Genomic DNA, 57671 nt, shown 5'->3' with positions numbered 1-57671 from the left:
GTCCTTCGACCACAGGGCCCGCGGCATCGTCGTCGTCCTCCGAGCCGACCTCGCCGAGGAGATACGGAATGGGGCTGTGACCATGGACGATGCGGGAGCCGCCGTACATGTCGAGGAGTTCGCGCACGGCCTGGGCGCCCCCGTCGTCGCGGAACGCGAAGCGCTTGGTGAACTTGCGGAAGAGGTCCCAGCATTCGTCCGCGTCGTTACGTGTGAGGGCTTCGCGAACGGTGTCGTTGACCGCTTCGATGGAGTCGCCGTAGTCGAGATAGGCGGTGGTGTCGGAGTGCACCAGCAGGTGCCCGTCCGCCAGCTCCATCGCGTCGAGGCGGGCCATCCACTGCAGATGGTGGTCCTCGAGGCGTTCCATGTCGGTCTTCTGGCCGCCGTTGAGCAGCCAGGCGGCCTGGAAAGTGGCCGTACCGGCACCGGAGTTGACAGGGGTGTCGCCGAATCGCTTGGCGCCGAGCAGCAGCAGCTCGTGATTGCCCATCAGCGCCTTGCAGTAGCCGCCGGCCGCGGCGGCCTCGGCGGACAGCCGCATCACGAGGTCGATGACGCCGATGCCGTCGGGCCCTCGGTCAGTGAAGTCCCCGAGGAACCACAGCCGTGCGGTGCCCGCCGACCAGCGGCCGTCGATGTCGATGAGGCCCTTCTCGCGCAGCGCGGCGACGAGTTCGTCGAGGTAGCCGTGCACATCGCCGACGACGTACAGCGGGCCCGGCCCTGCGGTGGCCTGCGGGACGGTCGCGGCTTCGGGGCTGATCGGCACCTGAAGGGTGTCACCGCGGTTGATGACGGGCAGATCGCGCTGCGTCGGTGTATAGCCCTCGGCGTCCTCGCCCGGTCTGGTGCCCTCACCGGGAGGCATCTGCTGCGCATGAGGCGGCTGTTGCGGATGAGATCCGGGCTGAGCGTAAGGGCCGGAGGGCTGCGCATACGGATCGGCTTCGTGGACGTACGCAGGCACGCGGAAGTCGCGCACCGTCGGCGTCCGCACCTCGGGTCCCTGACCGGCCCCCTGAGTCATCGACCCCTCCACCACCATCGCGCCGCATCTGCACCGCATCGGACTGCCTGGTCGCAGCGGCCCGCGGTGTCGTGCGCCCATCATAGGAATGCGGATCGCGCCATGTGATGACCCAGGGGTGGTGAATCGGGGCAGGACCCCAGTTCACCGTGGTTTTCTCCCGAATTGCAAGGGCTTTCACACCGGATGTCACCGCCTGACGTCACTCTTCTTCCGGTGATCGGGGCGGGCTGACGGTCGTACGCGGCGGCCGTCGCTCGGAGGAGGTCCGCACGATCAACTCCGTAGGTATCACCTGCTCGACCGGTTGGTCCGATTCGACCCCCTCGATGGCGTCGATGAGGAGCTGGACCACGGCCGTGCCGATGTGGCGCGGTTTGAGTGAAAGAGTAGTGAGGGGCGGCTCGGTGTTGGCGTACACGGCGGACTCGCTGCAGCAGACGAGCAGCAGATCCTCCGGTACGCGCAGACCGTAGCGGCGAGCGGCCGCGAGGAGGTCGGTGCCGTTCGGGTCGAACAGTCCGTACACGGCGTCGGGCCGGTCGGGCCGGGCGAGCAGCCGGTCGGCGGCGACGGCTCCCGCGCAGGGATCGTGCGCGGGGTAGGCCTCGTACACCGGATCCTGGCCGACGCGCTCGCACCAGCGCAGGTACGCGGTCGTCGACAGATGCGTGTACGTGTCCGTGGAGGTCCCGGTGAGCAGGCCGATCCGGCGGGCGCCCGCGTCGGCCAGGTGGTCGAGGATGCCCATGACCGCGGCTTCGTGGTCGTTGTCCACCCAGGCGGTCACCGGGAGCGAGCCGGCCGGGCGGCCGTCGGAGACCACCGGTAAACCCTGGCGGACCAGTTCGCTGACGACGGGGTCCTGGTCGGAGGGGTCGATGACCACGGTTCCGTCCAGGGCCACGTTCGACCACACGTCGTGGCGCGAGGTGGCGGGGAGGATGACCAGGGCGTAGCCCCGGGCGAGCGCGGCCGAGGTGGCGGCTCTGGCCATCTCCGCGAAATACGCGAACTCCGTGAAGGTGAAAGGTTCATCCCCGTAGGTCGTGACGGTCAGGCCGATGAGGCCCGACTTTCCGGTACGGAGCGTGCGGGCCGCGGCGGAGGGGCGATAGCCCAGCCGGTCGGCGACCTCGCGGACATGGCGTCGGGTGGCGTCCGGGAGCCGGCCCTTGCCGTTGAGTGCGTCGGACACGGTCGTGATGGAGACTCCGGCGGCCGCGGCCACGTCTCTGATGCCCGCCCGGCCCGGCCGACTGCCTCGACGGGTGGTCTCGGCCCGGCTCACCTGGTGCTTCCCTGCTGCTGTCATGGCGAGCCGATAGTAGGGCTCATGCGGTGGGGTAGTGCGGACGCATATTCACTCGTTGACAGGCACGTTTCTGCATGGTCGAGAGCACTCAATTGTCTTGGAAGAGAAGGTAGTTGAGCGATTCAATGACAGTACGTCACTTGTTGGGGCGCATGGGCCTGCCGAAGGGGTCATGTTTCGAAGAGGTCTCAACTCACCTGCATGGGGGATGCGCGCCACGGCGCGAGCCACCGGCGCTTGAACCGGAGAGCGGCGCGCCCCCCACTTCGTACGCCTCCGGGGGCCGATGCCCGAGGGCCGCCTACGCGGTCGGTCCCGAGCCATACGCAGCGGCGCCGAATCCTCTTAAGGTGAGGAGTATTGGTAGCCGGTGGTGGTCATGAGCCGGAGACGGTCACGAGGAGGACTGCGGTGAGCGAGACGAGCCCCAAGCTGCGTGCCGAGCTGGAGGGTATCCCCACCTACAAGCCGGGGCGTGGTCCATCAGCGGCTGCCGCCGCGGGCGCCGCGGTCGGCGGTCGGGTGGCGTACAAGCTGTCCTCCAACGAGAACCCGTATCCGCCGCTGCCCGGGGTGATGGAGACCGTGGCCGCGGCGATGGGCTCCTTCAACCGTTACCCGGACATGGCGTGCACGGCGCTGATGAGTGAGCTGGCGGACCGGTTCGCGGTGCCGCTTGCGCATCTGTCCACCGGCACGGGCTCGGTCGGCGTCGCCCAGCAGCTGTTGCAGGCCACGAGCGGTCCTGGTGACGAGGTCATCTACGCCTGGCGGTCCTTCGAGGCGTACCCGATCATCACGCAGATCAGCGGGGCGACTTCGGTGCGGGTGCCGTTGACGCCGGGGGACGTGCACGATCTCGATGCGATGGCGGACGCGGTCACCGAGCGGACGCGGCTGATCTTCGTCTGCAACCCCAACAACCCCACCGGCACCGTGGTGCGCCGGGCTGAGCTGGAACGGTTCCTCGACCGGGTGCCGAGCGATGTCCTGGTGGTCCTCGACGAGGCCTACCGGGAGTTCATCCGCGACCCTCAGGTGCCGGACGGCGTCGAGATCTACCGCGAGCGGCCGAACGTGTGCGTGCTGCGTACGTTCTCCAAGGCGTACGGTCTCGCCGGACTGCGGGTCGGCTTCGCGATCGCCCATGAGCCGGTGGCGGCGGCGCTGCGCAAGACCGCCGTGCCCTTCGGTGTGAGCCAGCTCGCGCAGGACGCGGCGGTCGCCTCACTGCGCGCCGAGGACGAGCTCCTCGGCCGGGTGGGCTCGCTGGTGTGCGAGCGCACGCGCGTCGTCGAGGCCTTGCGTGGGCAGGGTTGGACGGTGCCCGAGACGCAGGCGAACTTCGTCTGGCTGCGGCTTGGCGAGCGCACGGTCGACTTCGCGGCGGCCTGTGAGCAGGCCGGGGTCGTTGTGCGGCCTTTCCCGGGGGAGGGCGCGCGCGTGACGGTCGGCGAGACCGAGGCGAACGACATCTTCCTGAAGGCGACGGAGGGGTTCCGCAAGGAGTTCTAGCCTCCGGCGGCCGGCAGGGTTCCGTCGTGGACGGGGCTCTGCCGGCGGGTCTCCTGCCCCTCGTGTCATAACGCTCTGACCTGCTCCTTCGCGCCAGTGGTCGGATGGTCCACGCTTAGGGACCCCCCACCCTTCACGGCTCGAGCGGACATGCGTCATAATTGCTTGTGAATGTGAACGCGTTCACAAGCTAGCCCGGTTGATCCCGTTATGTCTGCGAACAAGCGGGTCAAACTGCCGCTGTGACCACGGCGACGTAAGGAGAATGACGACGTGGACCTGGCTCTGGCGCCGGAGACCCTGGCGCGATGGCAGTTCGGCATCACCACCGTCTACCACTTCCTCTTCGTCCCCCTGACCATCTCGCTCGCCGCGCTCACAGCCGGCCTGGAGACCGCCTGGGTGCGCACGGGGAAAGAGAAGTACCTCAGGGCGACGAAGTTCTGGGGGAAGCTCTTCCTGATCAATATCGCGATGGGTGTCGTCACGGGCATCGTGCAGGAGTTCCAGTTCGGCATGAACTGGTCCGACTACTCGCGCTTCGTCGGTGACGTCTTCGGTGCCCCGCTCGCCTTCGAGGCCCTGATCGCGTTCTTCTTCGAGTCCACGTTCATCGGCCTGTGGATCTTCGGCTGGGACAAGCTGCCGAAGAAGATCCACCTGGCCTGCATCTGGATGGTCTCGATCGGCACGCTTCTGTCGGCGTACTTCATCCTCGCGGCCAACTCCTGGATGCAGCACCCCGTCGGCTACCGGATCAACGAGCAGCGGGGCCGCGCCGAGCTTACCGACTTCTGGCTGGTCCTGACCCAGAACACCACGCTCAACCAGGTCTTCCACAGTTTCTCGGCGGCCTTCCTGACGGGTGGCGCCTTCATGGTGGGCATCGCGGCCTTCCACCTGATGCGCAAGAAGCACATCCCGGTGATGCGGACCTCGCTCCGGCTCGGCCTGGTCACCCTGGCGGTCGGCGGTCTGTTCACCGCGGTCAGCGGGGACACCCTCGGCAAGGTCATGTACGAGCAGCAGCCGATGAAGATGGCTGCCGCCGAGGCGCTGTGGGAGGGCGAGAGCCCGGCGCCCTTCTCCGTGTTCGCGTACGGGGACGTCGACAAGGGGCACAACAAGGTCGCCCTGGAGATACCCGGACTGCTCTCCTTCCTTTCTCACAGTGACTTCGAGTCCTATGTGCCCGGCATCAACGACACCAATGAGGCCCTGCAGGAGAAGTTCGGCCCCGGTGACTACAAGCCCATCGTCCCGGTCGCCTACTGGGGCTTCCGCTGGATGATCGGCTTCGGTATGGCGTCCTTCTCGCTCGGCCTGTTGGGGCTGTGGCTCACACGGAAGAGGTTCCTGCTGCCGGCCGCGGTGCGGACCGGCGAGGACGAGATACCGCATCTGGTGCTGCTGAAGAAGCCGCTCGGTCGGAGACTCACCCGGCTGTACTGGCTGCTGGCACTGTGGACGATGGCGTTCCCGCTGATCGCCAACGCCTGGGGCTGGATCTTCACCGAGATGGGCCGCCAGCCGTGGGTCGTCTACGGCGTGCTGCAGACCCGCGACGCGGTCTCCCCCGGCGTATCCCAGGGCGAGATCATCACCTCGATGATCGTCTTCACGACGCTCTACGCGGCCCTCGCCGTCATCGAGGTCAAGCTGCTCGCGAAGTACGTCAAGGCCGGACCGCCCGAACTCACCGAGGCCGACCTCAATCCGCCCACGAAGATCGGCGGCGACTCCCGTGACGCCGACAAGCCGATGGCCTTCTCCTACTAGGCCCAGGGAGCTGCAGAGTCATGGAACTTCACGACGTCTGGTTCGTCCTCATCGCCGTCCTGTGGATCGGTTACTTCTTCCTGGAGGGCTTCGATTTCGGGATCGGTGTCCTCACCAAGCTGCTCGCCCGTGACCGGCCCGAGAAGCGGGTGCTGATCAACACCATCGGGCCGGTCTGGGACGGCAACGAGGTCTGGCTGCTCTCCGCGGGCGGTGCGACCTTCGCCGCCTTCCCTGATTGGTACGCCACGCTCTTCTCCGGCTTCTATCTGCCGCTGCTGCTCATCCTGGTCTGCCTGATCGTGCGCGGAGTCGCCTTCGAGTACCGGGTGAAGCGGCCCGAGGAGAGCTGGCAGCGCAACTGGGAGAGCGCGATCTTCTGGACCTCGCTGATCCCCGCTTTCCTGTGGGGCGTGGCCTTCGGCAACATCGTGCGGGGCGTGAAGATCGACCGGGACATGGAGTACGTCGGCAACCTCTGGGACCTGCTCAACCCGTACGCCATCCTGGGCGGCCTGGTGACGCTGACGCTGTTCACCTTCCATGGAACGGTGTTCGCCGCGCTCAAGACGCTGGGCGACATCCGGGAGCGGGCGCGGAAGCTGGCGCTGCGGCTCGGTGTGGTGACCGCCGTGCTCGCGCTGGTCTTCCTGGGCTGGACCCAGGCCGACAAGGGCGACAGCACGAGCCTGGTCGCGTTGATCGTGGCGGTGGTCGCGCTGGTCGCGGCGATCGGGGCGAACCAGGCGGGGCGCGAGGGCTGGGCGTTCGCCCTGTCCGGCATCACCATCGTGGCCGCCGTGGCGATGCTCTTCCTGACCCTCTTCCCGAACGTCATGCCGTCCTCGCTCAATGACGACTGGAGCCTGACGGTCACCAACGCCTCGTCGAGCCCGTACACGCTGAAGATCATGACCTGGTGCGCCGGGATCGCGACACCGGTCGTGGTGCTCTACCAGGGGTGGACGTACTGGGTGTTCCGCAAGCGGATCGGTACGCAGCACATCGCTGAGGCTGCGCACTGAGCTCGCTCACCATCTGAATTCAGGGGCACGTTTCACGTGAAACGTGCCCGTTGAGAAGCAGGTGTGTTTCACGTGAAACACGCCTGCTTGACCCGAGGGTGTGTTTCACGTGAAACCGATCGACCCGCGACTGCTCCGGTACGCTCGCGCCACTCGCCTCTTCCTGGTGGCGGTCGTAGTGCTGGGCGCTGCCGGGGCGGCGCTGGTCATCGCCCAGGCGATGCTCATCGCCGAGATAGTGGTCGGCGCCTTCCAGTATGGGCTGGAGGTTGCCGACCTCCGCACGCCGCTCCTGCTGTTGGTGGCCGTCGCAGGTGGTCGGGCGCTCGTCTCCTGGCTCACGGAACTCGCCGCGCACCGGGCCGGCGCGGCGGTCAAGTCGGAGCTGCGGGGGCGGCTGCTGGAGCGCGCGGGCGCGTTGGGGCCGGGGTGGCTGAGCGGGCAGCGGACGGGGTCACTGGTCGCGCTCGCCACCCGCGGAGTTGATGCCCTCGACGACTATTTCTCGCGCTACCTCCCGCAGTTGGGGCTCGCGGTGGTCGTGCCGGTGGCGGTGCTGGCGCGGATCGTCACGGAGGACTGGGTCTCGGCGGCGATCATCGTCGGCACACTGCCCCTCATCCCCGTCTTCATGGTGCTCATCGGCTGGGCCACGCAGTCCCGGATGGACCGTCAGTGGCGGCTGCTGTCACGGCTCTCGGGGCATTTCCTCGACGTGGTCGCCGGTCTGCCCACGCTCAAGGTGTTCGGACGGGCCAAGGCGCAGGCAGGGTCGATCCGGCGGATCACCGGCGAGTACCGGCAGGCGACCATGCAGACTCTGCGGATCGCCTTCATCTCGTCCTTCGCGCTGGAACTGCTCGCCACGCTGTCGGTCGCCCTGGTCGCGGTGACCATCGGGATGCGGCTCGTCCACGGCGACATGGATCTGTACGTGGGGCTGGTCATCCTCGTTCTCGCGCCCGAGGCCTATCTGCCGTTGCGGCAGGTGGGGGCGCAGTACCACGCGGCGGCGGAGGGGCTGTCCGCCGCGGAGGAGATCTTCTCGGTGCTGGAGACGCAGGTGCCGGACTCCGGGACCACGATCGTGCCGCCCACCGGCGTGATTCGCTTCGAGGGGGTGACGGTCCGGTACCCGGAGCGACCGTCCGGAGCCGTGTCGGACGTGTCCTTCGCGGTCGAACCCGGCGAGACGGTCGCGCTCGTCGGGCCCAGCGGCGTGGGCAAGTCGACGCTGCTGAACGTGCTGTTGGGGTTCGTGAAGCCCGCGTCGGGTCGGGTGCGCATCGGGGGAGTCGACCTTGCCGAGGCCGACTTGGCCAAGTGGCGATCGCATGTGGCCTGGGTGCCGCAGCGGCCCCATCTGTACGCGGGGTCCATCGCCGAGAACGTCCGGCTGGCGCGACCCGCCGCGGACGACTCCGACGTACGCAGGGCGCTGGGTGACGCGGGCGCGCTCGAGTTCGTGGACGCGCTGCCCGACGGGATGCGGACCGTACTCGGCGAGGACGGGGCCGGGCTGTCCGCGGGGCAGCGGCAACGGCTCGCGCTGGCCCGGGCGTTCCTCGCGGACCGGCCCGTGCTGCTGCTCGACGAGCCGACGGCTTCGCTGGACGGCGAGACCGAGGCCGAGGTGGTGGAGGCCGTCCGGCGTTTGGCGGTGGGGCGGACGGTGCTGCTCGTGGTACACCGGCCGGCGCTGCTGGGGGTGGCGGATCGGGTGGTGCGGCTGGAGTCCGCGGTGCCCGTCGCGGGAGCCGGTTCCGCACACCCCGGCGGTACGGAAGCGCGCCGCACCGCAGCGGTGGCAGTGTCCACGGCCGGCCATGACGAACTGCCGCTCTCCACTGAGGAGCGGGGCGGCGTCCTCGCCCGCGTCCGTGCCATGGCCGGACCCAGGCCCGGTCGGCTCGCGCTCGCTCTCGTGCTCGGCAGCCTCGCACTCGGCAGTGCCGTGGGGCTGATGGCCACCTCGGGGTGGCTGATCTCGCGGGCCTCGCAGCAGCCTCCCGTGCTGTATCTGATGGTCGCCGTCACGGCCACGCGGGCGTTCGGGATCGGGCGGGCCGTCTTCCGGTACGCCGAGCGGCTGGTGTCGCACGATGCCGTGCTGCGGATGCTGGCCGACACCCGGGTCGCCGTGTACCGGCGGCTCGAACGGCTCGCACCCGCGGGGCTGCGGACCGCCCGGCGCGGTGACCTGCTCTCGCGGCTCGTCGCCGATGTCGACGCGCTGCAGGACTACTGGCTGCGCTGGCTGCTGCCCGCCTCGGCCGCGGTCGTCGTGTCCGCCACCTCCGTGGGGTTCACGGCCTGGCTGCTGCCTGAGGCCGGGGCCGCCCTCGCCCTCGGGCTGCTCGCCGCCGGAGCCGGCGTTCCCCTGGTGACCAGCGCCGTCGCGCGTCGCGCGGAGCGCAGGCTGGCCCCCGCCCGCGGCGTCCTGGCGACTCGTGTGGCCGATCTCCTCACGGGGACGGCCGAGTTGACGGTTGCCGGTGCGCTGCCCGCGCGCACCGCCGAAGCGCGGCGGGCCGACGCCGCGCTCACCCGCATCGCGTCGCGCACCGCGACCGCCACCGCGCTCGGCGACGGGCTCATCGCGCTCGTCTCCGGGCTCACCGCGGCGGTCACCGCGCTCGTCGGCGCCCAGGCGGTCGCCGACGGACGCCTCAGCGGCGTGCTGATGGCCGTCGTCGTCCTCACCCCGCTCGCCGCCTTCGAGGCCGTCCTGAGCCTGCCGCTCGCGGTCCAGTACCGGCAGCGGGTGCACAAGAGCGCCGAGCGCGTGTACGAGGTCCTGGACGCCCCCGATCCCGTACGCGAACCTGAGCGGCCGAGGCAGGCGCCCGTGTCGCCGTTCCCACTCGTCCTCGATGGGCTGTCCGCCCGCCACCACGGGCAGGACCGGGATGCGCTGGCCGGGCTCCACCTGACGCTCGGACGAGGGCAGAGGATCGCCGTCGTCGGGCCCTCCGGGTCCGGCAAGACGACCCTCGCGCAGGTGCTGCTGCGGTTCCTGGACGCGGACGCGGGGACGTACACGCTGGGCGGCGTGGATGCGTACGACCTCGGCAGTGACGACGTACGACGCCTGGTCGGGCTATGCGCGCAGGACGCGCATCTCTTCGACAGCTCGGTGCGTGAGAACCTGCTGCTCGCCCGGAAGGACGCGACCGAGGACGAACTGCGTGACGCGCTCGGACGGGCCCGGCTGCTCGACTGGGCCGACACTCTGCCCGAGGGGCTCGACACGCTGATCGGCGAGCACGGGGCACGGCTGTCCGGCGGGCAGCGGCAACGGCTCGCGCTGGCCCGTGCACTGCTCGCCGACTTCCCGGTCCTCGTCCTCGACGAGCCCGCGGAGCACCTCGACCTTCCGACCGCCGACGCGCTGACCACCGATCTGCTCGCCGCGACCGAGGGCCGTACGACGTTGCTGATCACCCACCGGCTGGCGGGTCTGGAGACCGTGGACGAGGTGATCGTGCTGGCGGATGGACGCGTGGCGCAGCGGGGCCCGTACGGGGAACTGGCCGCCGTGGACGGTCCGCTGCGGGAGATGCGGGAGCGGGAGGAGGCCTCGGAGCTGTTGGCGGTGGTTCATTGAGCCGGCCAAGCTCCGTACGGAGCAGCCAAGTCTCCGTACGGAACCGCCCCGTCGGCGGCCCACTCAAGTGCCGTGAACGAGGCCGCTGTTCGGAGCAGCAAAGTGGTCCGTCCGTGGCATTCGCTCCCCCAGGCGTACGACTTGAACAGGCCCGCGGCCCCGGCGCGGGACACGATCCGTTTCATGCGCCCATCTCGACGCCATCCCCTGCTCGTACCGGCGCTGCTGTGCGCGCTGGCCGTTCCGACGGCCCGGCCCACGGCGGCCATAGGGGCTGCCGACGGTCCCGAGGGCCTCAGCACCAAGGTGGCGCGGCTCGTCGAGAAGGCGTCCGCCATGACGCAGCGGTACGAGGAAGGGCGCAGGAAGGCCGAGGTGCAGCGGTCCCGGGCACAGCGGCTGGAGCGGCTACTCGCGCGGGAGCGACGGGACATCGCCGTGCTGCACGGGGACCTCGGCCGGATCGCGCGCGCCCAGTACCGCAGCGGCGGAGGGCTTCCGCACACCGCGCAGTTGCTGCTCGCGGACAGCCCCGATGAGTTGATGCGCGGTCAGTATGCCGTCTGGCAGGCGGATCTGGCGGTCAACAACGCCGTCACCAAGAGCCGCCGCGCCGAGGCACGGCTCGCCACTGACAAGGCGAAGGCCGCGAAGGCCTGGCAGACGCTGGAACGGCGCAATGCCAAGCTCGCCGAGATGAAGCGGGGGATCGAGCAGCAGCTCGAAGCGGCGCAGTCGACGCTTCAGGGGCAGGCGGACGCCTCGGTCGCGGCGGGTGCGTGCCGGGGCGCTGTCCGGCTCGACCAGCCGGAAACGGGCTTCACGGCGGCTTGGGTCGCGCCGCTGGAGACGTATGAACTCTCCGCGGGCTTCGGGAGCGGCGGTGAGCACTGGGCGAGTCGGCACACCGGGCAGGACTTCGCGGTGGACATCGGCACGCCGGTGCGGTCGGTGGGCGAGGGGCGCGTGGTCAAGGTGTCGTGCGGCGGCCCGTTCGGCATCGAGGTCGTGGTGCGACACCCAGGGGGCTACTACACGCAGTACGCGCATCTCGCGTCCGCCGCCGTCGACCAGGGGGAGCGGGTGGCCACCGGGCAGTGGATCGGCCAGTCGGGTACGAGCGGCAACTCCACCGGACCGCACCTGCACTTCGAGGTGCGCCTGACGCCGTATCACGGTTCGGGCGTCGATCCGGTGGGGTGGCTGGCCGAGCGCGGAGTGCAGCTCAACTAGGAGAGGGCCAGCATCCGCTCGATCACGACCGCCACCCCGTCCTCGTTGTTGGCGACCGTGCGTCCTGAGGCCGCGGCGATCACGTCGGGGTGCGCGTTGCCCATCGCGTACGACGTGCCTGCCCAGGTGAGCATTTCCACGTCGTTCGGCATGTCCCCGAAGGCGACGACCTCCTCGTGCGAGATGCCGCGCTCGGCGCAGCACAGCGCGAGCGTGCTGGCCTTGGAGACACCGGGGCCGCTGATCTCCAGCAGTGCGCTGGGGCTGGAGCGGGTCACGCCTGCGCGGTCGCCGATGGCAAGGCGGGCGGTCATGAGGAAGTCGTCCGGGGCGATCTCGTGGTGGAACGCCAGAATCTTGAGCACCGGCTCGTCGGCACCGGGGCCGTCCGGCGCCAGGATTTTCTCGGCGGGCGCGAGGGTGTCCGGGATCTCCATGTGCAGCTTCGGATACGACGGCTCCTGGTGGAAGCCGTACGTCTGCTCGATGGCGAACACGGTCCCCGGTGCGGCCTCGCGGAGCAGCCGCACGGCATCGAGCGCGTTCTCCCGTGCCAACTCCCGGATCTTGACGAAGCGGTGGTTGCCGGCGCCGCCGTGCAGGTCGACCACGGCGGCACCGTTCCCGCAGATGGCGAGGCCGTGGCCGTGGACATGGTCGCTGACGACGTCCATCCAGCGGGCGGGGCGGCCGGTCACGAAGAAGACCTCGATGCCGGCCTCCTCGGCGGCGGCCAGAGCGGCGACCGTGCGTTGCGAGACGGACTGGTCGTCGCGCAGCAGGGTGCCGTCCAGATCCGTTGCGATCAGCCGGGGCGGAACGGTGGAGGCCGGAGTCTGGGGCCGGCGGGTCGCTGAGGTCACGCCGCCATTGTCCCGCAGCTGCCCGCACGGCCGTACGACGGACCGCGCACATGGCCGTGCGAGAGATCGCACACCTGGGGGTCGTACGCCCTGACCTGCGGTGCCGGTGCCCGGAAGAGCATCAGCTCAGCTGCTCGACCGCTTCCGTCGCGATCTGCTCGAAGACCTTCTCGTCCGCCGCGAAGTCCGAGTCCGGGATGGGCCAGTGGATCACGATGTCCGTGAAGCCGAGCTCCCTGTGTTTGCCGGCGAAGTCGACGAACGCGTCGAGGGATTCCAGTGGACGGCCGCGGTCCGGGGTGAAACCGGTGAGCAGGATCTTGTCGAGCTCGTCGACGTCACGGCCGACCGCATCGCACGCGGCGGCCAGCTTCTCGGCCTGTCCCCGAAGGGCCTGGACCGACTGCTCCGGAGTGCCCGTCTCGAACAGTTTCGGGTCGCCCGTCGTCACCCACGCCTGCCCGTACTGCGCGGCGAGACGCAGCCCGCGCGGCCCGGTGGCGGCCACCGCGAAGGGCAGCCGGGGGCGCTGGACGCAGCCGGGGATGTTGTAGGCCTCGTACGCCGAGTAGAACCGGCCGTCGTACGAGACGGAGTCCTCGGTGAGCAGCCGGTCGAGCAGCGGTACGAACTCGCCGAAGCGGTCGGCCCGCTCGCGCGGCGTCCAGGGTTCCTGGCCGTTCTTCAGCAGCGCCCTGGCGTCGAAGCCGCTGCCGCCCGCGCCGATACCGAGGGTGACGCGTCCACCGGAGATGTCGTCGAGCGAGATCAGTTCCTTGGCGAGGGCCACCGGGTGCCGGAAGTTCGGCGAGGTCACGAGAGTGCCCAATCGCATGCTCTGCGTAGCAGCCGCTGCCGCGGTCAATGTGGGCACCGTCCCGAACCACGGCCCGTCCCGGAAGCTGCGCCAGGAGAGGTGGTCGTAGGTGTAAGCGGCGTGAAACCCGAGGTCTTCGGCCCGCTGCCAGATCTTCTGTCCCTCGCCCCACCGATGGATGGGAAGGATTACGGTGCTCAGTCGCATGCCTGCGAGCCTATGCTCCAGTGACCCGAGCAACGGGAGTACCAGACCTCCCCGGATGGGGCTGCGCCGCTCTCGATGGCTCCTCCACCGTATCCGGTGACGGTCGGCGCCCATGCTCACCACCGCTGCCATTACGTCCCGGTCCGCTGCCAGACCGCCGTGAGTGCTGCGAGCGGGTCGGCGTCGGCCGGTGCCGCGGGCCACCACTCGCCGTCGTCGTCCCGGAGGTAGGGATACCAGCGGGCGTCGGGCCCCAGGCGCAGCTGGATGGCGTGGTCGGTGAGGGTGAGGCGGTTGCGCCAGGTCCTCAGGGGGACGGGGACGGTGGTCATCTCGGTGAGGGCGGTGGTCAGGGCGGTGCGGGCGGCTGTCATCGCCGCCGGGTCGGGGGTGTGGGGCTGTTCGGCGACGGTGAGGCCGGTGGGGCCGCCGTGGCGCCAGGCGCGGGTGAGGCGGGCGAACGAGGTCGGGTTGGCGCCGGTGTTCTCGATGAGGCGGCGGAACCACTCGGGTCCGGGGCCGCTCGCGGCGATCCGTACCGCGTCCTGGTGCTGGGTCAGGTGCAGGCCGACGGTGTCGCCCGCCAGTAGACGGGTGGCGCGTGCGGCGGTGTCGGTCATGAGGCGCTCCAGGCCCGTGGCGGTCAGACCGCTGCCGGGCGGTGGGGTGACGGGGAGCGCGGCGGTGTGAGCGGCCGGTTCGGGAGGTTCGGGCAGCTGGGGCGTGTGGTCGGCCCAGCGGGTGTACGCGGCGGCTGCCGGGACGCCGGTCGCAGCCGGTGGGCTCGCGGTCTCCTGGGTTGCCGTACGGCGGGCGCGCAACTGGGCGAGGACCTCCTCGCGGCTGCGGCCGCGCAGCGCGAAGAGCACGAACGGGTCGGCGTCGATGGTGGCGGCGATGGCGTAGCAGAGCGCGGCGGCGTGCTTGCAGGGGTATCCCCAGTCGGGGCAGGAACAGTCCGGGTCGAGTTCGGTGGGCTGCGGCAGCAGGGGGACTCCTGCCTGGCGGGTGTCGTCGACGAGTTCGGCGGGCATCTCGCCGTCGAGGAGTGCGGCGAGATGCCCGGCTCGGGCCGCGACGGTGTCGAGCAGGGTGTCCCACTGGGCATCTGTGAGGACGGGCAGGTGGACGGCGGAGCGGTACGGGCGCGGTTGGCTGCCCTGGACGGCGGCTTTGACCTGGCCGGGGGCGATGGTGACAGGGCCGACCATGCCCTTGCGGGCGTAGGTGCGTCCGCGGGACAGGCGCCCGGCGTCCAGGGTGGAGTCCTCCAGGGCCGTCACCCACGCCCGGCCCCACCAGGTCGCGGCGAAGGCGCGCCTGCCGCGGGCGGGTGCGCGGCGCGGGCCGGGGAGCGAGGGGCTCATGACTGCCTCCCCAGGGTGACGAGTTCGGCGAGATCGGCGTCGGACAGTTCGGTCAGGGCGGCCTCACCGGAGCCGACGACGGCGTCGGCGAGCGCGCGCTTGGACTCCAGCAACTTCGCCACCTTGTCCTCCACGGTGCCCTCCGCGATGAGTTTGTGTACCTGGACGGGTTTGTCCTGGCCGATGCGGTACGCGCGGTCGGTGGCCTGGTCCTCGACGGCCGGGTTCCACCAGCGGTCGTAGTGCACGACATGGGTGGCGCGGGTGAGGTTGAGTCCGGTGCCCGCCGCCTTCAACGACAGCAGGAACACCGGCACTTCACCGCGCTGGAAGCGTTCCACCATCTCCTCGCGCCGCGCGACGGGGGTGCCGCCGTGCAGGAAGAGGGTGGGGGTGCCGCGCTCGGCCAGGTGCCTCTCCAGGAGGGTCGCCATCTGCTTGTACTGGGTGAAGACCAGCACCGACTCACCCTCGGCGGTGATGGTGTCGACCAGTTCGTCGAGCAGGTCGAGCTTGCCGGAGCGGCCGCGAAGCGGCGTGGACTGGCGCAGGTACTGGGCCGGGTGATTGCAGATCTGCTTCAGCGCGGTGAGCAGCTTGAGCACCAGGCCGCGGCGGGCGATGCCCTCGGCTTCCGCGATCTTCGCCATGGTCTCGCGGACCACCGCCTCGTACAGGCTGGTCTGTTCGGCCGTCAGTGAGACGACGCGGTCGGTCTCGGTCTTGGCCGGCAGTTCGGGCGCGATGCCCGGGTCGGACTTTCTGCGGCGCAGCAGGAAGGGACGGACGAGACGGGACAGGCGTTCGGCGGCCTCGGGGTCTTCGCCGGCCTCGATGGCGCGGGCGTGCCGGTCGCGGAAGGCGGTGAGCGGGCCGAGGAGTCCGGGGGTGGTCCAGTCGAGGAGCGCCCACAGTTCGGAGAGGTTGTTCTCCACGGGGGTGCCGGTGAGGGCGACGCGGGCGCGCGCGGGCAGGGCGCGCAGTTGGCGGGCGGTGACGGCGTAGGGGTTCTTGACGTGCTGGGCCTCGTCGGCGGCGAGAAGCGACCAGGCGGTCTCGGCGAGGACTTCGCGGTCGCGGCGCAGCACCCCGTAAGTGACCAGGACGATCTCGTCGTCGGCCAGGTCTTCGAGGTGGCGGTCGCCGCCGTGGTAGCGGCGCACGGGGATGGACGGCGCGAACCTGGCCGCCTCCCGCTGCCAGTTGCCGAGCAGGGAGGCGGGGCAGACGACGAGGGTGGGGCCCGCGGTGGCGGGGTCGGTCTGGCGGTGCAGATGCAGGGCGAGAAGAGTGATGGTCTTGCCCAGGCCCATGTCGTCGGCGAGGCAGCCGCCGAGGCCGAGTTCACACATCTCGGCCAGCCAGGCGAGGCCCCGCTTCTGGTAGTCGCGCAACGTGGCTTTGAGCGCGGCGGGCTGCGGGGCGGGAGTACGTGACTCAGGATCGCGGATACGGGCGACGAGGTCGCCGAGCGCGCCGACCGCCTCACAGGGGATCGGCTCGCCGTCCCTTTCCACCTCGCCGGTCAGCGCGGCGCTCAGCGCTTCCATGGGGGTGAGCGGTTCCATCCGGCGGCGCCTGGCGCGGGCCACCAGCTTCGGGTCGGCGACCACCCACTGGTCGCGCAGCCGGACGAGAGGGCGGCGGGCCTCGGTGAGGGCGTCCATCTCGGCCTCGGTGAGCGGCTCGCCGCCGAGTGAGATCTGCCAGCGGAAGTCGAGGAGGACGTCAGCGTCGAGGAGGCCGCCCGCGCTGGAGCCGGGGGCGGTGCGCTGCCCGATCTCCGCGGTCGCGGTGAGCGCCTTGACCAGCTCGCGCGGCCAGTGCACGTCGATACCGGCCACGCGCAGCGCGTCGGTGGCGTCCCCCAGCAGTTCGAAGGCTTCGTCGTCGGTCAGCCGGAGCTCGTCGGGGGCGGCGTCCTTCAGCAGCCGCTTCAGCGGGGGCCATGAGCGGGCGCCCCGGCGCAGCGCGAGCAGCGTCTCGGTCTCGGCGCGCGGGCCGAGCAGCCGCTCCACCTCGGCCGACTCGCTCCACAGCCGTGCGGCCCCGACGACGAGCGCCGGATCCGCCGCGGTGTGCAACTGCAGGACGGCCCGGAACTGCCGGCGCCGCCCCTCGGGCAGGTCGACGCGCAGCGAGACGCCGACTTCGGCGGTGAACGCGGCGGTGGTCTCCTCGGCCCATTCGTGCAGGGCGGGCACGGCACGCGTCTCGCGCCAGGCGTACGGCAGCGATCCCATGGCGAGCGGCGCGGCCGGAGTACGGACCAGGTCGTCGGCGACCGCGTCGCAGAACTGCCGTACCAGCGCGGCCGGTTCCGCGATCCGCAGCGGGGCCGCGCCGGGCTCGGGCAGACAGTGGGCGTGGGGTGGGAAGGCGGCAGCGAGGGCGTCCAGCGTCTGACGCTGGGCGGCGGTGAAGGGACCCGCCTGCCAGCTGTCGTAGCCGGCGGGGGTGAGGGCCGGGTGGAGACGGCCGTCGGCGAGCAGCCGCAGTGCGAAGCGGGCGGCGGCCTGCCAGGCGGCGGCGGACGGATGCGGTGGCTGCGCCCCGGCCAGGGCGGACACGGCGAGGGCGACGGGAAGCGCGTAGCCCTCCACCCTGCGCCGCCGGACCGACCGGCCGTGCGGCAGCACCAGTTCCACCGACTCGGGTTCGACGCCTGCGGGCGCAGTGCCGTCCTCTGCGAGTGCCCCGGCGGGTTTCCACAGCAGCAGCCGTCCGAGGCGGGCGGGCTCGCCGGGCAGAAACACCGCCGCCCAGCCGCCGTCGAGCAGAGCCCTTGCGAAGGCGGTTGCCTGCGGTGTGGCCAACGGTGGCGCGCTCCTCGTGCCCGTGCGTGGTTCTCGTACGACAACCCTTGCCACGCTCTTTCGCCCCATCGTTTCCAGGCGGTCCTCACCGCGCCCCGCTCACCACCCGACACGTTCGGGCCCGCCCTCACCTGTAGGCACGGGCCCCGCTCTACGTGGCATGCACACGCCGGTCGGCTGCTTGCCGACGCCGGGAAGGCCCATCATGGCGGCCGGACACAACCCCGCTCAAACCCAGACGCCGGGTGGCCGTCCCTTTTCGGTGAGCACGGCCTCGGTGTCACCCGCAGTGGGTACTCTGCGTCTGCGTGCGGACGTGTGCGGAGCGAGACGACCGCAGGGCGCATATCGCAGTATGTTCGCGTCATGGCGGATACGACACGGATCACGGTGACGCTGCCGACCGAGCAGGCGGAGGTACGGCAGGATCACGGTGCTCAGGAGCATGCGCAGGCTCATGGCTCCGAGCCCAGGCGCAGCCCAGGGTCTCCGATGCGGCCGGTCAGTGCGGGCCGGGAAACCGCAGGTAGCGCGGGGGCACGGCGGCCGTGAGCCAGACGCCGTTGGCGCTGACCCGGAAGACGTGGCCGTCGTGGTGCATGGCGGCGGCGTCCACGGAGAGCACGACGGGACGGCCGCGGCGGGCACCGACGCGGCTCGCGGTCTCGCGGTCCGGTGAGAGGTGCACGTCGTGCCGGTTCATGGGCCTGAGGCCCTCGGCGCGGATTGCGTCCAGGCTGCGGGCCACGGTCCCGTGGTAGAGGTACGCGGGCGGCGTCGCCGAGGGCAGACCGAGGTCCACCTCGACGGAGTGGCCTTGGCTGGCGCGGATCCGGGTGCCTTCGATCGCGAAGCGCCGCTTGTCGTTGGTGGCCACCACGTGGTCGAGCTCGGCCCGCGTGAACCGGAAGCCGTGGGCTGCCGCCGCGGCCATCAGCGTCTCGATCTCGGCCCAGCCGCCCTCGTCGAGCGTGAGCCCTATCTGCCCGGGCTGATGCCGCAGATGTTTTGAGAGGTACTTCGACACCGCCACGGTGCGGCGTTCATCGATCCCGGAATCGGTCTCCGAATCGGTTTGGGAATCGGGTTCGGGTTCGTTCATGGCGCCAGAGTGCCTGGTGAGACGCTGATCACGCATTTTATTTAGGTGTGGAGGTTTGATCCACAGCCAAGTGCGTTATCCACAGGGCAAGTTGACGTTACCTGTGGACAACTCTCCGTCGCTTTCTGTGTTTTTCCTCAGCCATCGCAGCTGTCTCAGCCATCTCCTCACAGTCGTGGCTCTATCCGTCCGATCGCGCGCAGTGCCCTGGGTGTGAAGCGGGCCATGAGGTGGGCGCCGCGGGCCTCGGGAGTCACGGGCACCATGGGCTGGTTGCGGACGACGGCGCGCAGGACGGCGTCGGCGACCTTCTCCGGTGGGTAATTGCGCAGCCCATACAGCCGCGCGGTCTTCTTCCGGCGCCGATTCTCCTCGTCGGCGTCGACGCCCGCGAAGTGTGCGGTCGAGGTGATGTTGGTGTTGACGAATCCCGGGCAGATCGCCGAGACGCCGATGCCCTGGCCTGCCAGCTCCGCGCGCAGGCACTCGCTGAGCATCAGCACCGCCGCCTTGGAGGTGCTGTAGGCGGGCAGCGTCTTCGAGGGCAGATACGCCGCCGCCGACGCGGTGTTGACGATATGGCCGCCCTGTCCGCGCTCGACCATCTGCCTGCCGAAGAGCCGGCAGCCGTGGATCACGCCCCACAGGTTGACGTCGAGGATCTTCTTCCAGTCCTCCGGCGTGGTGTCGAAGAAGGAGCCGGAGAGCCCGATCCCGGCGTTGTTCACCAGTACGTCGACCACCCCGTACTCGGCGGCGACCTTGTCGGCGAACTTCTCCATGGCCTGTTCGTCACAGACGTCGACCGTCTCGGCCCACGCTTCGGTGGCGCCGCCCTGACGGGACAGCTCCGCGGTGCGGGCCGCGCTCTGCGCGTCCCGGTCGACGGCCACCACGCGTGCGCCGGCCTCGGCGAACGCCAGGGCGGTGGCCCGCCCGATGCCGCTGCCCGCCCCGGTGACCAGTACGAGCTGCCCGCCGAAGCGGTCCGCGTACTTGCCGGTCGCCACCGGTGTGGGCGTTCCACTCTCGGTCGAGGTCACGAACTCGGTGATCCAGGCGGCCAGTTGATCGGGCCGGGTGCGCGGGATCCAATGGTTGGCCGGGAGCGTGCGGCGGACCAGCTGCGGGGCCCACAGCTCCAGCTCGTCGTAGAGCCGCTTGGACAGGAAGGTGTCGTCCAGGGGCGTGATGAGCTGCACGGGCGCGTGTGCGTACGCGTACGGGCGTGGATTGCGCAGGCGCGCCCGGAGGTTGTCCCGGTACAGCCACACGCCGTGGGCCGCGTCCGAGGGCAGCGAGGCGGTCGGGTATTCGTCGGTGGGTATCTTCTCGATCCGCCGCAGGATCTTCGGCCACTGCTTGCCGAGTGGGCCGCGGCCGAGGAGTTCGGGCAGGACGGGGATGTGCAGCGCGTAGATGTACCAGGACCTGGCTCCCTGGCCGAGGAGTTGGCCGAGCCTGCGTGGGGTCGGGCGGGTGATGCGCTTTTTGATCCAGTGCCCGAAGTGGTCCACGGAGGGTCCGGCCATCGATGTGAAGGAGGCGATCCGCCCCTCGGTGCGCCCGACCGTGACGAATTCCCAGCCCTGGCCCGAGCCCCAGTCGTGCCCGACCAGGTGCACCGGCCGGTCGGGGCTGACCGCGTCCGCGACCGCCAGGAAATCGTCCGTCAGCTTCTCCAGTGTGAACCCGCCGCGCAGCGGCTGCGGTGCGGTCGACCTGCCGTGGCCCCGGACGTCGTACAGCACCACGTGAAATCCGCGCTCGGCGAGGCGTGGAGCGACCTCGGACCACATCTCCTTGGTGTCCGGATAGCCGTGGACGAGCAGGACGGTCGGCTGCGCGGGATCCCCCAGTTCGGCGACGCACAACTCGACCTCGCCCGTCCGCACCCAGCGCTCGCGCGCGCCCTTGAGCAGACCTTCGCCTGTCGGGCGATCCCCCTTGCTCGTATGGCCTCGCTTGCTCACACGCTCCCCCCTTACGCATGCTGGTCAGGCCCGTCAGCGATCGCGTGCCGGGCCCTGTCGAATGTTCCAATTGTTGGAAGCCGCGTCAACGGGCAGGTGCGGAGCCTGTGGACAACCCGCCCGACGTGGAAATCCGGCACCGGTTGTTCGACCTCAGGGTGACCCTTACGGGCCCGTAATACTGGAGAGGGACGCCGATACAGCTCCCTGGGGTGACGCCCCGCTGTGGCCTGCGCCACTACCTTCGAATCGTGACTGTGATCGCGACCGAAAGCCTGAGCAAGCGGTTCCCCAGGGTGACCGCGCTTGACCGGCTCTCCGTGGATGTCGGGCCCGGTGTGACGGGACTCGTCGGAGCCAACGGAGCCGGCAAGTCCACACTGATCAAGATCCTGCTGGGTCTGTCCCCGGCCACCGAGGGCCGCGCAGAAGTGCTCGGCCTCGATGTCGCCACGAAGGGCGGTGACATCCGCGAGCGGGTCGGGTACATGCCCGAGCACGACTGCCTGCCGCCCGATGTCTCGGCCACCGAGTTCGTCGTCCATATGGCGCGCATGTCCGGCCTGCCCCCGGCGGCCGCCCGTGAGCGCACTGCGGACACGCTGCGCCACGTCGGCCTGTACGAGGAGCGCTACCGCCCCATCGGCGGCTATTCGACCGGCATGAAGCAGCGCGTGAAGCTCGCGCAGGCCCTCGTCCACGACCCCCAGCTGGTCTTCCTCGACGAGCCGACCAATGGCCTCGACCCGGTCGGCCGCGACGAGATGCTGGGCCTGATCCGCCGCATCCACACCGACTTCGGCATCTCGGTCCTGGTCACCTCGCACCTGCTGGGCGAGCTGGAGCGCACCTGCGACCACGTCGTCGTCATCGACGGCGGCAAGCTTCTGCGGTCCAGCTCCACCACGGACTTCACGCAGAGCACGGCGATCCTCGCGATCGAGGTCACCGACACCGACGACCACCCGGACGGCACCCGTGCGGTGCGCGACGTGCTGCACGCGCGCGGGATCGACACCCACGACGGCAGCGGACTGCCGGGCGCCGGTCACATCCTGCTGCTGACGGCGGACGGCGAGGAGACGTACGACCTCGTACGCGACATCGTCGCCGACCTCGGCCTCGGCCTGGTCCGTATGGAACAGCGCAGGCACCACATCTCGGAGGTCTTCAAGGACGCCGACGAAGCGCGGAAGGAGGCGGTCGGCCATGGCGGTTGAGCAGACCCCGGCCCGGGCAGGCGAGCAGACCCGGATCCACAACATCGGCTACCGCAACTACGACGGCCCGCGCCTGGGCCGCGCCTACGCCCGCCGCTCGCTCTACTCGCAGTCCCTGCGCGGCTCGTACGGCCTCGGCCGCTCGGTCAAGTCCAAGGTCCTGCCGATGCTGCTCTTCGTGGTGATGTGCGTGCCCGCGGCCATCATGGTGGCCGTCGCGGTCGCCACCACGGCGAAGGACCTGCCGGTCGACTACACGCGCTATGCGATCTTCCTGCAGGCGGTCATCGGCCTGTACGTGGCCTCGCAGGCACCGCAGTCCGTCTCACGCGACCTGCGCTTCAAGACCGTACCGCTGTACTTCTCGCGCCCCATCGAGACCGCCGACTACGTCCGCGCCAAGTACGCGGCGCTGGCCTCGGCGATGTTCATCCTCACCGCCGCGCCACTGCTCGTGCTCTATGTGGGCGCACTGCTGGCCAAACTTGACTTCACGCACCAGACCAAGGGCTTCGCACAAGGGCTCGTCTCCGTGGCACTGCTTTCCCTGCTCTTCGCCGGCATCGGCCTGGTCATCTCGGCGGTCACTCCGCGCCGCGGCTTCGGCATCGCGGCCGTCATCGCCACGCTGACCATCTCCTACGGGGCGGTGTCCACCGTCCAGGCCATCGCGTACGAACAGGAAAGCACCGGCGTGATCGCCTGGCTCGGCCTCTTCTCGCCCATCACGCTCATCGACGGAGTACAGACCGCCTTCCTCGGCGCCTCGTCCTCCTTCCCCGGAGAAGTGGGTCCGTCGACCGGCGAGGGCGTCGTCTACCTCCTCGTCGTCCTGGGCCTCATCGCGGGCTGCTACGGCCTCCTGATGCGCCGCTACCGAAAGGTCGGACTGTGACCACGCTCAACATCGACCACGTCTCACGCTGGTTCGGAAACGTGGTGGCCGTCAACGACATCACCATGACGATCGGCCCGGGCGTCACTGGCCTGCTGGGCCCGAACGGCGCCGGAAAATCCACCCTCATCAACATGATGGGCGGCTTCCTGGCCCCCTCCACGGGCTCCGTCACACTCGACGGCCAGCCGACCTGGCGCAACGAACAGATCTACAAGAAGATCGGCATCGTCCCGGAGCGCGAGGGGATGTACGACTTCCTCACCGGCCGCGAATTCGTTGTCGCCAACGCCGAGTTGCACGGCCTCGGCAAGAAGGCCGCCCACAGGGCCCTCGCCACGGTCGAGATGGAGTACGCGCAGGACAGGAAGATCTCCACGTACTCCAAGGGCATGCGGCAGCGCGTGAAGATGGCCTCCGCGCTCGTCCACGAGCCGTCCCTGCTGCTGCTCGACGAGCCCTTCAACGGCATGGACCCGCGCCAGCGCATGCAGCTGATGGACCTGCTGCGCCGCATGGGAGACGAGGGTCGCACGGTGCTGTTCTCGTCCCACATCCTCGAAGAGGTCGAGCAACTCGCCTCGCACATCGAGGTGATCGTCGCCGGACGGCACGCCGCGAGCGGCGACTTCCGGCGCATCCGCCGCCTGATGACCGACCGCCCGCACCGCTACCTCGTGCGTTCCAGCGACGACCGCGCGCTCGCGGCCGCGCTCATCGCCGACCCGTCGACCTCCGGCATCGAAGTGGACCTCCAGGAGGGCGCGTTGCGTATCCAGGCGGTCGACTTCGGGCGCTTCACGGCACTGCTGCCGCGGGTGGCCCGGGACCACGGCATCCGGCTGCTGACAGTCTCGCCGTCGGACGAGTCCCTCGAGTCCGTCTTCTCGTATCTCGTCGCGGCGTAGGAGGCCAAGATGTACGACCCCACAGTCGCCCGGCTCACCTACCGGGCCCTGCTCGGCCGCCGCCGGGCCCTCATCCTGGGCGCACTGCCCTTGCTGCTGATCGTGCTCTCCGTGGCGGTCCGTGCCTTCACCGGCACCGACGATCAGGTGGCCACCAACCTCCTCGGCGGGTTCGCGCTCGCCACCATGGTCCCGATCATCGGCGTCATCGCCGGTACGGGCGCGATCGGCCCGGAGATCGACGACGGTTCCGTCGTGTACCTGCTCGCCAAGCCGATCAAGCGCCCCACGATCATCTTCACCAAGCTGATCGTCGCCATCGCCGTGACCATGGCGTTCTCCGCGATCCCGACGTTCCTCGCGGGGATGATCCTGAACGGCAACGGTCAGCAGATCGCCGTCGCGTACACCGTGGCCGCGCTGGTCGCCTCCATCGCGTACGCCGCCCTCTTCCTGCTGCTCGGCACGGTCACACGGCACGCGGTGGTCTTCGGGCTCGTCTACGCCCTGGTATGGGAGGCCCTCTTCGGGTCGCTGGTGTCCGGGGCGCGCACGCTCAGCGTCCAGCAGTGGTCGCTGGCCGTGGCCCACGAGGTCACGGGCGCCGACCTCGTCACCTCCGAGGTCGGCATGGCGACCGGGACGGTGCTGCTGATCGTGGTGACCGTGGCCGCCACATGGTTCGCGGGGCAGAAGCTGCGGTCGCTGACGCTGGCCGGCGAGGAGTAAGCGCTCCGGGGAGTCGGGGCGGCTCCACGCGCGCGTGCCCGATGTTGGGGGTGCACGCGCGCGTGGGGCCTCTTGCGATGCGAGGACTGTGCGGTGCGGGGACTCTTGCGATGCGGAGCTTTTGATCTTGAGATCGGCTTTACCCGCGCAACGGCACACTTGTCCAAAGGGGATGCACGACAAGGAGGAACGGGGATGGCAAGGCAGGCACCGCGAAGCGATGGTCAGGGGGAGTCCGAGGACACCTGGGACGAACTCGTCCTGGACGAGGACTTCATACGGTCCGCCGAGACGGCCGAGCCGTCGGCACGCGCCCGTATGCTCGCGGCCCGCTGGCGTAACGGAGGCCCCGAGCCGCAGCCCTGGCGGTCCGACGAGCCGCCCGCGGGCTGGTTCTTCAGCAAGGCGCGACGACGCAGGTGGCGCCGACGGTAGCCGCTCCAGGGCCGCGGCTGGGGCTGGCGCACTGGGCGGTGGCCAACGCCTCCGCGCTGCCCGCCCGGAGTGCCCTTTTATTCGGTGGCGCCCAACTCGGCGTACGGGCAGAGTAGTTATGTCCAGGTCGCCGGGTTCCTCCGGCGCCGCATTCTGGGAGAGGAGCGCGACGATGCCCATCAGTAGCAGTTCGTCGAGCTCCCGACAGGGCAGCCCGCGGCGCACTCCGGAGTAGCTACCGCTCCGTCGAGTCCGCCCCGCACGGGGAGCTGCCCGGGGCGGCCGCTTCGAGCGCGCATCTCGCGCGGGCCGCCCCTCCCGACGTTGCCGGAACGCTGTCGCTGTGATGTGCCAGGCGCCAGGTCACAGCGGCAGCGTTGCGCGCTCAGCCCAGCAACCGCTCCAGCACCACGGCGATCCCGTCCTCCTCGTTGGACAGGGTCAACTCGTCGGCGACCGCCTTGAGTTCCTCATGGGCGTTGGCCATGGCCACGCCGTGCGCGGACCAGCCGAACATCGGGATGTCGTTGGGCATGTCACCGAAGGCGATCGTGTCGGCCGCCTTGACACCCAGACGGCGGGCCGCAAGCGAGAGGCCCGTGGCCTTGGAGAGACCGAGGGGAAGGATCTCGACGATGCCCTCGCCCGCCATGGTGATGGACACCAGACCGCCGACCGCCTGACGGGCCGCGTCCGCGAGTTCGTCGTCGGTCAGACGCGGGTGCTGGATGTACAGCTTCGTCAGCGGCTCGGCCCACAGTTCCGCGCGGTCGGTGAACGGGAGGGCCTGCAGCTGTCCCTGGACCTGGTAGCCCGGTCCGATCAGGACGTCGCCGTCGAGGCCGTCACGGCTCGCGGCCAGGGCCAGCGGACCGACCTCCGCCTCGATCTTGGCGAGCGCCAAGCCGGCCAGCTGCCGGTCGAGGGTAAGTGTGGTGAGCAGCCGGTTCGCCCCCGCGTCGTACACCTGCGCGCCCTGAGAACACACCGCGATCCCGTCGTACCCGAGTTCGTCGAGGATGTGGCGGGTCCACGGCGCCGCCCGCCCGGTGACGACGATGTGCGCGGCGCCCGCCGCGGTGGCCGCGGCGAGCGCCTCACGGGTGCGCTCCGAGACCGTGTCGTCGGAGCGCAGCAGCGTTCCGTCGAGATCGGTCGCGACGAGCTTGTACGGGAAGGCGGGAGCGGAGTCGCTCACTTGGCGGCCTTGGCGACCGGCTCCAGGATCTCCCGGCCACCCAGGAACGGCCGCAGCACCTCAGGCACCCGTACGGAGCCATCGGCCTGCTGATGGTTCTCCAGGATCGCCACGATCGTGCGCGGTACGGCGCACAGCGTGCCGTTCAGCGTCGCGAGCGGCTTCACCGTCTTGCCGTCACGCATACGGATCGCGAGGCGGCGCGACTGGAATTCGGTGCAGTCCGAAGTCGACGTCAGCTCGCGGTACTTGCCCTGGGTGGGGATCCACGCCTCGCAGTCGAACTTACGGGCCGCCGAGGACCCCAGGTCGGCCGAAGCCACGTCGATCACCCGGAACGGCAGCTCCAACGAGGTCAGCCACTGCTTCTCCCAGTCCAGCAGGCGCTGGTGCTCGGCCTGCGAGTCCGCCGGGTCGACGTACGAGAACATCTCGACCTTGTCGAACTGGTGCACCCGGAAGATGCCGCGCGTGTCCTTGCCGTGCGAGCCGGCCTCGCGGCGGAAGCACGGCGAGAAGCCCGCGTAGCGCATCGGGAGGCGGTCGCCGTCGATGATCTCGTCCATGTGGTACGCGGCGAGCGCCACCTCGGAGGTGCCGACCAGGTACAGGTCGTCATTGTCCAGGCGGTACACGTCCTGCGCGGCCTGGCCGAGGAAGCCTGTGCCGGCCATCGCTTGCGGACGGACCAGCGCCGGAGTCAGCATCGGCGTGAAACCGGCGGCCGTGGCCTGTGCCATCGCCGCGTTCACCAGCGCGAGTTCCAGCAGGGCGCCCACGCCGGTGAGGAAGTAGAAGCGCGAGCCGGAGACCTTCGCGCCGCGCTCGACGTCGATCGCGCCGAGTGTCGTGCCGAGCTCCAGGTGGTCCTTCGGCTCGAAGCCCTCGGCCGCGAAGTCACGGATCGTGCCGTGCGTCTCCAGCGTGACGAAGTCCTCCTCGCCGCCGACCGGGACGTCGGGGTGCACGAGGTTGCCCAGCTGGAGCAGCAGCTCCTGGGCCTCGGCTGCGGCCTCGTCCTTCGAGGCGTCGGCCGCCTTGACGTCGGCGGCAAGCTGGCCCGCCTTCTTCAACAGCTCGGCCTTCTCATCGCCGGAAGCCTTGGGGATGAGCTTGCCGAGCGCCCTCTGCTCGGCGCGCAGCTCGTCGAAGCGGACGCCGGACGACCTGCGCCGCTCGTCGGCGGAGAGCAGGGCGTCGACGAGTGCGACGTCCTCTCCACGGGCGCGCTGCGACGCGCGCACACGGTCGGGGTCCTCACGGAGCAGGCGAAGGTCAATCACCCCTCAAGGCTACCGGTGTGGGGTTCGGGCCCACGACCCGGTATTTCGATCTATCCCTTCTGGCAAGTTATGCAGGGATTGATCAACTCTGTCAGCAAAAGGAGTTAAACTCCCCGGTATAGGGCACCCAAGGTTCAGCGAGTTGACCCGATTCCCTTGTGCTGAGGGGGACTCGGGGAGCGGGTTGTCCACAGGCATCCACACCCCTCGGAGAGTTATCCACAGGCTGTGCGAAAGGTCTGTGGACTTCGGAGATGATCGTTCCGAAGGCGGCTTGCGGGGACGAAAAACTCCCGAACCCGACCTTCTCTACGCCCACTTTCGGGTGGAAATGGTTCGCTCCAAAGGATGGGTTGAGGGAAACGGGTGGACGAAGGGTGACCTGCCGGGCTGTGGGTCCAGTTGAGGGCCGTAGGGCGATTTGTCGACTGCATCACGCCTCGTTGTCGACTTGTCCCCAGGTCGAGAACCCGGCCTGTGGATAACTTCTGGGGATAAAGAAGAGCGGCTGGTAAGACCGGCTAGAACCGGCCGTCCTGGCAGCGCACCAGCCAGTCGGAGGCCGCCGCGAACTCGCCGTCGGACGTACCGGCCCCCGGCGCGCGTACGTCCTGGGGGTCGACCTCGGCCCGCGGATAGGACCCGAGGAACCGCACCTGCGGACACCTCCGCTTGAGGCCCATCAGCGCCTCGCTCACCCGGCGGTCCGCGATATGGCCCTCGGCGTCGATGGCGAAGCGGTAGTTGCCGATGCCCTCACCGGTCGGCCGGGACTGCAGCAGCATCAGGTTGACGCCGCGTACGGCGAACTCCTGGAGCAGTTCGAGCAGGGCGCCCGGGTGGTCATCTGGCAGCGCGACGACCACGGACGTCTTGTCCGCGCCGGTCGGTGCCGCGGGCCGGGCGGGCTTGCCCACCAGTACGAACCGGGTCTGCGCGTTCTCCGCATCGTGGATGCCGCTCTCCAGTGGCACCAGGCCGTACCGCTGCGCCGCGAACTCACCCGCGAAGGCCGCGTCGTAGCGCCCCTCCTGTACCAGGCGCGCGCCGTCCGCGTTCGAGGCCGCCGACTCCCAGATCACGTCCGGGAGGTTGTTCTTCATCCAGTTGCGCACCTGCGGCTGAGCAGCCGGGTGCGCGGTCACCGTCTTGATGTCCGAGAGCTTTGTGCCCGGCCTGACCAGCAGGGCGAAAGTGATCGAGAGCAGCACCTCCCGGTAGATCATCAGCGGTTCGCCGGCGACCAGTTCGTCGAGCGTTGTGGTGATGCCGCCCTCGACGGAGTTCTCGATCGGTACGAAAGCCGCCTCGGCCTCGCCGCCTCGGACCGCGTCGAGCGCGGCGGGCACGGACACCATCGGGACGAGTTCCCGGGTGGCGGTTTCCGGGAGTGTGCGCAGGGCGACTTCGGTGAAGGTGCCCTCGGGGCCGAGATACGCGTAGCTGGCTGGCATGGCCTCACCCTAATGGGCCGTTGCCCAGCCGGGCTCACGCTTCCGGCCCCGGTCGCCCCAGGGGGCTTTCTCACCCCTCCAGCAACCGCTGCCCCACGTACTCCCCCTCTGCCGCCCCGCCCGGCACCGCGAACAGTCCGCTCGCCTCGTGCCGGATGAACGCCGACAGCGCGTCCCCCCGGTCGAGCTTGCGCTGTACCGGTACGAAGCCGCGCAGCGGGTCGGCCTGCCAGCAGACGAAGAGCAGGCCCGCGTCCGGTACGCCGTCCGCGTCGAAGCCGTCGTGGAAGGAGAACGGCCGACGGAGTATCGCGGCGCCGCCGTTCTGGTCGGGTCGCGTGATGCGCGCATGTGCGTTGATCGGGATGACGAGCTTGCCGGAGGCGTCCGTCTTCTCCAGCTCCGGCTCGGTGGTCTCGGTGCCGCCGGTCAGCGGTGCCCCGTCCGACTTGCGTCGCCCGATGACGTCCTCCTGGTCCTTGAGCGAGAGCTTCTCCCAGTCGTCGAGGAGCATGCGGATGCGGCGTACGACGGCGTAGGAGCCCCCGGTCATCCATGAGGGCTCGCCCGAGTCGGGTACGAAGATCCGCTGGTCGAAGTCCGCCTCGGACGGCTTCGGATTGCGCGTGCCGTCGATCTGGCCCATCAGGTTGCGGGCCGTCATCGGCTGCGCGGTGGCGCCCGGCGAGCGGTTGAAGCCGTTCATCTGCCAGCGGACCCGGGCCGCCGATCCGGCGTCCTTCTGGATCGCACGCAGGGCGTGGAAGGCGACGAGGGCGTCGTTCGCGCCGATCTGCACCCACAGGTCGCCGTCGCTGCGCGCCTTGTCGAGGTGGTCCGAGGAGAAGTCGGGCAGCGGGTCGAGGGCGATGGGGCGCTGCTTCTCCAGTTCCGTACGGGCGAAGAAGCTGTGTCCGAAGCCGAAGGTGACGGTCAGGGACGAGGGGCCCGCGTCGCGTGCGACATCCGTGTCCTCGCTGCCCGCCGCCTCGCCCGCCATCAGCCGCTGGGCCGTGGCGGACCAGCGGCGCAGCAGCGCGGCGGCCTCCTTGCGGCCCGCGCCCGCCGCCAGGTCGAAGGCGACGAGGTGGCCGCGTGCCTGGAGGGCGGTGGTGATGCCCGGCTGATGTTTCCCGTGAAACATCACCTCGTCCGCGCCGAGCGAGCTGAGGGGCACGGCCTGGTCGGCGGTGGGCGCCGCGGCATAACCGGCGGCCCCGCCTGCCGCGCCGAGCGCGAGCCCGGTGGCACCGGCGGTCCCGAGCAGCCGCCGCCGCGAAATGGCCCCTCCAGGAGAGGGCCCCTGGGAAACAGCCTCCCTAAGAGGGCCATTTCCAGAAGAGGCCTCCTTGGGAGAGGCCATTCCTGCGGCACCCTCCTTGGAAGCGCCTCCCTTGGGAGAAGGCGCCGACGGAGACGCATCCGGAGTGGACTGTTCAGCCATGGTGTCGTTCAGCCGATCTGCGCGTTCTTGTCGACGGTCACCTGGTCGATGTCGGAGGTCCGCACGGTGACCGCGATGTTCCAGCTGCCCGCCATGGGGATCTGCACCCCGCTCGCCGTCCAGTGTCCGGTGGCGATGCGGTCGGGGACCACGGGCAGGGGTCCGATGTCCCTGGCCTCAAGGGTGAGGGCGACCTTGACCTCGGGAATGTCGAAGGCCTTGCCGTTGGGCCGCTCTACGTAGACGTGCATGTCGTTGCCGCCGACGCGTGCCGGGTCGAGTTCGAGCCGTGCGACGCCCTTGCCGTCCTGGCCGCCCGTGTCGAACGGCATCTCCAGGGACAGCGCTGCGGACTCCGGCTGCGAGGCGGCGGTGGCGGCCTTGGCGTCCTCCACCGTGCGACCGGGTTCGGTGGACGTCAGCACGGTCGTCACGGCGAGCACGACCACGGCGACAGCCGCCTCGGCGAGCACCGAGCGGCGCAGGCCCGAGCGTCGCGGGTCGGCGTCGCGGGCGCGCTTCTCGCGCGCGGTGGCTACGGCGGCCCGCTGCCGGGCCAGTTGGGCCGCGCGCTTGCTGTCCCCGCCGCCCACCTGTGCGGCGGCCGGCTCCTTCTCGTCCGTACGCTCCTCAACCTCTTCGGAGTCTTCGGTTTCCACCACGGTTTCCGGAGCAAACGTCAGCCGGGTGGTCCAGCGCCGGGAGATCCACGCGACGCCGACGAGCACGGCCACCAGCCCGATCTTGACGAGCAGCAGCTGCCCGTACGACGTATCGGTGAGCGCCGACCAGGAGCCGAGCTGCCGCCACGACTGGTAGATCCCGGTCGCGGCGAGGACGGCCACGCTGCCGAACGCGACGCCGGAGAAGCGGCGTACGGCGGATGACTCGATCGACGGTGCGCGGTAGAGCGCCACCAGCAGCGCCGACAGGCCGCCCAGCCAGGCGGCGACGGCCAGCAGGTGGAGGACGTCGACGGGCATCGCGATCCCGGTCTGGATGCCGGTCGAGGCGTGCTCGGCCAGGGCCCAGGTCGCGGCCAGGCCCGCCGCCACGACGGACCCGCCGATGGCCAGCCCGAAGGTGAGATCCTGCTTCTCCTTCTCGTCCTCGCGCTTCTCGAAGGCCCCGAAGAGTACGGCGATGAACAGCGCGCCCGCGGCGAGCAGCAGCAGCCGCGAGACCAGCGCCGCGCCCGTCTTGGTCTGCAGCACCTGGCTGAGCAGACTCAGGTCGAAGATGTCCCCGACCTTCCCGGACCCGGTGTAGGAGCCGCGCAACAGCAGCATGGCGAGCGTGGCCGCGGTGAGCGCGAGCCACCCGGAGACCACCAGCCGCTGCACGGGCCGTACCCCGGCGCCGCGCTGCCAGCAGGCGAGGACGAAGGCCGCGCCGCCGACGAAGAGTACGAATCCCGCGTACGACACATAGCGCGCGAAACCATAGAGTCCGCCCACGACTCCGCCGCCCGCCTCCTGGTCGGACAACGCGACGGAGGTCTTCGAGGGCGCGCCCACGGAGAAGGTGAAGGCCCCCGAGACGGGGTGGCTGTCTGCCGACACCACCTGATAGGTGACGGTGAACGTGCCGTCGGGCAGGCCCTCGTGCAGGTTCACGGCGTACGTGTTGCTGCCCAGGTCGGTGGTCTTGCCCGTGTCGACCTGCTTGCCCTTCGGGTCGAGGACGCGCACCGAGCCGTCGGACATCGCGACCTTCTCGGAGAAGGTCAGCGACACCTGGGAGGGTGCCTCGTCGACCACCGCTCCTTGCTGCGGGTCGCTCCCGGTCAGCGCGGCGTGCGCGGAGAGGGGCGCGGCCTGGGCGAACAGCGCGCCGGTGACGGCGAGGAGCAGCAACAACAGGATCCGTACGCGGGGAGCGATGGCCTGCCTCACGGTGGTCCCTCCCTCAGTGGTGCGAATTCGACGACGCCGACGACGACTTCGTGGACGTCGGCCGGTACGTGGCGGACTTCACCGGCATCTCGACCGTGATCGGGTCGGTCTTGGTGAAGCGCAGCTTCACGGACACCGTCTCGCCCTCCTTGGGCCTGTGCTTCAGCTTCTCGAACATCAGGTGGTTGCCGCCGCTTTCGAGGACGAGCCGGCCGTCCGCGGGGATCTCCAGCGGGCCGGCCTCCTTCATCGTCTGACCGGACGTCTCGTGGACGGTGACGTCCTCGGCGATGTCGCTGGTGGCAGAGACGAGGTCGTCGGAGCTGTCGCTCTTGTTGACGACGGTCAGATAACCGGCCGCCAGGGACTCCGTGACCGGCTGGGGCATGTAGGCGGACTGGACCGACAGGTCGGGGGCCGCGTCGGCGCCGTCGGCCGAGCCGCCGCAGCCTGCGAGGGCCAGGCAGCCCGCCATGACGACGGCCGGCGCGATGGGACGCCTCACGGTGTCTGCCCCTTGATCAGCTTGGGGAGGTCCTTGGTGTAGTCGTCGACGGTGGCGTCCTCCCCGTACAGCACATAGCCCGCGTCGGTCTTCGGCGAGAAAGCGACGACCTGGGTGCCGTGCATCGAGGTGACCTTGCCGTCCTTGTCCTTCGTCGGCGGCTCTATGGAGATGCCGAGCTGCCGGGCGCCCCCCTGGATCGTGGAGAAGGAGCCGGTCAGGCCGACGACGGCGGGGTCGATGCCCTTGAGCCATTTGCCGAGCTCGGGGGGCGTGTCCCGCTCCGGGTCGGTGGTGACGAACACGATGCGGAGCTTGTCCTGCTCGGCCTTGGGGAGCTGTTTCTTGGCGACGGCGATGTTGTTCATCGTCAGGGGGCAGATGTCGGGGCAGTTGGTGTAGCCGAAGTAGATGAGCGTCGGCTGCCCCTGGGTCTCCTTGCGGAGGTCGTACTGCTTGCCCTGGGTGTCGGTGAGGACGAGGTCCGGCTTCTCGAACGGCTTGTCGAGGACCGTTGCGGCCTTCTCCGAGCCGGTCTCGGCGGACACCTCGGCGACGGGCGAGCTGCTGCTGTTGTCGCTGCTGCCGCAGGCGGTCAGGGTCAGTGCGGCCGCGGTGACCAGGGCGGCGGCAAACGTCTTCTTGCGCATAGGAAAATGTCCCAGATGTGAGAGCTGCGGCCTACACCGGGGTCGTACGGCGTTGTACGACCCCGAGGGCGCGCACCGGAGGTGTCTTGGTTCTCAGGCGTCGGTACGCCGACGACCGGCCAGAACGCCGAACGCCACGCCCGCCACGCCGACGACGATGCCCACGATGCCCAGGACGCGGGCCGTGGTGTCGCTTGTGTCGGAGGAAGAGGCGGCGGCCTGCTCGGTCGACTCGTTGGAGGCGGCTTGAGCGTCTTCGGCGTCGCCGGAGGCGCTGTCGGACGAGGCCGAGCCGTGGTGGCCGTCCTCGGCGGCGGACAGTGCGAGCACCGGCGCCGGCTCCTCAGGCTCCTCCTGGCCCTCCTGCGGGATTTCGATCCAGCGCACGACCTCCTTGTTGGAGTACGTCTGGATCGCCTTGAACACCAGCTCGTCGGTGTTCTCGGGCAGCGCACCGATGGAGAGCGGGAACTTCTGGAAGTAGCCGGGTTCGATGCCCTTGCCGTCGGCGGTCCAGGTGACCTTGCTGACGGCTTCGTCGATCTTCTCGCCGTGCAGTTCGACGGGCTTGGCGAGCTTGGACTTGGTGACCTCGATCTTCCAGCCGTCGACGGGCGCCGGCATGACCGAGGCGAGCGGGTGCTCGGTCGGGAAGTTCACTTCGAGCTTGGTGGTCGAGGCGTTGTCGCGCTCGTTCGGCACCTTGAAGTTGACCGTCGCGTAGCCGCCCTTGGCGGCCGTGCCCTCCGGCTGCACGGTGACGTGCGCGAAGGCGGGGGCGGACAGGACGAGGACGGCCGTGGCGGCGGCGACACCGGTGGCGGCGATACGGGAAGCCTTCATGGCAGAGAGCACTCCACTTTCAGCAGTGGTTCGGTGAAAGAACGGGGTTGCGCATCCGAAAAGACGGGCACGCGCGCGTGCCGCATGACAGCACCCCTGGGAGTGGCGGTGCGTCGCGTCAGGCGGCGAGGACGAGGTCCGCGTCCGACGGCGGTCCGCGTCTGATCACCGAGTGCTGAAGAACGGTCGTACGCGGGAGGGGCGGCCCGAGCCGCGTGGCGCGCGGTGCGCAGGGCGCCGCCTCGGGCGTACCCGGAAGCCCCGCCAGCAGGGCCCGTACGAGCGCGAGTGCCCGGCGCAGCGCGCGGACCGGCCCCTCTCCGTGCGCCGACAGCCGCATGAGGCGCCGCAACGCGATGTCCCCGTGGCGCAGCAGCCACCCGGCGGCGATGCCCGCGAGAACGTGGCCGAGCAGCATGGGCAGGGAGGGCAGCAGCGACACCGAGGGGTCCCCGGCGGCCGTGATGGCGTCCGCGGCGTGGTGGTGCCCCGAGTACCCCGCGCCGGTGCTCGCGCCCGCGCCTGTGCCTGGGTCGATCCCCGCGTTGGCAAGGATCCGCTGGGCCTGTGCCGGGCTGATCGCCGCGACCGACGTGCCGCACACGAGCCGCGCGGCCCGCGCCACGAGCGAGGCGTCCACGCTGCCGACTTCAGCCGCCGTGCCGTGTTGCCCGAGCCCGAAGAGTGTGTGCAGCACGGTCTGGCCGACCGCCAGTAGCGCGGCGATGCCCGGCAGCGAGCGTTCACGCCCGGCGAGCGGCGCCGCGACGGCGAAGACGACGAGGAATCCGGTCCCCAGCGACCACAGCGGAATGCCCTCGCAGGAGGCAACCGCGTGTCCGGTCCCGGCCAGCACGACACAGACCGCGGCGAACATCGCGGCCCTCGGAACCCGGAGATCGCCTCCGGTGCGTGCACGTAGTCGGGGGGCACTCATTGCGGGCTCATCATCGCACTGGGCCCACCCGCTCCATACGGCAGGTCCGCAAGGTTCCGTACAGCCCGGAAGATCACGTTCTGGTGTAAGTCGCCCTCATCTACACCGATCGCAGTCGTCGGCACATCCGCCGTATGGGCGGTATCACGTCAATCTCGCGCTTACAGTCCGCCCCTTGGGGCAATACGTAACGGTATGTCGAGCCGCGGCCAGGAGGGTGGAGCATGAGCATCTGGTGGTCCCTCCATCTCCGGCGCGAAGCCGCGAGTGTCCCGCTTGCCCGGCGTCTCCTTGTCGGCACGATGGAGACTGCAGGGGTGGATCCGGATATTTCGTACGATCTCTCCGTCGCCCTGAGTGAAGCCTGCGCCAATGCCGTCGAGCACGGAGGCGAATCCCCCGAAGGGCGGTCGGCCGAGGCCTTCCGGGTCACCGCCTATCTCGATGGCGAGAAGTGCCGGATCGAAGTGGCCGATTCCGGCCCCGGCTTTCCCTCCGGACGCAGTCGCGCTCCTCTCCGGCCCGCCCCCAGTGACGCCGAACACGGCCGGGGCTTGTGCTTGATCGAGGAGCTTGCCGACCACGTCCGGATCGGCAACAAGCCGGGCCGAGGTGGCGCGGTGGTCAGCTTCGACAGGGTCCTCAAGTGGAAGAACGACCCGACGCCGCTGACGGCATAACGCGGTCCGAGCAGGCCGGGAGCGCGTCTGCCGACGGCGTCCGTCACACCGACGCCCACTCTCAGGGTCCTCACAGCCGCCCATCAGCTCTCTGACGGCTGCCCTGCCCAGGTTTCCCCGCATGACGGGAAGCCACAGGAAGAAGACGATCACGCGGCGGCCCCCCCGCCGCCTTCGACGGCGACTTCCACGCGCGCGTGTGGAGCCCTCGCGGAAGCAGCGGGCTGCTCGCGGGCGCCCTGTTCCTGGACTCTCCTCCACTCTCGGCTTCTCCCTCACTCGACTTCGCTCGAGCGGGGGACCCCCATGAGGGGCCCCTTCCGGTGGTGGTCAGTTCACGGGCACGGGCTGCCTGACCTGCTCGTTGTGGGGAGCGGCGGCCCGGCTGCGGGCCGCCCACCGCACCGCGGGCCCCATCCCGTACGAAGCCGCCAGCATCAGTCCGCCGAGGACCAGCCAGCCCGGCGTCCCCCACCCCACGAGCAGCGCCGTCAGTACCAGCGGGCCCGCCGTGCGCGCCACCGTCACGCCCGTACCGAAGAAGCCCTGGTACTCGCCGACCCGGTCGGCCGGGGCGAGATCGAAGGAGAGCTGCCAGGAACCCGCCGACTGCTGCATCTCGGCGACGACTTGAAGCACCGCGCCCGCGACCAGCACGCCCACCGCCACCCAGGTCGAGACCCCGGCCGACAGAGCGAACACCGCGCACGACACCAGCATCACGAGCCCCGAACGCCGCACCGCGCGCGTGGCCGACGCGAGGCCCGTCATCCCACGCGCCATCCGCACCTGGAAGAGCATCACCGCACCGGTGTTGAGCACGAACAGTGCGGAGACCAGCCAGGCCGGGGCGTCGGTCCGCTCGGTGATCCACAGCGGGATGCCCAGGCTGAGCAGTGGCATCCGCAGCAGCAGCACGGTGTTGAGCAGCGTGACGAGCGCGTACGGGCGGTCGCGCAGCACTCCAGGCCCGTCGTCGCCACGCCCGCGCCCCTGGTCGGCACCCACGCGCGCGTGCACGGGCTTCACGGCCGGCAGCCGCAGCAGCACCGCCGCGCACAGCAGGAAGCTCACCGCGTCCAGCGCGAACACCCCAAGGTAGGCCTCCCGGGTCCCCGCGTGCAGCGCCAGCCCGCCCACCCCCGCACCCACCGCCAGCCCGGCGTTGAGCGTCGACTGGAGATGCGCGAGCAGCCCTGTCCGCCCCTCCCTGGACACCAGCCCGGCCAGCAGCGCCTGCCGGGCCGCCGCGAGCCCCGACTGCGCCGCCGCATACCCGCACGCCGCGAGCACGAACGGCACGAAGCCGCGTACGACGAGGAAGGACGCCACGGTGAGGCCGGTCGCCAGAGCCAGCAGCACCGCCGTGCCACGCGGCCCCCGCCGGTCCGCGAGCCGCCCCAGCGGCACGCCCACCAGCGACCCGACCGCCCACGCGAGAGTGAGCCCGAGCCCCACGTGCGCGGGGGCGAGCCCGACGACGTGGGTGAAGTACAGGGCGGAGGTGACGTAGAAGGCGCCGTCTCCGACGGAGTTGCTCAACTGGGCGAGGGCCAGGACGCGCCGCGGGCCCGCGGGCGGGGGAAGCGAGTTCGTCATGGGGACGACGCTATGGACGCACTGGACCCCTCAAAAGAACCAATCAGCACGCCATTTCGTACCCCAATTCCAGTGCCCGCGTGCCTCCTTCTAAGCCCTCCAGTGCCCGCGTGCCCCCTTCTCAGGCCGCCCGCATCCGCGCGCCCCCGACTCAGCCCTCCAACACCCGCCCCAACACCTCCAACGCCTCCGGATAGACCCGTTCCCGAGGCGTCCCGTACCCCACGACCAGCCCCTGTGGCCGCCCCTCACGCGCCCCGTGCCAGTGCTCCCCGAGGCACCCCACCGCGAGCCCCTCCTCGGCGGCCCGAGCGAGCACCGCGCCCTCGTCCGCCACGTCCACCAGGGCGTGCAGCCCGGCCGCGATCCCACGCACACTCCGGCGCGGCCCCAGCCGGGCCAGCAACTGATCCCTCCGCCGCCGGTACCGCAGTCGGCACGCGCGTACGTGCCGGTCGTACGCGTGGCTGGTGATCAGCTCCGCGAGGGCCAACTGGCCGATGGACTCGGTGTGATGGTCGCTGTGCAGCTTGGTGTCGGCGACCGAGTCGACCAGGTGCGGCGGCAGCACCATCCAGCCGAGCCGCAGCGCGGGCCCGAGTGTCTTGGAGGCCGTCCCCAGGTAGACGACCTGTCCCGGCGCCATCCCCTGGAGTGCACCCACAGGCTGCCTGTCGTAGCGGAACTCCCCGTCGTAGTCGTCCTCGACGATCAGCCCTCCACGCGCGCGTGCCCACTCCGTGAGCGCCCGCCGCCGCTCCGGGTGCAGAGTCACTCCGGTCGGGTACTGGTGCGCGGGTGTGACGACGACGGCTGCCGCGTCGCCCAACTCCTCGGCGCGGGCGCCCCGTTCGTCGACGCCCACAGGGGCCACGGTTCCGCCGTTGTGCCGCACCACGTCCCGGTGGAAGGGCAGCCCCGGGTCCTCCATGGCGATCACCCCGGAGCCCAGCACGCGCGTGAGGAGCGCGAGCCCCTGCACATAACCGGAGGTGACCACGATCCGCTCGGGCGGTGCGATCACCCCGCGCGCCCGCCCCAGATACCCCGACAAGGCGGCCCGCAGCTCGACGCGGCCACGCGGATCGCCGTATTCGTACGCCCTGGAGGGCGCCGCCGCGATGGCCCGCCGCAAGGCTCGCAGCCAGGCCGCCGCCGGGAACGTACCGACGTCCGGACTGCCGGGCCGCAGATCAAAACGGGGTGCACGCGCGCGTGCCCCGTTCCCGGACGCGTCCAGGGATGTCGTGGGAAGCGCCGCCACCTCGGTCCCCGAACCCTGCCGTGCCGTCAGATATCCCTCGGCCACCAGCTGGTCGTACGCCGCCTTCGCGGTCCCTCGCGAGACGCCCAGTTCGGCCGCCAGCCGCCGGGTCGCGGGCAGCCGCGTACCCGGAGAGAGCCGCCCGTCGCGTACGGCATCCCGTAGAGCCCGTTCAAGCCCCGCCCGTCGCCCTGCCCGCGCGTCCGGCTCCAGATGCAGATCAACACCGACGCCGGACCAGAAGTCGTCCACCAAAGCCGCCCCCCTAGGCACACCAAAAGGCCGGGTACCCAGAAGGGCACCCGGCCATCACTCTCGTATCAGCCCTTATAGGGAGGCCATTTCAGCCCCGCGTGAAGGACTCGTGCAGTACTCGGCAAACGTTCAGCCCTTCAGGGACGCCATCCAGGCCTCGACCTCGTCGGAGCGGCGCGGCAGCCCCGCCGAGAGGTTCTTGTTGCCGTCCTCGGTGACCAGGATGTCGTCCTCGATGCGGACGCCGATGCCGCGGTACTCCTCAGGCACGGTCAGGTCGTCCGCCTGGAAGTACAGGCCCGGCTCGACGGTCAGGCACATGCCCGGCTCCAGCGTGCCGTCCACGTACGTCTCCGTCCGCGCCGCCGCGCAGTCGTGGACGTCCATGCCGAGCATGTGACCGGTGCCGTGCAGCGTCCAGCGGCGCTGCAGCCCCAGCTCCAGCACGCGCTCCACGGGCCCTTCGACCAGCCCCCACTCGACGAGCTTCTCGGTCAGCACACGCTGCGCGGCGTCGTGGAAGTCGCGGTACTTGGCGCCCGGCTTCACGGCTGCGATACCGGCCTCCTGGGCCTCGTACACGGCGTCGTAGATCTTCTTCTGGATCGCGCTGTACGTGCCGTTGATGGGCAGCGTGCGCGTCACGTCGGCCGTGTAGAGCGTGTGGGTCTCCACGCCCGCGTCCAGCAGGAGCAGCTCTCCGGAGCGGACGGGGCCGTCGTTGCGCACCCAGTGCAGCGTGCAGGCGTGCGCGCCGGACGCGCAGATGGAGCCGTAACCGATGTCGTTGCCCTCGACCCGCGCGCGCAGGAAGAAGGTGCCCTCGATGTAGCGCTCGCTGGTCGCCTCGGCCTTGTCGAGGACCCGTACGACGTCCTCGAAGCCGCGCACGGTCGAGTCGACGGCCTTCTGCAGCTCGTCGGTCTCGAACGCGTCCTTGACCAGCCGGGCCTCGGAGAGGAAGACCCGCAGCTCCTCGTCGCGCTCGGCGGTCACCTTGTCGGTGAGCGCCGCCTCGATCCCGGCGTCGTAGCCGCGTACGACACGGACCGGCCCGGTCGCCTCGCGCAGCTTGTCGGCCAGCTCGCGGACGTCGGCGGCGGGGATGCCGTACAGCTGTTCGGCCTCGCCCAGGGAGTGGCGGCGGCCGACCCACAGCTCGCCGTGGCCGGAGAGCCAGAACTCGCCGTTCTCCCGGTCGGAGCGCGGCAGCAGGTAGATCGTCGCCTGGTGGCTGTCCCCCTTGGGCTCCAGCACGAGGACGCCGTCCTCGGTGAGGTTGCCGGTGAGGTAGGCGTACTCGACGGAGGCGCGGAAGGGGTACTCCGTGTCGTTCGAGCGGGTCTTCAGGTTGCCGGCGGGAATGACCAGCCGCTCGCCCGGGAAACGCGCGGAGAGCGCGGCGCGGCGGGCGGCGGTGTACTCGGCCTGGGGGATGGGCTCCAGGCCGTGCAGCTCGGTGTCGGCCCAGCCGGACTTCATGTTCTCGGCGAGCTCGTCGGACACGCCGGGGTACAGACCGTTCTTACGCTGCTTGATCGGCTCCTCGGCTTCGTCCGGGCCCGCTGCGTCAGCAGCATGATCTGATACTGCCGGAGTGAGCTCTTCGGCCACGGTCATCCTCCTAGATACGGAACTGGACCCCCTCCATCGTACGGTCGTACGGAAGGGGGCCCAGGAGAGCGGAATTCCTTTTACGTGGCCTATGGGCTTACAGGCGACTCACTCGAAGCGTGCCGCCAGCAGCACCACGTCCTCCTGGCCGTCGGCCGCGTCGAGCTCCTCCGGAAGCACCGTCCGCAGCACATGGTCGGCGAGCGCCCCCGGGTCCGCACGCAGCGACCTGGGCACGCTCGTCGCCGCCGCGTGCAGTCGCGCGAAGGCCCGGTCCATGGGATCGCCGGTGCGCTGCAGCAGGCCATCCGTGTACAGCAGAACCGTCTCTCCTGGCGCTGCCCGGAACTCCACGCTCGGCGCCTCCCAGCAGGCGAGCATGCCCAGCGGCGCGGACAGCGACGTCTCCACGAACTCCGTGCGCCGCTCACCGATCAGCAGCGGCGGGCAGTGCCCGGCCCCGGCCATCGTGATCTTGTGCGAGGCGGGCTCGCAGTACGCGAAGAGGGCGGTGGCGCTGCGGGCGGGCTCGGTCAGCCTGAGCAGCAGTTCCAGGTCGGACAGGACGGCGACGGGGTCCTCGCCCTCCATTACGGCGTACGCCCGCAGGGACGCCCTCAGCCGTCCCATGGCGGCCACCGCGCTGGGCCCCGACCCCGTGACGGACCCGACCGCGAGACCGAGCGCGGCGTCCGGCAGGGGCAGCGCGTCGTACCAGTCGCCGCCGCCGCGCGGACCGGTGCGATGCCGGGCGGCGAGCTGGACGCCGAAGACCCGGGGCAGCCGCGAGGGCAGCAGCTCCTCGGTGATCGTCGTCATGCACGCGCGCGTGCGTTCCAGTTCGACCAGCCGGGCCAGGTGCTCGGCCGCGTACCGCGTGTACAGGCCGACGAGGTGCCGCTGCCGCTCGACCGGCTCGGCGGGCTCGTCGTACAGCCAGACGGCGGCGCCAAGGCGGCCTGCCGTCTCGGTGGACAGCGGGAGCGCGTAGCTCGCGGCATAGCCGAGCCGGGCGGCCACCTCGCGGTGACGCGGGTCGAGTCCGTCCTCGGAGAACAGATCGGGCTGTGTGATCTCTCCCTCGCCGCCGGGCAGTCCGTCCAGGATCTTTCCGTACGACATGCAGCGGCGCGGAACCGTCTCGATGTGACCGAGATCGGCGCGGGCGAGGCCCAGGCCGATGGTGGTGTCCGGGCCGAGGCCGTCGCCCGGCTCCATGACGACGAGACCGCGCCGGGCACCCACAAGGGCGGCTCCCGCGCGCAGAAGTTCATGAAGTGCGTCACTCAGGCACGCCGTGCGGACCATCCGCTCGGTCAGTTCGTGCAGCGTCGTGAGATCGGACACCCAGCCGGCGAGACGGTCCTGGAGAACGGCTCCCGGGGGGTTTGGAGCAGGGGCCGAAGAGGTACCCGAGGCGGCAGGCGCGGGCGCGACAGTGTGTGTGGGGCCCGGAACCGTTGAATCGATTCCAGCCACTTTCGGAAGGTGCGGGGCGTTCATGGCGCCCGGCTTTCCGACCGGTGCGTATTGCTCAAAAGCATCGCAAACCCCCATGTCATTCTGCGCCGCTAGCAGTGTCTCCACATGTACACGTACTCGTCAGGGGATGTCCAGCATTGTCCTGCTGAGATTCCTGGTGTCCATGGGAAAGTTGAAAAAGGCAAAGTTGGCTTAAAACTGCCTCGGGTTACGGTGTATTGCGGTCGACTGGCCTTGTTCGACGGAGCGTCACAGCGGTCGTGATGGGTACGTACTCGGTGAAGGCCAGGGGTGGTTGGGCTCGTCCCGGAACCTGGCGACGGACCCGGGCGTCTTAACCACCGACGACCGTGCCCCATCCTCCCGTGGCGGAGGCGGCAAGCAATACGCGGGACAGTAATCGCCAGGCGCCGCCACCCCCACGCCATGCCCATGCTGTTGATAGGCGCAGTATGGACGCGGACGCAGCCAGTGCTCGGCCCATAGGGGTTCCCCTTGTCCTGGGTAGGGGTGTGATGCGCCAGTAGGTACGCACAGTGAAGTGATCGACACATGATGTGATGTGGTCCTCGGTGTTGCCAGGCGTGCAACGGAAAGGAACGAGCGCTCATGCGCGAGATCCTCGGAAGGCGACGCAGGCTCCTTTCCAGGCGAAACAATGGAAGGCCTGAGATGCTCAGCGCGGCCCTGACATTCGCGACCGCATGGCAGTGGCCCGTACTGCCCGGTGTCGCGCCGGACCCGCAGGGGCGGGTCGGCTGCGGGTGCCCCGATCCGGAGTGCACGGTTCCAGGTGCTCACCCCTTCGACCCCGGTCTCCTCGCGGCGACCACCGACGAGCGCATGGTGCGCTGGTGGTGGACGAACCGCCCCACGGCGCCGATCGTCCTCGCCACCGGCGGCCAGGCCCCGTGCGCGGTGAGCCTGCCGGCGCTCGCCGCCTCCCGCGCGCTCGGGGCGCTCGACCACATGGGTATGCGCCTCGGTCCGGTGGTCGCCTCCTACACGCGTTGGGCGCTGCTCGTGAAGCCGTACTCCTTCGAGCAGTTGGGTGAGCTGCTGTACGCCAAGGACTTCGTGCCCGGCTCGCTGCGCTTCCATGGCGAGGGCGGCTATCTCGCGCTGCCCCCGTCCGAGACCGGACAGGGCCAGATCCGCTGGGAGCGGGCGCCGCTGCCCGGCTCGGCCGCACCCTGGGTGCCCGATGTGGAGGCCGTCGTGGACGCCGTGGTGGAGGCCCTCACTCGTCCGGGTGTGAGCGCACCCGAGTTGTAGGGGAATCAGGCGCACGGCGAACCGAACGTCCCTTCTTGGTCGTTGTCGTCCCTTTCATGCCGCGTTTCTCCGGGGGGCGAGCCCTGGGCTCCCGAAGAGTTCGTCTGCCGGCGCTGACGGGTGTTGTGGCGCTCGTGGCCGCGCTGCCGCTGACCGTGGCCTCCGCAGAGCCGGTGGGCGACGAGAGTCCCGCGGTCGTACGTACATCCGGACGCGTCGACGACAAGGCGGCCGCATCGCGGCCCGGCCCGGTCAGGAGTCCGCTGTTGCTCGGCCGGGATCTCGCCGGCACCGCCCACTGCGGACCCGAACTCGCCTCCCCCGACGGCATCGAGGCACAGACCTGCGTGCTGACCCAGGGGCGGGACACCTGGGTGCGCACGTACTACCGCAACGCGACCGGCGACGGCCTCGCCGCCGTACTGACCCTTATGGCGCCCGGCGGCCGTACCGTCCGGATGCACTGCGCGGTGGGCGCGGACGACGAGCCAGGGGCGTGCGAGACGCCTCGGGAGCGCACGAAGGGGGACGCGCGGGCGTACACGGCGGTCGTGGAATTCGCGGCGGGCGCCCAGGGGCCTCTGCTGCTGCGCTCGGGGAGCGACTGAGCTGCGTAGGGGGTCAACTCACCTGCGAGGAGGGCGTGTTGGAATGCGCGCCGAGGGCGGGCAGGGATCCGGAAACGCAAAGACCCGGTTGCTGGCGACGGGGGATGCACCAGCAACCGGGCTATTGGAACGGTAACAAGAGATCGGCGGTTCGCAAATTCGATCTCGGCTATTCGGACACCGATTCTCCTGCCACGACGGGGAGTTGTGACGGGAGTCACCAGTTCGGTGATTCCGCCAGGTGGCTGACCGGTCGGTCAGCCAAGGACGGGATGTCGACCGGGTGTCAACTGAGCGTCACCTGGCGGTTGGTGAGCCCGCCGCGCGCCCGGCGCTCGTCCGCGGTGAGCGGTGCGTCGGTGGCCAGTGCGGCGGCGAGCCGCTCGGCGAACTCGGCGGCCGGCTTCTCGATGTCCTCCGCACTGACACCGGTCGGCAGATCCCAGACCGGAACCGTGAGGCCGTGCGCACGGAAGGAGCCCACGAGACGGGTGCCTTCTCCGAGGCTCGACCGGCCGGCCGCGTGCAGCCGCGCGAGCGCGTCCAGCAGCTGCTCCTCGGCGTGCGGCATGACCCAGCGCAGGTGGTTCTTGTCCGGCGTCTCGCACCAGTACGCGGCGTCGACGCCCGACAGTTTCACAGTCGGGATGGCGGCGGCGTTGGCGCGCTCCAGGGACGCGGTCACGTCCGGAGTCGCGTTCTCCGAGTCCGGGACCCAGAACTCGAAGCCCGAGTGCACCACGGGCTCGAACGCGCCCTTGGGGTCGAGGAGATCCTGCAGCCGCGGCCCTCCCCCAGTCTCGAATCCGCTCGACCGGGAGGTGCCCCCACCCGGGGCACGCCGGCCCTGGACGGGAGTGCCGGGATCGGCGGTCAGCGCTCGCTGCAGGGTGTCGGCCAGGTCGCGGCTGATGTCGCCGGAAGAGGCGTCGTTCTGGAGGCCGATCATCACGGAGCCGTCGTCGCGGCGCAGCGCGGGCCACGCCATCGGCAGGACGGTGGCGAGCGTGACCGAAGGAACGCCCTCCGGGAGGGGCTCCTTGAGCGTCAGCTCGACCGTGGCCGCAGGCACCAGCTCGCGCAGCGCGACCCAGTCGCACTCGCCCGGCAGTCCCTCGAATGGGCGCTGCACCAGCTCGGTTACGGCATGCGACGCGCTCCGGCCGTGACACGCCTTGTAGCGGCGGCCACTGCCGCAGGGGCAGGGCTCGCGGGCTCCCACCACCGGGATGTCGCCGTCCTGCTGCCGCGGCTGCCTGGCCTTCGTCTGGGATCGCTTCTTGGCCATCGTGGGTTTCTCCCGGTTACGGCTTGTCTCGTACGGGCGCGAGCCTAGCCGCTCGTACGAGGACCGACGGGACCCTGTGGACAACCTGCCGAGTCGTCCCGGAACCGGCGCTTCAGTCCAGCCCGTGCTTCAGTCCAAGTCGTCGAAGGAATCGCCGAAGTCCAGGTCGGGTATCGCGGACACCGGCGGAGCCGTGATGCGCGTGGCGAAGTCGTCGCGCCGGTGCTCCGTGTGGCCGTTCTTCTGGACGACCACCCACACCGTGACCTCGCCCTGGACGTCGTCCCTGACGCCCCAGTCGTCGGCCAGCGCGGTGATGATGTTCAGCCCACGGCCGCCGCGCGCGGTAACCGAGGGCGTGGCCGGAACCGGGCGGGTCGGACCACCGCCGTCCGTCACCTCGACGGTCAGCCGTCCGCCTGGGTCAACCCGCCATGCGGCAAGGACATCGCCGTCCCCCGCCAGCGCGTCGCCCAGCGGTCGGCCGTGCCGGCACGCGTTGCTCAGCAGTTCGGAAAGGATCAGTACGGCATCGTCGATGACCGCTTCCGCCACGCCACCGGTGCGCAACTGATCGCGCATCCGCTGTCTTGCTTCCCCCACGCCCGCAGGGCCATGGGGTACGGCCATGCTCGACGACGTGGGCACCTCCTGTGCCACCACCAACGCCACCCCCGAGACCTCCTTCGCCCCACGCCACGGTGTGGATGCCCCCCTGGACTGGACCGGAAACCGGCCGATGCACATGCAGTGACGCACTCGTAACCGTCGAACACGGACCGAACGCGCCGGAGCACTCCCCGTAATCGGGTGGCCGGATTTCGACGGTCTGGCCGAGGTCTCGGGACCTCGCAGGTCAGCGGCCCAGCTGGCGCAGCACCGCGCGCGGGCGGTTGGTGATGATGGCGTCGACACCCAGCTCGACGCAGAGACCGACGTCCTCGGGTTCGTTCACGGTCCATACGTGAACTTGATGACCGGCCCGCTTCAGGCGCTCGATGTACAGCGGGTGGTTGCGCACGATCCGCATGGACGGGCCCGCGATCCGGACACCCACGGGCAGCCGTCCGTCGCGCAGCCGGGGCGAGAGGAACTGGAGGAGATAGACCGTCGGCAGCGTCGGAGAGGCCGCCCGCACGCGGTGCAGCGAGCGTGCCGAGAAGCTCATGACGCGTACGGGCGACTCGGCGGCGGAGGCCGGGACGTCCAGGCCGAAGCGCTTCAGGAGGTGCAGCAGGCGCTCCTCGACCTGGCCCGCCCAGCGCGTGGGGTGCTTCGTCTCGATGGCCAGCTCCACGGGGCGGCCGGCATCGGCGACGAGCTCAAGGAGGCGCTCGAGCGTCAGGACGGACTGCTGTTCCCAGGACGGCGGCCGTTGCTGCTCCCAGTCGGGCGCCTCGTCGCGGTTCTTCCAGGAGCCGAAGTCCAGGGTGGCGAGGTCGGCGAGCTCTAGGGCGGAGACGGCACCGCGGCCGTTGGAGGTGCGGTTGACGCGGCGGTCGTGGACACAGACGAGATGGCCGTCCGCGGTCAGCCGTACATCGCACTCCAGGGCGTCCGCCCCGTCCTCGATGGCCTTCTCGTACGCGGCCAGGGTGTGCTCCGGGGCCTCTTCGGAGGCGCCGCGATGGGCGACCACCTGAATCAGGTGCTGTCGTGCGTGGGTCACCGCGTCATGGTGCCACCCGCGCGCGCGTGGCTGCGTCATGGTGCCCACGCGCGTGGGTACGCGCTTAAGGGCGGTGCCCAGAAGCTGCGATGGTTATGTCGGACTGGTCCTATATAAAGGAAGGTCGTGGCCCACAGACGCACAGGTAAGGTCGCGGACCCACAGGCACCGCTTATGGCGCCCTGACGTCCCGTGGGAAAAGCTGACGGCATACAAAGAAGTACATGCACAGCTGAATCGCGCCGGATCACGAACACGTAAGAGCACGTATGAGTGAGCGAGACCGAGCGCGACCGGAAACAGCAGCAGTGGATCGAGAGGAAGAGCTGTGAGCACCGAGAACGAGGGCACCAACGAGGGCAATGCGGTACCCCCCGCCCCGTCTGCACCTCCTGTGCCGGTGGACGCTCCCGCTGCTTCCACGCACCCGGAGCACGGGGTTCCGCCGCGGACGGGACCCCATCCGGAATCCCAGGAGGGCGAGCCGACGGCCGTGCTGCCTCCGGTGCCCTCCGGGGCGCCCGACGGCACAAGCGCCGCCCCCGGTCCGGAGGCGGGCGCCTGGCCCCCTCCGCCTCCGCCGGCCACGCCTGCGTACGCGAACGGCGGCTCGGGAGCCGGCTGGGGATCCACGTACCAGCAGCCGGCGCCCAAGTCCGGCGGCGGTCGCGGCGGCCTGATCGCCGCAGTCCTGGTGGCCGCGCTCGTCGCGGGCGGCGTGGGCGGCGGCATAGGCTACTGGGCGGCCGACCGCAACGACACCTCCACGGGCTCGACGACGGTGTCCGCCTCGCAGAGCGGCGGTGACCTCAAGCGCGACGCGGGCACGGTCGCGGCGATCGCCAACGAGGCGCTGCCCAGCACCGTCACCATCGAGGCGGAGAGCGGCAGCGGCGAGGGCGGCACGGGCACCGGCTTCGTCTTCGACAAGCAGGGCCACATCCTCACCAACAACCACGTGGTGGCGGAGGCGGTCGACGGCGGCAAGCTCTCCGCGACCTTCCCCAACGGCAAGAAGTACGACGCCGAGGTGGTCGGCAACGCACAGGGCTACGACGTCGCGGTCATCAAGCTCGACGACGCGCCCGCGGATCTGAAGCCGCTGCCGCTCGGCGACTCCGAGAAGGTGGCCGTCGGCGATTCGACGATCGCGATCGGCGCGCCCTTCGGTCTGTCCAACACGGTGACCACGGGCATCATCAGCGCCAAGAACCGCCCGGTGGCCTCCAGCGACGGCAGCTCCAGCGGCAAGGCCTCGTACATGAGCGCTCTGCAGACCGACGCCTCGATCAACCCGGGCAACTCCGGCGGTCCGCTGCTGGACGCGAACGGCTCGGTGATCGGCATCAACTCGGCCATCCAGTCCGCGAGCAACGGCCTGGGCGGCACCGGCCAGTCCGGCTCCATCGGCCTGGGCTTCGCGATCCCGATCAACCAGGCGAAGAACGTCGCCCAGCAGCTGATCAGGACCGGCAAGCCGGTCTACCCGGTGATCGGCGCCTCGGTCTCCCTCGAGGAGGGCACCGGCGGCGCGAGGATCACCGAGGAGGGCGCGGGCGGCGCGGACGCGGTCGAGGAGGGCGGCCCCGCCGACAAGGCCGGTCTCCAGCCGGGCGATGTCATCACGAAGATCGACGACACGGCGATCGACAGCGGCCCCGCCCTCATCGGCGAGATCTGGACCCACCAGCCCGGCGACACGGTCACACTCACATACACCCGCGACGGCAAGACCAACACGACCGAGGTCACCCTCGGCGAGCGGGAGGGCGACAGCTGACCCGCCACGAGAGCTGACCCGTTAGTCTTGATCCCGCGCCGGTCTCCGATCGGCGCGGGGTGGGTTGCCCGAGCGGCCTAAGGGAACGGTCTTGAAAACCGTCGTGGCAGCGATGTCACCGTGGGTTCAAATCCCACACCCACCGCTTGCAGGCCAGAAGGGGTGCCTCTCACTGAGAGGCGCCCCTTCTGCGTCGGGAGCCCGGCCCTCCCTCACTCCCGTCGGCCGCCCACCAGCCGTCGGGCCGACCCCACCGTCGACCGTGCCTCCCGCTCCGAAAGGCCCACCTGGACCGCCGCGTCCACCAGCGGTTCGACGAGCTCGTCGCCGATCCCGTTCTCGTACGCTCGGCAGGCCGCCCAGAAGAGGCGGGTGTTGCGTTGGCCCTCGTGGGCGGCGGCGACGAACTGGACCAGGCCCTGGCCGTGCCCGCCCGCTGAGGACGGCGTGGGGTGGTGTGTCCGGGGCGGGGGCGTGAGTAGGCGCAGGAGGGCGCGTGGGCAGAGTGCGGGCGCCAGGTGGGAGGTGCCCGGAGCCGTGCTGTAGACGCCGTGCGCGGTGCGCGAGCCGGGGCCGACGAGGTAGCCGCCGGCGCCGCGGATGTCGATGCCGGGGGCGAGGCGGCCCGCTGAGTTGGGGACGACGACGTCGGGTGGGCCGGACAGCCACAGGTGGCGGCCGCCGCTGGGAGTCAGGACGACGACCGTCTCCGGGATCGTGAACAGGTGGCGCAGGGCGAGTTCGCGCAGCGCTGCCGAGGAGTCGGTGCCCGATTTGGTGTCGAGGTCGATGCCGATGAGGTGGTGTGGCTCAAGACCGCAGGCGATGCCGTAGCCGGTGGCCCAGGGGGCGGCGGCGAAGAGCTCGCGAATGCGTTCGGGTTCGGTCGAGGCGTCGTACACACCGTGTCCGAAGCGCCCGCACTCCCCGTGGCAGGGCGGCGCCGTCGGGTCGTCGCGGTGCGGGGAGCGCAGTGCCGGGAGCTTGGTTCGGGACAGCGGGATGACGGCCAGTCCGCGTTCGGCGGCTGACAGCGCGTGTGCAAGGGCCAGCGTGGTGGCCTGCCGGTCTATGGTGGCCATGAACCCATGTTCGTACAGGTGTTCGAAAAAAGGAAGGGGAGGCGGTCTCCGACCTTGACAGTCACCGGTATCTGACGGACAGTCAGAAACCCTTGTTCGTACGAGGTCCGGGAGGGCCGTCGTCGTGCACCTCGCCCCCACCGAGCGCCAGCGACGGCTGCGCGCCGAACTCCGTACGTACTTCCGGGACCTGATGCCTGACGGGCCGCCGCGCGCCGCCGATTCGGGTCGGCAGCGGGCACTTCTTCGGCGCATCGGTGCCGACGGCTGGCTGGGACTGGGCTGGCCGGTGGCGTACGGGGGTCAAGGGCGCGGCGCCGACGAGCAGTTCGTGTTCTTCGACGAGGCCTACCGGGCGGGCGCCCCCGTCTCCATGGTCACGCTGAACACGGTCGGGCCGACGCTGATGAAGTACGGGACCGAGGAGCAGAAGGACTTCTTCCTGCCGCGGATTCTGCGCGGGGACGTCGTGTTCGCGATCGGGTACTCGGAGCCGTCGGCCGGGACCGACCTCGCCTCGCTGCGGACGCGCGCCGTGCGCGACGGCGGGGACTGGCTCGTCGACGGACAGAAGGTCTTCACCTCCAACGCGCAGAACGCCGACTGGATCTGGCTCGCCTGCCGCACCGACCCGGACGCGCCCAAGCACAAGGGCATCTCGATCCTGCTCGTGCCCGCCGACGCCCCCGGGTTCTCATGGACGCCGATCGAGACGGTGGGCGGGCTGACCACGACGGCCACGTACTACGACGGGATCCGCGTTCCGGCGGGCAATCTCGTCGGCGAGGAGAACGGCGGCTGGGGGCTCATCACCAACCAGCTCAACCACGAGCGGGTCGCGCTCGCGGCGATCGGCATGCAGGCCGAGGACTTCTACGCCGCCGCGCTGACCGCGGCCCGTACGCCCGATCCGGTGACCGGGCGGCGCAGGGTTGACGAGCCGTGGGTGCGGTCGAGACTGGCCGAGGCGCATGCCCGGCTGGCGGCATCACGCCTGCTCAACTGGCGTTTGGTGGGGGATGTCGGGGCTGGCCGGCTGGCGCCCGGCGATGCGAGCGGCGTGAAATTCGCGGGAACCGAATCGACGGTCGCGGTGTATCGAATGTGTCAGGAAATTGTGGGAGCGGACGGGCTGATCCGCTCGGGTTCGCCGGGTGTGTTCGAAGGCGGCGAGCTGGAGCGGATGAACAGGGCGGCGCAGATCAACACGTTCGGGGGCGGGGTGAGCGAGGTGCAGCGGGAGATCGTGGCGACGATGCGGCTCGGGATGACGAGGGGGCGGCGGTGAGCGAGGGGTCCGGCGGGGACCTCGACGCACGGCTGAAGGCGTACGAGGGGCGGGCGGCAGCGGTCGCGGGAGTGGGGAAGGACCCGGTCAACGAGTCGATGATCCGGCACTGGTGCGAGGCGATGGGAGACAGGAATCCGGCGTATGCGGGGCCGGATGCCATAGCTCCGCCGACCATGCTCCAGGCGTGGACCATGGGAGGCCTGTCTGGTCATTCCGGGCATACGGGGCGGTCGAAGGTGTACGACGAACTGCACGGGCTGCTCGACGGCGCCGGGTACACCTCCGTGGTCGCCACCGACTGCGAGCAGGAGTATCTGCGACCGCTGCGGCCGGGGGACGAGATCACCTTCGACTCGGTGATCGAGTCGGTCTCCGCGCGCAAGACGACCAAGCTGGGCACGGGGTATTTCGTCACTACGCGCATGGATGTACGGGCAGGGGGTCAGCCGGCGGGGACGCATCGGTTCCGGATCTTCAAGTACGCGCCCGCGGTCCGGAAACCGAGGACTCCGGAGGATGCGGCACCGGCGACCGGGGCGGCGGCTTCGGAGGCCTCGACGGTGTCACGGCCCCGGCGTCCCCGTCCTGTCGTCAACCGTGACAACGCCGGGTTCTGGGAGGGCGTGGCCCGGCACCGACTGCTGATCCAGCGCTGCGACGGATGCAAGACCCTGCGTTTTCCCTGGCTGCCGGGGTGCAACGCATGCGGGTCACTGGAGTGGGACACGGTCGAGGCGAGCGGCGAGGGCACCGTGTACTCGTACGTCGTGATGCACCACCCGCCCTTCCCGGCCTTCGATCCTCCCCATGCGGTCGGACTGATCGAGCTGGCCGAGGGTGTGCGGATGATCAGCAACGTGGTGGGGGTGCCGCACGAAGAGGTGCGGATCGGGATGCCGGTACGGCTCGAATTCGAGTGGACGGACGAGGAGTTGGAGCTGCCGGTCTTCCGTGCCGTCGCGGCCGTCGCGCCGGTCGAGGGGAGCGGGGGCTGACATGGACTTCACACCTACGGAGGAGCAGACGGCGGCCCGTGAGCTGGCCGCGCGGATCTTCGGCGACCTGTCCACGCACGAGCGGCTCGCCGCCGCCGGGACAGGCAGTGATGCCGAACTGTGGAAGGCGCTGTGCGAGGCCGGGCTCGTGGCCGCCGTCGAGGACATAAGGCTCCTCGGGCTGGTACTCCTGCTGGAGGAACAGGGGCGGACGACAGCCCAGGTGCCGTTCGCGGCGAGCTGTGTGTACGGGCTGTTGGCGGTGTCGGCGCATGGTTCGGCGGAGCAGCGGGAGCGGCTGCTGCCGGGCATCGGGGACGGGACGGTGGTGGTGAGCGGGGCGCTGCGCGGAGCGGCCGTACGGGAGGAAGGGCCCGGCGAGTTGAGCGGCACGGTCGCCGTGGTGCCGTGGCTCCGCGACGCCACGCATGTCCTGGTCGCGGACGATGTGCGCCGACTGTGGCTGGTGCGGACGGGTGAGGCCGAGTGTGAGCCCGTCGAGCTGACGGCGCCCTGGTCGGCGGGGCGGCTGACGCTGGACGGCACGCCGGCGGAGCGGCTCGGCGACGGGGCGGGAAGCGTGGGGGCTTACGGGAGCGGAGGGCGCCGGGACGGGGCGAGCGGTGGTGGGGCGTACGGGAACGGGGCGCACGAGAGCCGTGCGTACGACGACGTGCTTGCCACCGCGCGTACCGCCTTCGCGGGGCTGCAGGCCGGGGTGTGCGCGGGTTCGCTGGCCCGGGCGGTGGAGCACACCAACACCCGCGAGCAGTTCGGACGGCCGCTCGCGGCCAAGCAAGGGGTTCAACTCCGGGCAGCGGACGCGTACATGGACACGGAGGCGATACGGGTCACGGCGTACGAGGCGGCCTGGCGACGTGACGAGGGGCTGGAGTACGCCAGTCATGCGCTGACCGCCGCGTGGTGGGCCTCGGAGGCGGGGCAGCGCGTTGTGCACACGGGCCAGCATCTGCACGGCGGCATGGGGGCCGACCTCGACCATCCCGTGCACCGGCACTTTCTGTGGGGGCGGCAGCTGGACGCGTATCTGGGATGCGGGAGCGAAGTGCTCCAGGAGCTGGGGGAGTTGATCGTGCACGGAGAGGGCGAGGGAGAGGGGGCGGGGGAGGCATGAGCGCCGGTGTCGGACAGGTGGTGCGTGTCGGCGATGCGCTGCCGCCGCTGGAGATCGAGATCACCCGCACGCTCATCGTCGCCGGGGCCATCGCGTCGCGCGACTACCAGGACGTGCACCACGACGCGGAGCTCGCACGGCAGAAGGGCTCGCCGGACATCTTCATGAACATCCTGACGACCAATGGTCTGGTCGGCCGCTACATCACGGACCATTTCGGTCCCACGGCCGTCCTGAGCAGAGTGGCGATCAGACTGGGGGTGCCCAACTACCCCGGCGACACGATGGTGTTGACCGGCACGGTCGCGGAGGTCGCGGAGGTCGAGGGTGATGGTGCCGCGGGCGAGACGGTCACCGTGAGGGTGGTCGGGGCCAACGGCATCGGCAAGCACGTCACGGGGACAGTGACCGTGACGGTCCCGGGCGGCGCCGACGGGGCGGGCCGGTCATGAGCGTACGGACGAGGGACACGCTCGGCGGACGAGCGGCAGTCGTGGGGATCGGGGCCACCGAGTTCTCCAAGGACTCGGGGCGCAGTGAGCTGCGGCTGGCGGTGGAGGCGGTGCGGGCCGCGCTCGACGACGCCGGGCTCACGGCGGCCGATGTGGACGGGATGGTGACGTTCACGATGGACACCAGCCCGGAGATCACGGTCGCCCAGGCGGCCGGTATGGGGGAGCTGTCCTTCTTCTCGCGGATCCACTACGGCGGCGGGGCGGCCTGCGCGACCGTTCAGCAGGCCGCACTCGCGGTGGCGACGGGAGTGGCTGAAGTCGTGGTCTGCTACCGGGCGTTCAATGAACGGTCGGGGCGGAGATTCGGGTCCGGGGTGCAGCGGCGGGAGCCGTCGGCCGAGGGCGCGGCGCTCGGCTGGGGCCTGCCGTTCGGGCTGCTCACGCCCGCCTCCTGGGTGGCGATGGCGGCGCAGCGCTACCTGTACACGTATGGGCTGACGTCAGAGGCGTTCGGGCAGGTCGCGGTCGTGGACAGGAAGTATGCGGCGACCAATCCGGCGGCGTACTTCCACGGCAGACCGATCACGCTCGCCGACCATGCCGCCTCGCGCTGGATCGTCGAGCCGCTGCGGTTGCTGGACTGCTGCCAGGAGACCGACGGCGGCCAGGCCCTGGTCGTCACCTCCGTGGAGCGGGCGCGAGACCTGCCGCAGCCGCCCGCGGTGATCACGGCGGCGGCCCAGGGCGCCGGCCGGAGACAGGAGCAGATGACCAGCTTCTACCGGGACGATCTGACAGGCCTGCCGGAGATGGGGGTGGTGGCGCGGCAGTTGTGGCGTACGTCCGGGCTGACGGCGGCCGAGATGGATGTGGGGATTCTGTACGACCACTTCACCCCGTTCGTGCTGATGCAGCTGGAGGAGTTCGGGTTCTGCAAGCCGGGCGAGGCGGCGGACTTCGTCGCCGAGGAGCGGCTGCCACTGAACACACACGGGGGACAGCTCGGGGAGGCGTACCTGCACGGGATGAACGGCGTGGCGGAGGCGGTACGGCAGCTGCGCGGGACGTCCGTGAACCAGATACCCGACGCCCGCCGGGTACTGGTCACGGCGGGTACGGGGGTCCCCACATCGGGGTTGATCCTGGGGGGATGACGGAGGCTCACCAGTCGGATTAGCGATCCGTAGTTATCCTGTGGCAGAGTGTCATGTGCACGCCCGGCGCCCAGGCGACGTCGGGCACCCTCCCCGGCGAAGTCGCGAGACCTCACTGGCCAGCGTCCGGAGGGACGTGCCACGAGGGCTGACGGTTCCCACCGGCCAGCACCAGGGCACGAAGACGATTGGCTCACATCCCTGAGCAACACTGGGGATCACTAAGTCAATCAGAGACGCTGAACACGGAGCGGGCTGTGTGGTGCTACTCCCCACAGCCCACCCCGGAGCCCATCCGTACTCCTCCGGAACCGCGCGGCGCCCCGTACTACTCCTCTGGGAGCGGTCTCTCAGGGGTGAACCCTCAGGGGTACGGGCCGTTGCGTCCACCTCCAGGAGGTGGAGGTAGCTCTCCTCCTACAACCTGAGGCGGACAAGGCTTCAGGACCTCCGGCCGATCCGCTCGAGTAGGGGGCGATCCTAGCGTGGAGCCATGACCACACCCGTCTGCACCAGCGCTTCGAACGCCGCTACGCCAAGGGCCCAGACCCTCGCGTACCCGTCGTTCGCGTCGTACGTGAAGGCCCGCCAGCCCGTGCTGCTGCGTACCGCGCGCTCGCTGACCGCGAACCCCAGCGACGCCGAGGATCTGTTGCAGACCGCGCTGGCGAAGACGTATGTCGCGTGGGAGCGAATCGAGGACCACCGGGCGCTCGACGGTTACGTCCGCCGGGCGTTGCTGAACACGCGGACGTCGCAGTGGCGGAAGCGGAAGGTCGACGAGTTCGCGTGCGACGAGCTGCCGGAGCCCCAGGCTCCGCCGGCCGGGGATCCGGCGGAGCAGCAGGCGCTTCACGATGCGATGTGGCGCGCGATCATGAGGTTGCCGGCGCGGCAGCGGGCGATGGTCGTCCTGCGGTACTACGAGGACCTGAGCGAGGTCCAGACGGCGGAGGTGCTCGGCGTCTCGGTCGGCACGGTCAAGTCGGCGGTGTCGCGTGCGCTCGGCAAGTTGCGTGAGGACCCGGAGCTGGGACCCGTTCGCTGACCAGTGCGGCGCCGTTGCCGGGGCTCCGCCCCCAGCCCCCGTATCGGCCTGGCGGCCTCGTCCTCAAAGGTCGCACGGACTGCATGGTGCTCGGCCGCCTCACAAAGCCAGGTCTTGCCACGGAAGCCCTGCACAGCAACGTGATCGATCATCCCTGTACTAGTGACATACCGCGCGGTATGTGCGCACAATCAGCCCCAACCCTTAACGCCACCGCGCAGGCAATGTCGCCTCAGGAGGACGCCGTGCAGAGCACGATGCAGGACGTACCGCTGCTGATCTCGAGGATCCTGACCCACGGGTCGACCATCCACGGTTCATCGCAGGTGATCACGTGGACCGGCGAGGGGGAGCCGCAGCGGCGGTCCTTCGCCCAGATCGGGGCGCGGGCCGCCCGGCTGGCGCACACCCTGCGGGAGCTCGGAGTCGAAGAGGGACAGCCGACGGGCACCTTGATGTGGAACAACGCCGAGCACGTCGAGGCGTACTTCGCGATCCCCTCCATGGGCGCGGTGCTGCACACGCTCAACCTCCGGTTGCCCCCGGAGCAGCTGGCCTGGATCGTGAACCACGCCGCCGACCGCGTGGTGATCGCCAACGGTTCGTTGTTGCCGCTGCTGGCGCCGTTGCTGCCGCATCTGAAGTCGGTCGAGCATGTGATCGTCTCGGGTCCCGGCGACCGTTCGCTGCTGGACGGGGCGTCGGTCCAGGTGCACGAGTACGAGGAGCTGATCGACGGCAAGCCGGAGACGTACGACTGGCCGGAGCTGGATGAACGCCAGGGCGCGGCCATGTGCTACACCTCCGGGACGACGGGTGACCCCAAGGGGGTCGTCTTCTCCCACCGTTCCGTCTATCTGCACTCCATGCAGATCAACATGGCGCAGTCCATGGGCCTCACCGACCAGGACACGTCCCTCGTCGTGGTCCCGCAGTTTCATGTGAACGCCTGGGGGGTGCCGCACGCGACGTTCATGACCGGTGTGAACATGCTGATGCCGGACCGTTTTCTCCAGCCGGGCCCGCTCGCCGAGATGATTGAGAGCGAGAAGCCGACGCACGCCGCCGCCGTCCCCACCATCTGGCAGGGGCTGCTCGGGGAGCTCAAGGCCAAGCCACGGGACGTGAGTTCGCTGACGCAGGTCACCATCGGCGGCTCCGCCTGTCCACCCTCCCTCATGAAGGCCTTCGACGAGCTGGGCATGCGCGTCTGCCACGCCTGGGGCATGACGGAGACCTCCCCGCTCGGCACGATCGCCCGGCCGCCGGCCCATGTGGTCGGTACGGACGAGGAGTTCACGTACCGCCTCACGCAGGGCCGTTTCCCCGCGAGCGTCGAGGCCCGGCTGACCGGCCCCGGCGGCGAGCGGCTGCCCTGGGACGGCGAGTCCGCGGGCGAGCTGGAGGTACGCGGTCCATGGATCGCGGGCGCGTACTACGGCGGCCACAGCACTACCGAAGTCCTGCGCCCCGCCGACAAGTTCAGCGAGGACGGCTGGCTCAAGACGGGTGATGTCGGCACGATCAGCCCCGACGGCTTCCTGACCCTCACCGACCGCGCCAAGGACGTCATCAAGTCGGGAGGGGAGTGGATCTCGTCGGTGGAGCTGGAGAACGCGCTCATGTCCCACCCCGACGTCGCTGAGGCCGCCGTCGTCGCCGTCCCCGACGAGAAGTGGGGCGAACGCCCGCTCGCCACCGTCGTCCTCAAGGAGGGCGCCACCGCCGACTTCAACACCCTGCGCACCTTCCTCGCCGAGGAGGGCAGGATCGCCAAGTGGCAGCTCCCCGAACGCTGGACGGTGATCGAGGCGGTGCCGAAGACGAGCGTCGGAAAGTTCGACAAGAAGGTGCTGCGCAGGCAGTACGCAGCGGGCGATCTGGACGTCACGCAGATCTGACGGCTTTTCGCCTGCTATGTGGGCCGGTACGTGAGTGGGGGCGCTGTTTCA

47 protein-coding genes, 1 tRNA gene and 1 pseudogene (1 of these 49 cut by a window edge) are annotated in these 57671 nt (G+C 70.1%); 24 read left to right on the top strand and 25 right to left on the bottom strand.

The genetic code is table 11. The features are described 5' to 3' along the window. Together ACYVO6_RS32175 and ACYVO6_RS32170 are read right to left on the bottom strand one after the other, a co-directional pair. Positions 1 to 1030, bottom strand: the 5' portion of a protein-coding gene (locus tag ACYVO6_RS32175; protein ID WP_461067331.1) for a metallophosphoesterase. Its footprint begins 95 nt before the window's first position; the window shows 1030 of its 1125 coding nt (coding positions 1-1030); the start codon lies at positions 1028 to 1030; its stop codon lies off the left edge, out of view. A 202-nt stretch (positions 1031 to 1232) separates the two neighbouring features. Then, positions 1233 to 2345 (bottom strand): LacI family DNA-binding transcriptional regulator, encoded by a 1113-nt coding sequence (locus ACYVO6_RS32170; protein ID WP_461067329.1) that lies wholly within the window; start codon positions 2343 to 2345, stop codon positions 1233 to 1235. Positions 2346 to 2756: 411 nt separating this feature from the next. Between ACYVO6_RS32170 and hisC the strand changes: the two genes are divergently transcribed. The 5 genes from hisC to ACYVO6_RS32145 all read left to right on the top strand — a co-directional run bounded on the left by hisC (position 2757) and on the right by ACYVO6_RS32145 (position 11504). Beyond that, positions 2757 to 3860, top strand: a complete 1104-nt coding sequence (gene hisC / locus ACYVO6_RS32165; RefSeq protein WP_461067327.1) for a histidinol-phosphate transaminase — start codon at positions 2757 to 2759, stop codon at positions 3858 to 3860. 273 nt (positions 3861 to 4133) lie between these two features. Further along, the gene (locus ACYVO6_RS32160; RefSeq protein WP_461067325.1) at positions 4134 to 5639 is read left to right on the top strand and encodes a cytochrome ubiquinol oxidase subunit I; all 1506 of its coding nucleotides are present in this window, start codon (positions 4134 to 4136) and stop codon (positions 5637 to 5639) included. 20 nt (positions 5640 to 5659) lie between these two features. Beyond that, entirely contained in the window at positions 5660 to 6664 is a 1005-nt protein-coding gene (gene cydB, locus ACYVO6_RS32155) for a cytochrome d ubiquinol oxidase subunit II (protein ID WP_461067323.1), read from the top strand. Between the two features lie 109 nt (positions 6665 to 6773). Beyond that, positions 6774 to 10271 (top strand): thiol reductant ABC exporter subunit CydD, encoded by a 3498-nt coding sequence (gene cydD, locus ACYVO6_RS32150; RefSeq protein ID WP_461067321.1) that lies wholly within the window; start codon positions 6774 to 6776, stop codon positions 10269 to 10271. Positions 10272 to 10454: 183 nt separating this feature from the next. Beyond that, positions 10455 to 11504 (top strand): M23 family metallopeptidase, encoded by a 1050-nt coding sequence (locus ACYVO6_RS32145; protein ID WP_461067319.1) that lies wholly within the window; start codon positions 10455 to 10457, stop codon positions 11502 to 11504. Here the strand turns inward: ACYVO6_RS32145 and ACYVO6_RS32140 are convergent. The 6 genes from ACYVO6_RS32140 to ACYVO6_RS32115 form a co-directional block, all read right to left on the bottom strand. Further along, on the bottom strand, positions 11501 to 12367 hold the full coding sequence (locus ACYVO6_RS32140) for a Cof-type HAD-IIB family hydrolase (RefSeq protein WP_461067317.1): 867 nt from the start codon (positions 12365 to 12367) through the stop codon (positions 11501 to 11503). The genes ACYVO6_RS32145 and ACYVO6_RS32140 overlap by 4 nt on opposite strands. Before the next feature lie 121 nt (positions 12368 to 12488). After that, positions 12489 to 13391: an LLM class flavin-dependent oxidoreductase gene (locus ACYVO6_RS32135; protein WP_461067315.1), complete on the bottom strand. Its 903-nt coding sequence runs from the start codon at positions 13389 to 13391 to the stop codon at positions 12489 to 12491. Positions 13392 to 13522: 131 nt separating this feature from the next. After that, positions 13523 to 14758, bottom strand: a complete 1236-nt coding sequence (locus ACYVO6_RS32130; RefSeq protein WP_461067313.1) for an SWIM zinc finger family protein — start codon at positions 14756 to 14758, stop codon at positions 13523 to 13525. Next, positions 14755 to 17643, bottom strand: a complete 2889-nt coding sequence (locus ACYVO6_RS32125) for a DEAD/DEAH box helicase (RefSeq protein ID WP_461067311.1) — start codon at positions 17641 to 17643, stop codon at positions 14755 to 14757. The genes ACYVO6_RS32130 and ACYVO6_RS32125 overlap by 4 nt, the downstream gene beginning before the upstream one ends. Positions 17644 to 18076: 433 nt before the next feature. Next, positions 18077 to 18625 carry an RNA 2'-phosphotransferase gene (locus ACYVO6_RS32120; RefSeq protein WP_461067426.1) on the bottom strand — a complete coding sequence of 183 codons (549 nt, stop codon included), beginning with the start codon at positions 18623 to 18625 and terminating at the stop codon, positions 18077 to 18079. A 218-nt stretch (positions 18626 to 18843) separates the two neighbouring features. Then, positions 18844 to 20649 (bottom strand): SDR family oxidoreductase, encoded by a 1806-nt coding sequence (locus ACYVO6_RS32115; RefSeq protein ID WP_461067309.1) that lies wholly within the window; start codon positions 20647 to 20649, stop codon positions 18844 to 18846. A 257-nt stretch (positions 20650 to 20906) separates the two neighbouring features. On the opposite strand from ACYVO6_RS32115, the gene ACYVO6_RS32110 reads away from it, so the two are divergent. From ACYVO6_RS32110 to ACYVO6_RS32090, 5 genes are all read left to right on the top strand, one after another. Further along, the gene (locus ACYVO6_RS32110) at positions 20907 to 21869 is read left to right on the top strand and encodes an ABC transporter ATP-binding protein (RefSeq protein ID WP_461067424.1); all 963 of its coding nucleotides are present in this window, start codon (positions 20907 to 20909) and stop codon (positions 21867 to 21869) included. Further along, positions 21859 to 22764 carry an ABC transporter permease gene (locus ACYVO6_RS32105; RefSeq protein ID WP_461067307.1) on the top strand — a complete coding sequence of 302 codons (906 nt, stop codon included), beginning with the start codon at positions 21859 to 21861 and terminating at the stop codon, positions 22762 to 22764. The genes ACYVO6_RS32110 and ACYVO6_RS32105 overlap by 11 nt, the downstream gene beginning before the upstream one ends. Next, a complete protein-coding gene (locus ACYVO6_RS32100) occupies positions 22761 to 23672 on the top strand; it encodes an ABC transporter ATP-binding protein (RefSeq protein WP_461067305.1) in 912 nt (303 codons plus the stop codon). The genes ACYVO6_RS32105 and ACYVO6_RS32100 overlap by 4 nt, the downstream gene beginning before the upstream one ends. Positions 23673 to 23681: 9 nt before the next feature. Further along, a complete protein-coding gene (locus ACYVO6_RS32095; protein WP_461067303.1) occupies positions 23682 to 24401 on the top strand; it encodes an ABC transporter permease subunit in 720 nt (239 codons plus the stop codon). Between the two features lie 195 nt (positions 24402 to 24596). Then, on the top strand, positions 24597 to 24836 hold the full coding sequence (locus ACYVO6_RS32090) for an SGM_3592 family protein (RefSeq protein WP_033321251.1): 240 nt from the start codon (positions 24597 to 24599) through the stop codon (positions 24834 to 24836). A 385-nt stretch (positions 24837 to 25221) separates the two neighbouring features. Here the strand turns inward: ACYVO6_RS32090 and ACYVO6_RS32085 are convergent, their stop codons facing one another. The 9 genes from ACYVO6_RS32085 to ACYVO6_RS32045 all read right to left on the bottom strand — a co-directional run bounded on the left by ACYVO6_RS32085 (position 25222) and on the right by ACYVO6_RS32045 (position 35045). Next, entirely contained in the window at positions 25222 to 26034 is an 813-nt protein-coding gene (locus ACYVO6_RS32085) for an HAD family hydrolase (protein WP_461067300.1), read from the bottom strand. Continuing rightward, positions 26031 to 27317, bottom strand: a complete 1287-nt coding sequence (gene serS / locus ACYVO6_RS32080; RefSeq protein WP_461067298.1) for a serine--tRNA ligase — start codon at positions 27315 to 27317, stop codon at positions 26031 to 26033. The genes ACYVO6_RS32085 and serS overlap by 4 nt, the downstream gene beginning before the upstream one ends. A 521-nt stretch (positions 27318 to 27838) precedes the next feature. Then, the gene (gene pheA, locus ACYVO6_RS32075) at positions 27839 to 28771 is read right to left on the bottom strand and encodes a prephenate dehydratase (RefSeq protein ID WP_461067296.1); all 933 of its coding nucleotides are present in this window, start codon (positions 28769 to 28771) and stop codon (positions 27839 to 27841) included. A 70-nt stretch (positions 28772 to 28841) separates the two neighbouring features. Then, a complete protein-coding gene (gene efeB / locus ACYVO6_RS32070) occupies positions 28842 to 30215 on the bottom strand; it encodes an iron uptake transporter deferrochelatase/peroxidase subunit (RefSeq protein ID WP_461067294.1) in 1374 nt (457 codons plus the stop codon). Between the two features lie 8 nt (positions 30216 to 30223). After that, positions 30224 to 32110, bottom strand: coding sequence for a copper resistance CopC/CopD family protein (locus ACYVO6_RS32065; RefSeq protein ID WP_461067292.1), 1887 nt, complete (start codon positions 32108 to 32110; stop codon positions 30224 to 30226). A gap of 13 nt (positions 32111 to 32123) precedes the next feature. Continuing rightward, positions 32124 to 32615 (bottom strand): copper chaperone PCu(A)C, encoded by a 492-nt coding sequence (locus ACYVO6_RS32060; protein WP_461067290.1) that lies wholly within the window; start codon positions 32613 to 32615, stop codon positions 32124 to 32126. Then, entirely contained in the window at positions 32612 to 33265 is a 654-nt protein-coding gene (locus ACYVO6_RS32055) for an SCO family protein (RefSeq protein WP_461067288.1), read from the bottom strand. Before ACYVO6_RS32055 ends, ACYVO6_RS32060 begins: the two co-directional genes overlap by 4 nt. Before the next feature lie 93 nt (positions 33266 to 33358). Beyond that, positions 33359 to 34108: a YcnI family copper-binding membrane protein gene (locus tag ACYVO6_RS32050; protein ID WP_461067286.1), complete on the bottom strand. Its 750-nt coding sequence runs from the start codon at positions 34106 to 34108 to the stop codon at positions 33359 to 33361. Positions 34109 to 34226: 118 nt separating this feature from the next. Next, a complete protein-coding gene (locus tag ACYVO6_RS32045) occupies positions 34227 to 35045 on the bottom strand; it encodes a hypothetical protein (protein ID WP_461067284.1) in 819 nt (272 codons plus the stop codon). A gap of 224 nt (positions 35046 to 35269) precedes the next feature. Here ACYVO6_RS32045 and ACYVO6_RS32040 point away from each other — a divergent pair, with 224 nt between their 5' ends. Both ACYVO6_RS32040 and ACYVO6_RS32035 read left to right on the top strand, forming a co-directional pair. Further along, positions 35270 to 35725, top strand: coding sequence for an ATP-binding protein (locus ACYVO6_RS32040; protein WP_461067282.1), 456 nt, complete (start codon positions 35270 to 35272; stop codon positions 35723 to 35725). Between the two features lie 170 nt (positions 35726 to 35895). Next, positions 35896 to 36081 (top strand): annotated as a pseudogene (locus ACYVO6_RS32035) (triphosphoribosyl-dephospho-CoA synthase); the annotation flags it as partial. Here the strand turns inward: ACYVO6_RS32035 and ACYVO6_RS32030 are convergent. From ACYVO6_RS32030 to ACYVO6_RS32015, 4 genes are all read right to left on the bottom strand, one after another. Further along, positions 36056 to 37324, bottom strand: a complete 1269-nt coding sequence (locus tag ACYVO6_RS32030; RefSeq protein WP_461067280.1) for an MFS transporter — start codon at positions 37322 to 37324, stop codon at positions 36056 to 36058. The pseudogene ACYVO6_RS32035 and the gene ACYVO6_RS32030 sit on opposite strands and share 26 nt — an antisense overlap. A gap of 151 nt (positions 37325 to 37475) precedes the next feature. Further along, the gene (gene pdxR, locus ACYVO6_RS32025) at positions 37476 to 38840 is read right to left on the bottom strand and encodes a MocR-like pyridoxine biosynthesis transcription factor PdxR (protein WP_461067278.1); all 1365 of its coding nucleotides are present in this window, start codon (positions 38838 to 38840) and stop codon (positions 37476 to 37478) included. Positions 38841 to 38972: 132 nt separating this feature from the next. Next, positions 38973 to 40463 (bottom strand): aminopeptidase P family protein, encoded by a 1491-nt coding sequence (locus tag ACYVO6_RS32020; protein WP_461067276.1) that lies wholly within the window; start codon positions 40461 to 40463, stop codon positions 38973 to 38975. 102 nt (positions 40464 to 40565) lie between these two features. Beyond that, a complete protein-coding gene (locus ACYVO6_RS32015; protein ID WP_461067274.1) occupies positions 40566 to 42014 on the bottom strand; it encodes a PP2C family protein-serine/threonine phosphatase in 1449 nt (482 codons plus the stop codon). A gap of 534 nt (positions 42015 to 42548) precedes the next feature. On the opposite strand from ACYVO6_RS32015, the gene ACYVO6_RS32010 reads away from it, so the two are divergent. Then, positions 42549 to 43214 (top strand): bifunctional DNA primase/polymerase, encoded by a 666-nt coding sequence (locus ACYVO6_RS32010; RefSeq protein WP_461067272.1) that lies wholly within the window; start codon positions 42549 to 42551, stop codon positions 43212 to 43214. 56 nt (positions 43215 to 43270) lie between these two features. Beyond that, positions 43271 to 43822: a hypothetical protein gene (locus ACYVO6_RS32005; RefSeq protein WP_461067270.1), complete on the top strand. Its 552-nt coding sequence runs from the start codon at positions 43271 to 43273 to the stop codon at positions 43820 to 43822. A 286-nt stretch (positions 43823 to 44108) separates the two neighbouring features. Here ACYVO6_RS32005 and ACYVO6_RS32000 read toward each other — a convergent pair whose 3' ends face one another. Together ACYVO6_RS32000 and ACYVO6_RS31995 are read right to left on the bottom strand one after the other, a co-directional pair. Beyond that, positions 44109 to 45110, bottom strand: a complete 1002-nt coding sequence (locus ACYVO6_RS32000) for a DUF5926 family protein (protein ID WP_461067268.1) — start codon at positions 45108 to 45110, stop codon at positions 44109 to 44111. Between the two features lie 129 nt (positions 45111 to 45239). Continuing rightward, positions 45240 to 45782: an ATP-binding protein gene (locus ACYVO6_RS31995; protein ID WP_461067266.1), complete on the bottom strand. Its 543-nt coding sequence runs from the start codon at positions 45780 to 45782 to the stop codon at positions 45240 to 45242. Here ACYVO6_RS31995 and ACYVO6_RS31990 point away from each other — a divergent pair. Next, positions 45739 to 45864 (top strand): hypothetical protein, encoded by a 126-nt coding sequence (locus tag ACYVO6_RS31990; RefSeq protein ID WP_268979219.1) that lies wholly within the window; start codon positions 45739 to 45741, stop codon positions 45862 to 45864. The two genes, ACYVO6_RS31995 and ACYVO6_RS31990, sit on opposite strands and share 44 nt — an antisense overlap. Positions 45865 to 45966: 102 nt before the next feature. Here ACYVO6_RS31990 and ACYVO6_RS31985 read toward each other — a convergent pair whose 3' ends face one another. Then, positions 45967 to 46779, bottom strand: coding sequence for a glycerophosphodiester phosphodiesterase (locus tag ACYVO6_RS31985; RefSeq protein WP_461067264.1), 813 nt, complete (start codon positions 46777 to 46779; stop codon positions 45967 to 45969). A 328-nt stretch (positions 46780 to 47107) separates the two neighbouring features. On the opposite strand from ACYVO6_RS31985, the gene ACYVO6_RS31980 reads away from it, so the two are divergent. Both ACYVO6_RS31980 and ACYVO6_RS31975 read left to right on the top strand, forming a co-directional pair. Then, positions 47108 to 48559, top strand: coding sequence for a S1C family serine protease (locus tag ACYVO6_RS31980; RefSeq protein ID WP_461067262.1), 1452 nt, complete (start codon positions 47108 to 47110; stop codon positions 48557 to 48559). A 58-nt stretch (positions 48560 to 48617) separates the two neighbouring features. Beyond that, positions 48618 to 48704: transfer RNA gene (locus ACYVO6_RS31975), tRNA-Ser, on the top strand. A 67-nt stretch (positions 48705 to 48771) separates the two neighbouring features. Here ACYVO6_RS31975 and ACYVO6_RS31970 read toward each other — a convergent pair. Next, a complete protein-coding gene (locus tag ACYVO6_RS31970) occupies positions 48772 to 49641 on the bottom strand; it encodes a bifunctional DNA primase/polymerase (RefSeq protein WP_461067260.1) in 870 nt (289 codons plus the stop codon). 124 nt (positions 49642 to 49765) lie between these two features. Between ACYVO6_RS31970 and ACYVO6_RS31965 the strand changes: the two genes are divergently transcribed. From ACYVO6_RS31965 to ACYVO6_RS31935, 7 genes are all read left to right on the top strand, one after another. Beyond that, positions 49766 to 50929, top strand: a complete 1164-nt coding sequence (locus tag ACYVO6_RS31965) for an acyl-CoA dehydrogenase family protein (protein WP_461067258.1) — start codon at positions 49766 to 49768, stop codon at positions 50927 to 50929. After that, positions 50926 to 51927: a bifunctional MaoC family dehydratase N-terminal/OB-fold nucleic acid binding domain-containing protein gene (locus tag ACYVO6_RS31960; protein ID WP_461067256.1), complete on the top strand. Its 1002-nt coding sequence runs from the start codon at positions 50926 to 50928 to the stop codon at positions 51925 to 51927. Before ACYVO6_RS31965 ends, ACYVO6_RS31960 begins: the two co-directional genes overlap by 4 nt. A gap of 1 nt (position 51928) precedes the next feature. Then, positions 51929 to 53062: an acyl-CoA dehydrogenase family protein gene (locus tag ACYVO6_RS31955; RefSeq protein ID WP_461067254.1), complete on the top strand. Its 1134-nt coding sequence runs from the start codon at positions 51929 to 51931 to the stop codon at positions 53060 to 53062. A gap of 20 nt (positions 53063 to 53082) precedes the next feature. Further along, positions 53083 to 53514 (top strand): MaoC family dehydratase, encoded by a 432-nt coding sequence (locus tag ACYVO6_RS31950; protein ID WP_461067422.1) that lies wholly within the window; start codon positions 53083 to 53085, stop codon positions 53512 to 53514. Then, positions 53511 to 54671, top strand: a complete 1161-nt coding sequence (locus ACYVO6_RS31945; RefSeq protein ID WP_461067252.1) for a lipid-transfer protein — start codon at positions 53511 to 53513, stop codon at positions 54669 to 54671. The genes ACYVO6_RS31950 and ACYVO6_RS31945 overlap by 4 nt, the downstream gene beginning before the upstream one ends. A 493-nt stretch (positions 54672 to 55164) precedes the next feature. Then, positions 55165 to 55719 (top strand): SigE family RNA polymerase sigma factor, encoded by a 555-nt coding sequence (locus ACYVO6_RS31940; protein ID WP_461067250.1) that lies wholly within the window; start codon positions 55165 to 55167, stop codon positions 55717 to 55719. A 224-nt stretch (positions 55720 to 55943) separates the two neighbouring features. Continuing rightward, positions 55944 to 57620: a long-chain fatty acid--CoA ligase gene (locus ACYVO6_RS31935; RefSeq protein ID WP_461067248.1), complete on the top strand. Its 1677-nt coding sequence runs from the start codon at positions 55944 to 55946 to the stop codon at positions 57618 to 57620. Positions 57621 to 57671 lie beyond the last annotated feature (51 nt).

The sequence above is a fragment of the Streptomyces pseudoechinosporeus genome, from assembly GCF_054783935.1.
The sequence above is the reverse complement of the archived record's forward strand: the minus strand, read 5'-3'. Positions and strand labels throughout refer to the sequence as shown.

Bases quoted from the DNA above. Each gene is read 5' to 3' on its own strand.
- ACYVO6_RS31970 (WP_461067260.1), bottom strand. From the start codon at position 49,641: ATGGCCACCATAGACCGGCAGGCCACCACGCTGGCCCTTGCACACGCG.
- ACYVO6_RS32090 (WP_033321251.1), top strand. From the start codon at position 24,597: ATGGCAAGGCAGGCACCGCGAAGCGATGGTCAGGGGGAGTCCGAGGAC.
- ACYVO6_RS32135 (WP_461067315.1), bottom strand. From the start codon at position 13,391: ATGCGACTGAGCACCGTAATCCTTCCCATCCATCGGTGGGGCGAGGGA.
- ACYVO6_RS31935 (WP_461067248.1), top strand. From the start codon at position 55,944: ATGTCGCCTCAGGAGGACGCCGTGCAGAGCACGATGCAGGACGTACCG.
- efeB (WP_461067294.1), bottom strand. From the start codon at position 30,215: ATGGCTGAACAGTCCACTCCGGATGCGTCTCCGTCGGCGCCTTCTCCC.
- ACYVO6_RS31990 (WP_268979219.1), top strand. From the start codon at position 45,739: ATGCTCGACGACGTGGGCACCTCCTGTGCCACCACCAACGCCACCCCC.
- ACYVO6_RS32015 (WP_461067274.1), bottom strand. From the start codon at position 42,014: ATGGGGGTTTGCGATGCTTTTGAGCAATACGCACCGGTCGGAAAGCCG.
- ACYVO6_RS32005 (WP_461067270.1), top strand. From the start codon at position 43,271: ATGCCGCGTTTCTCCGGGGGGCGAGCCCTGGGCTCCCGAAGAGTTCGT.
- ACYVO6_RS32020 (WP_461067276.1), bottom strand. From the start codon at position 40,463: ATGACCGTGGCCGAAGAGCTCACTCCGGCAGTATCAGATCATGCTGCT.
- ACYVO6_RS31955 (WP_461067254.1), top strand. From the start codon at position 51,929: ATGGACTTCACACCTACGGAGGAGCAGACGGCGGCCCGTGAGCTGGCC.
- ACYVO6_RS32130 (WP_461067313.1), bottom strand. From the start codon at position 14,758: ATGAGCCCCTCGCTCCCCGGCCCGCGCCGCGCACCCGCCCGCGGCAGG.
- ACYVO6_RS32145 (WP_461067319.1), top strand. From the start codon at position 10,455: ATGCGCCCATCTCGACGCCATCCCCTGCTCGTACCGGCGCTGCTGTGC.
- ACYVO6_RS32000 (WP_461067268.1), bottom strand. From the start codon at position 45,110: ATGGCCAAGAAGCGATCCCAGACGAAGGCCAGGCAGCCGCGGCAGCAG.
- ACYVO6_RS32030 (WP_461067280.1), bottom strand. From the start codon at position 37,324: ATGACGAACTCGCTTCCCCCGCCCGCGGGCCCGCGGCGCGTCCTGGCC.
- ACYVO6_RS32170 (WP_461067329.1), bottom strand. From the start codon at position 2,345: ATGACAGCAGCAGGGAAGCACCAGGTGAGCCGGGCCGAGACCACCCGT.
- ACYVO6_RS32095 (WP_461067303.1), top strand. From the start codon at position 23,682: ATGTACGACCCCACAGTCGCCCGGCTCACCTACCGGGCCCTGCTCGGC.
- pheA (WP_461067296.1), bottom strand. From the start codon at position 28,771: ATGCCAGCCAGCTACGCGTATCTCGGCCCCGAGGGCACCTTCACCGAA.
- ACYVO6_RS32040 (WP_461067282.1), top strand. From the start codon at position 35,270: ATGAGCATCTGGTGGTCCCTCCATCTCCGGCGCGAAGCCGCGAGTGTC.
- ACYVO6_RS31940 (WP_461067250.1), top strand. From the start codon at position 55,165: ATGACCACACCCGTCTGCACCAGCGCTTCGAACGCCGCTACGCCAAGG.
- ACYVO6_RS31945 (WP_461067252.1), top strand. From the start codon at position 53,511: ATGAGCGTACGGACGAGGGACACGCTCGGCGGACGAGCGGCAGTCGTG.
- ACYVO6_RS32050 (WP_461067286.1), bottom strand. From the start codon at position 34,108: ATGAAGGCTTCCCGTATCGCCGCCACCGGTGTCGCCGCCGCCACGGCC.
- ACYVO6_RS32055 (WP_461067288.1), bottom strand. From the start codon at position 33,265: ATGCGCAAGAAGACGTTTGCCGCCGCCCTGGTCACCGCGGCCGCACTG.
- ACYVO6_RS32010 (WP_461067272.1), top strand. From the start codon at position 42,549: ATGCGCGAGATCCTCGGAAGGCGACGCAGGCTCCTTTCCAGGCGAAAC.
- ACYVO6_RS32125 (WP_461067311.1), bottom strand. From the start codon at position 17,643: ATGGGGCGAAAGAGCGTGGCAAGGGTTGTCGTACGAGAACCACGCACG.
- ACYVO6_RS32045 (WP_461067284.1), bottom strand. From the start codon at position 35,045: ATGAGTGCCCCCCGACTACGTGCACGCACCGGAGGCGATCTCCGGGTT.
- cydB (WP_461067323.1), top strand. From the start codon at position 5,660: ATGGAACTTCACGACGTCTGGTTCGTCCTCATCGCCGTCCTGTGGATC.
- ACYVO6_RS32105 (WP_461067307.1), top strand. From the start codon at position 21,859: ATGGCGGTTGAGCAGACCCCGGCCCGGGCAGGCGAGCAGACCCGGATC.